Annotated in this window: 40 protein-coding genes and 2 pseudogenes; 14 read left to right on the top strand and 28 right to left on the bottom strand. The window is 44.7% G+C overall.

The genetic code is table 11. From position 1 onward, the window contains the following. Nucleotides 1-523: 523 nt before the first annotated feature. Nucleotides 524-1,015, top strand: coding sequence for a tyrosine-type recombinase/integrase (locus tag COP04_RS11685; RefSeq protein ID WP_420852754.1), 492 nt, complete (start codon nt 524-526; stop codon nt 1,013-1,015). On the opposite strand, the gene COP04_RS11690 is transcribed toward COP04_RS11685, so the two are convergent. Genes COP04_RS11690 through lpdA form a run of 4 tightly spaced genes read right to left on the bottom strand, consistent with a single transcriptional unit; the run spans nt 966 to nt 5,703 of the window. Beyond that, nucleotides 966-2,246: a dihydrolipoamide acetyltransferase family protein gene (locus COP04_RS11690; protein ID WP_100488185.1), complete on the bottom strand. Its 1,281-nt coding sequence runs from the start codon at nt 2,244-2,246 to the stop codon at nt 966-968. The genes COP04_RS11685 and COP04_RS11690 overlap by 50 nt on opposite strands. Nucleotides 2,247-2,262: 16 nt before the next feature. After that, nucleotides 2,263-3,246 carry an alpha-ketoacid dehydrogenase subunit beta gene (locus tag COP04_RS11695; protein ID WP_100488186.1) on the bottom strand — a complete coding sequence of 328 codons (984 nt, stop codon included), beginning with the start codon at nt 3,244-3,246 and terminating at the stop codon, nt 2,263-2,265. Nucleotides 3,247-3,262: 16 nt separating this feature from the next. Next, entirely contained in the window at nt 3,263-4,288 is a 1,026-nt protein-coding gene (locus tag COP04_RS11700; RefSeq protein ID WP_100488187.1) for a thiamine pyrophosphate-dependent dehydrogenase E1 component subunit alpha, read from the bottom strand. After that, nucleotides 4,285-5,703: a dihydrolipoyl dehydrogenase gene (lpdA, locus tag COP04_RS11705; RefSeq protein WP_100488188.1), complete on the bottom strand. Its 1,419-nt coding sequence runs from the start codon at nt 5,701-5,703 to the stop codon at nt 4,285-4,287. The genes COP04_RS11700 and lpdA overlap by 4 nt, the downstream gene beginning before the upstream one ends. Before the next feature lie 222 nt (nt 5,704-5,925). On the opposite strand from lpdA, the gene COP04_RS11710 reads away from it, so the two are divergent. From COP04_RS11710 to COP04_RS11725, 4 genes are all read left to right on the top strand, one after another. Beyond that, nucleotides 5,926-6,135 (top strand): helix-turn-helix transcriptional regulator, encoded by a 210-nt coding sequence (locus COP04_RS11710; RefSeq protein WP_100488189.1) that lies wholly within the window; start codon nt 5,926-5,928, stop codon nt 6,133-6,135. Next, complete coding sequence (locus COP04_RS11715) at nt 6,132-6,563, top strand: branched-chain amino acid ABC transporter substrate-binding protein (protein ID WP_100488190.1); 432 nt, start codon at nt 6,132-6,134, stop codon at nt 6,561-6,563. The genes COP04_RS11710 and COP04_RS11715 overlap by 4 nt, the downstream gene beginning before the upstream one ends. A 271-nt stretch (nt 6,564-6,834) precedes the next feature. Beyond that, a complete protein-coding gene (locus COP04_RS11720) occupies nt 6,835-7,218 on the top strand; it encodes a DUF4064 domain-containing protein (protein ID WP_100488191.1) in 384 nt (127 codons plus the stop codon). Nucleotides 7,219-7,665: 447 nt separating this feature from the next. Beyond that, nucleotides 7,666-8,091: a VOC family protein gene (locus tag COP04_RS11725; protein WP_100488192.1), complete on the top strand. Its 426-nt coding sequence runs from the start codon at nt 7,666-7,668 to the stop codon at nt 8,089-8,091. Between the two features lie 85 nt (nt 8,092-8,176). On the opposite strand, the gene COP04_RS19620 is transcribed toward COP04_RS11725, so the two are convergent. The 5 genes from COP04_RS19620 to COP04_RS11750 form a co-directional block, all read right to left on the bottom strand. Then, nucleotides 8,177-8,335, bottom strand: coding sequence for a hypothetical protein (locus COP04_RS19620; RefSeq protein ID WP_157800276.1), 159 nt, complete (start codon nt 8,333-8,335; stop codon nt 8,177-8,179). A gap of 31 nt (nt 8,336-8,366) precedes the next feature. After that, the gene (locus tag COP04_RS11730) at nt 8,367-9,008 is read right to left on the bottom strand and encodes an ABC-2 transporter permease (protein WP_157800277.1); all 642 of its coding nucleotides are present in this window, start codon (nt 9,006-9,008) and stop codon (nt 8,367-8,369) included. 39 nt (nt 9,009-9,047) lie between these two features. Beyond that, complete coding sequence (locus COP04_RS11735; RefSeq protein WP_100488194.1) at nt 9,048-9,452, bottom strand: DUF4064 domain-containing protein; 405 nt, start codon at nt 9,450-9,452, stop codon at nt 9,048-9,050. 452 nt (nt 9,453-9,904) lie between these two features. Then, on the bottom strand, nt 9,905-10,771 hold the full coding sequence (locus tag COP04_RS11745) for an ABC transporter ATP-binding protein (protein ID WP_100488196.1): 867 nt from the start codon (nt 10,769-10,771) through the stop codon (nt 9,905-9,907). Further along, nucleotides 10,771-11,133 (bottom strand): GntR family transcriptional regulator, encoded by a 363-nt coding sequence (locus tag COP04_RS11750; protein WP_239984845.1) that lies wholly within the window; start codon nt 11,131-11,133, stop codon nt 10,771-10,773. The genes COP04_RS11745 and COP04_RS11750 overlap by 1 nt, the downstream gene beginning before the upstream one ends. Before the next feature lie 151 nt (nt 11,134-11,284). Between COP04_RS11750 and COP04_RS11755 the strand changes: the two genes are divergently transcribed. Further along, nucleotides 11,285-12,436: a mechanosensitive ion channel family protein gene (locus tag COP04_RS11755; RefSeq protein WP_100488198.1), complete on the top strand. Its 1,152-nt coding sequence runs from the start codon at nt 11,285-11,287 to the stop codon at nt 12,434-12,436. A 67-nt stretch (nt 12,437-12,503) separates the two neighbouring features. Here the strand turns inward: COP04_RS11755 and COP04_RS11760 are convergent, their stop codons facing one another. The 5 genes from COP04_RS11760 to COP04_RS11780 all read right to left on the bottom strand — a co-directional run bounded on the left by COP04_RS11760 (nt 12,504) and on the right by COP04_RS11780 (nt 18,307). After that, nucleotides 12,504-12,905, bottom strand: coding sequence for a hypothetical protein (locus tag COP04_RS11760; RefSeq protein ID WP_100488199.1), 402 nt, complete (start codon nt 12,903-12,905; stop codon nt 12,504-12,506). A 240-nt stretch (nt 12,906-13,145) separates the two neighbouring features. After that, complete coding sequence (locus COP04_RS11765) at nt 13,146-13,460, bottom strand: hypothetical protein (protein WP_100488200.1); 315 nt, start codon at nt 13,458-13,460, stop codon at nt 13,146-13,148. A 507-nt stretch (nt 13,461-13,967) separates the two neighbouring features. Next, nucleotides 13,968-15,764 (bottom strand): ABC transporter ATP-binding protein, encoded by a 1,797-nt coding sequence (locus COP04_RS11770; protein WP_100488201.1) that lies wholly within the window; start codon nt 15,762-15,764, stop codon nt 13,968-13,970. Beyond that, entirely contained in the window at nt 15,761-17,518 is a 1,758-nt protein-coding gene (locus COP04_RS11775; RefSeq protein ID WP_100488202.1) for an ABC transporter transmembrane domain-containing protein, read from the bottom strand. Before COP04_RS11775 ends, COP04_RS11770 begins: the two co-directional genes overlap by 4 nt. Before the next feature lie 354 nt (nt 17,519-17,872). Next, nucleotides 17,873-18,307 (bottom strand): Hsp20/alpha crystallin family protein, encoded by a 435-nt coding sequence (locus tag COP04_RS11780; protein ID WP_100488203.1) that lies wholly within the window; start codon nt 18,305-18,307, stop codon nt 17,873-17,875. 232 nt (nt 18,308-18,539) lie between these two features. On the opposite strand from COP04_RS11780, the gene COP04_RS11785 reads away from it, so the two are divergent. Then, the gene (locus COP04_RS11785; RefSeq protein ID WP_100488204.1) at nt 18,540-20,648 is read left to right on the top strand and encodes a DNA topoisomerase III; all 2,109 of its coding nucleotides are present in this window, start codon (nt 18,540-18,542) and stop codon (nt 20,646-20,648) included. A 70-nt stretch (nt 20,649-20,718) separates the two neighbouring features. On the opposite strand, the gene COP04_RS11790 is transcribed toward COP04_RS11785, so the two are convergent. The 3 genes from COP04_RS11790 to COP04_RS11800 all read right to left on the bottom strand — a co-directional run bounded on the left by COP04_RS11790 (nt 20,719) and on the right by COP04_RS11800 (nt 22,809). Continuing rightward, nucleotides 20,719-21,420 carry an SGNH/GDSL hydrolase family protein gene (locus COP04_RS11790; protein WP_100488205.1) on the bottom strand — a complete coding sequence of 234 codons (702 nt, stop codon included), beginning with the start codon at nt 21,418-21,420 and terminating at the stop codon, nt 20,719-20,721. A 109-nt stretch (nt 21,421-21,529) separates the two neighbouring features. Continuing rightward, the gene (locus COP04_RS11795) at nt 21,530-22,003 is read right to left on the bottom strand and encodes a threonine/serine exporter family protein (protein ID WP_193437468.1); all 474 of its coding nucleotides are present in this window, start codon (nt 22,001-22,003) and stop codon (nt 21,530-21,532) included. Between the two features lie 26 nt (nt 22,004-22,029). Beyond that, complete coding sequence (locus COP04_RS11800) at nt 22,030-22,809, bottom strand: threonine/serine exporter family protein (protein ID WP_100488207.1); 780 nt, start codon at nt 22,807-22,809, stop codon at nt 22,030-22,032. A 321-nt stretch (nt 22,810-23,130) separates the two neighbouring features. Between COP04_RS11800 and gpmA the strand changes: the two genes are divergently transcribed. Beyond that, the gene (gene gpmA, locus COP04_RS11805; RefSeq protein WP_100488208.1) at nt 23,131-23,874 is read left to right on the top strand and encodes a 2,3-diphosphoglycerate-dependent phosphoglycerate mutase; all 744 of its coding nucleotides are present in this window, start codon (nt 23,131-23,133) and stop codon (nt 23,872-23,874) included. A gap of 348 nt (nt 23,875-24,222) precedes the next feature. On the opposite strand, the gene COP04_RS11810 is transcribed toward gpmA, so the two are convergent. From COP04_RS11810 to COP04_RS11825, 3 genes are all read right to left on the bottom strand, one after another. Further along, a complete protein-coding gene (locus COP04_RS11810; protein WP_239984847.1) occupies nt 24,223-25,659 on the bottom strand; it encodes an amidase in 1,437 nt (478 codons plus the stop codon). Nucleotides 25,660-26,022: 363 nt separating this feature from the next. Beyond that, nucleotides 26,023-28,020: a ferrous iron transport protein B gene (gene feoB / locus COP04_RS11820; protein ID WP_100488210.1), complete on the bottom strand. Its 1,998-nt coding sequence runs from the start codon at nt 28,018-28,020 to the stop codon at nt 26,023-26,025. 2 nt (nt 28,021-28,022) lie between these two features. Then, nucleotides 28,023-28,250 carry a FeoA family protein gene (locus tag COP04_RS11825; RefSeq protein ID WP_100488211.1) on the bottom strand — a complete coding sequence of 76 codons (228 nt, stop codon included), beginning with the start codon at nt 28,248-28,250 and terminating at the stop codon, nt 28,023-28,025. Nucleotides 28,251-28,470: 220 nt separating this feature from the next. Here COP04_RS11825 and COP04_RS11830 point away from each other — a divergent pair, with 220 nt between their 5' ends. Next, nucleotides 28,471-29,535: an ATP-binding protein gene (locus COP04_RS11830; protein WP_100488212.1), complete on the top strand. Its 1,065-nt coding sequence runs from the start codon at nt 28,471-28,473 to the stop codon at nt 29,533-29,535. Between the two features lie 56 nt (nt 29,536-29,591). Here the strand turns inward: COP04_RS11830 and COP04_RS11835 are convergent, their stop codons facing one another. From COP04_RS11835 to COP04_RS11850, 4 genes are all read right to left on the bottom strand, one after another. Then, nucleotides 29,592-29,885 (bottom strand): YxcD family protein, encoded by a 294-nt coding sequence (locus COP04_RS11835; RefSeq protein WP_100488213.1) that lies wholly within the window; start codon nt 29,883-29,885, stop codon nt 29,592-29,594. Further along, the gene (locus COP04_RS11840; RefSeq protein WP_100488214.1) at nt 29,873-30,316 is read right to left on the bottom strand and encodes a hypothetical protein; all 444 of its coding nucleotides are present in this window, start codon (nt 30,314-30,316) and stop codon (nt 29,873-29,875) included. The genes COP04_RS11835 and COP04_RS11840 overlap by 13 nt, the downstream gene beginning before the upstream one ends. Nucleotides 30,317-30,429: 113 nt before the next feature. Continuing rightward, complete coding sequence (locus COP04_RS11845) at nt 30,430-31,620, bottom strand: MalY/PatB family protein (protein ID WP_100488215.1); 1,191 nt, start codon at nt 31,618-31,620, stop codon at nt 30,430-30,432. Between the two features lie 221 nt (nt 31,621-31,841). Further along, nucleotides 31,842-32,423 (bottom strand): thioredoxin family protein, encoded by a 582-nt coding sequence (locus tag COP04_RS11850; RefSeq protein ID WP_100488216.1) that lies wholly within the window; start codon nt 32,421-32,423, stop codon nt 31,842-31,844. Nucleotides 32,424-32,864: 441 nt separating this feature from the next. Here COP04_RS11850 and proB point away from each other — a divergent pair. Then, a pseudogene (gene proB / locus COP04_RS11860) lies at nt 32,865-34,106 on the top strand (glutamate 5-kinase). Further along, entirely contained in the window at nt 34,103-35,368 is a 1,266-nt protein-coding gene (locus COP04_RS11865; protein ID WP_100488219.1) for a glutamate-5-semialdehyde dehydrogenase, read from the top strand. The pseudogene proB and the gene COP04_RS11865 overlap by 4 nt, the downstream one beginning before the upstream one ends. A gap of 148 nt (nt 35,369-35,516) precedes the next feature. On the opposite strand, the gene COP04_RS11870 is transcribed toward COP04_RS11865, so the two are convergent. The 4 genes from COP04_RS11870 to COP04_RS11885 form a co-directional block, all read right to left on the bottom strand. Next, entirely contained in the window at nt 35,517-36,947 is a 1,431-nt protein-coding gene (locus COP04_RS11870) for a transposase (RefSeq protein WP_100488125.1), read from the bottom strand. 240 nt (nt 36,948-37,187) lie between these two features. After that, complete coding sequence (locus COP04_RS11875; RefSeq protein WP_100489658.1) at nt 37,188-37,886, bottom strand: LutC/YkgG family protein; 699 nt, start codon at nt 37,884-37,886, stop codon at nt 37,188-37,190. Next, nucleotides 37,883-39,343, bottom strand: coding sequence for a LutB/LldF family L-lactate oxidation iron-sulfur protein (locus tag COP04_RS11880; protein WP_100488220.1), 1,461 nt, complete (start codon nt 39,341-39,343; stop codon nt 37,883-37,885). The genes COP04_RS11875 and COP04_RS11880 overlap by 4 nt, the downstream gene beginning before the upstream one ends. Continuing rightward, complete coding sequence (locus COP04_RS11885; RefSeq protein ID WP_193437414.1) at nt 39,309-40,079, bottom strand: (Fe-S)-binding protein; 771 nt, start codon at nt 40,077-40,079, stop codon at nt 39,309-39,311. Before COP04_RS11885 ends, COP04_RS11880 begins: the two co-directional genes overlap by 35 nt. 607 nt (nt 40,080-40,686) lie before the next feature. On the opposite strand from COP04_RS11885, the pseudogene COP04_RS11890 reads away from it, so the two are divergent. The 3 genes and pseudogenes from COP04_RS11890 to tnpA all read left to right on the top strand — a co-directional run. Continuing rightward, nucleotides 40,687-40,806 (top strand): annotated as a pseudogene (locus COP04_RS11890) (IS1595 family transposase); the annotation flags it as partial. 76 nt (nt 40,807-40,882) lie between these two features. Next, nucleotides 40,883-41,359, top strand: coding sequence for a DUF5680 domain-containing protein (locus COP04_RS11895; RefSeq protein WP_100488222.1), 477 nt, complete (start codon nt 40,883-40,885; stop codon nt 41,357-41,359). Nucleotides 41,360-41,510: 151 nt separating this feature from the next. Then, nucleotides 41,511-41,942: an IS200/IS605 family transposase gene (gene tnpA, locus COP04_RS11900; RefSeq protein ID WP_100488223.1), complete on the top strand. Its 432-nt coding sequence runs from the start codon at nt 41,511-41,513 to the stop codon at nt 41,940-41,942. The last annotated feature ends 206 nt before the right edge of the window (nt 41,943-42,148 follow it).

The raw sequence follows: 42,148 nt of genomic DNA on the forward strand, positions 1-42,148 counted from the left end.
TGATCAATCCTTCGTAATTGATTCAGTAATCTCCAGGTTTTCTAGTTCTGCGACTTTTATATTTCATAAGGTACTGGTCATTAACGTGAACTTGCATCAGCTTTCTGGCTGGGTTCAGTTCATCCTTTGATAAACCACTCAGATCCCGCAGCTCGGAATAATAGATTGTAAGTTTTGTGGGGAAACGCAATATGTTCGACTTGCCAATCAAAGCATAGAACAAACTATTTGCCTTTGCCCTTCAAATGTACCTGACACCCGAAAAGGCACATAGACTTGATGACGAAATGCACCAATTAGAAAAAATGGAGGCTAAAAAAATCAATGCCAAATAAAATAATCACTGGAAAAATAATTAAGGGAATAGATGAGAATAATGTGGTAATCAATAAAGGAATTAGAGAAGGACTGACTGATGGATGTGATATAAAAGTCAAAGATAGTTTGGGAGAGATAAGAGAATGTACCAAAGACAGCTTCATCTATTCGTACCATTAATATAGAACCCAAAGTAGAGAATGAGTTGCATCATCAACATGCCAAACTCAGCGAACTGAGTATCTCTTATGCAATATTAAAAGAAAATATATTCGTGTTTCCGCAACTAAAGAAAACCTATATGGGGAAACAGTATACTGAAAATGTGATATACCACGAAATGCTGCATGAAAATGATAGATGTTCTTTTAACAAGCGGCTGACGCCACACAAACTACGTCACACATTCACTTCGCTGGCCGCTGAGGCTGAGATACCGCTTGATGACATCAGAGCAATGTTAGGTCACTACAACGATGAGATTACAAGAAAGGTATATGAGCACGTGACTAAAAATCGGCGAAAAAAATGTCACATAAGTTCGGTGAATTTATGCGACAAGAGCAATAATTTCTTGAAATGTGGTCATAGCCCTTTACTTTTTATGAAAAATCCTTCTATATCAACATCAACGATTGTCAGGATCATCAATAAATTGGCGTATTTTCAGGAGAAATATTCTCCAGCCTTTCTTTAATCCGGGCAAGAAAATGACCCGTTATCAGTCCATCGAGCACACGGTGGTCAATCGAAATGCAGAGATTGACCATATCCCTGATCGCAATCATATTGTTGACAACCACCGGCCGCTTGACAATGGACTCAATGGACAAAATGGCAGCTTGCGGATAATTGATAATCGGCTGTGACTGAATCGACCCAAATGATCCAGTATTGTTGATTGTGAACGTTCCGCCCCGCATGTCTTCAGGTGACAGATTGTTGTTGCGGACCTTCGAAGCCATTTCGTCGATTGCGATGGCCAGTCCCTTGATGCTCCTCTCATCGGCATTCTTAATCACAGGAACATATAACGCATCTTCAGCCGCAACTGCAAGTGAAATATTGACAGCCTTTTTCTCAATAATTTTGTCCCCGGCCCATGTGCTGTTCATCCGTGGATATTCTTTAAGAGCAGCTACAATCGCTTTAATGAAAAATGGAAGGTATGTCAGCTTATAGCCTTCTTTTTTCTGGAAAAGATTTTTGATTTGATTCCTGTAATTGACAAGATTCGTGACATCGACTTCAATCATTGTCCATGCATGCGGAATCTCATGCTTGCTGCGGACCATATTCCTGGCGATGGCGCGGCGGACGCCGGTAAGCGGCACATCCACATCACCGGCCTCATCCTTGACTGTTAGCGAGGAAGGCTGAACGGCTGCGGCCTGAGCCATTGCATCGGCAAAAGAAGATGCACCCGCTGGATCTTTCGGAATTTTTGATTCCGATGCACTGACCGCTTTTGAATTTTGTTCAATGAATCTTTCTACATCCTTGCGTGTAATCCGTCCGCCTCTGCCCGTACCGTTTAACTGTTCCAGATTGATATCATGCTCCTGAGCAAGACGAAGAACTGCCGGTGAATAACGTTTTTTCATTGAGGTATCTTTTTCTTCGGATGCCGCAACAGCAGATGCAGGGGTTTCAGATTTTATTGAATCGAGAGAAAGCGTTTTTCCATCTTCCACATCAATGGAACAGATCGGTTGTCCGACTGGGAGGGTATCTCCCTCACTGGCAAGCAATGCAGTAATTTTCCCTGAAAAGCTCGACGGAACTTCGGCATTGACCTTGTCAGTTGTGACTTCAGCAATCGGATCGTATTTGCTGACCTTATCTCCGACAGACACGAGCCACTGGCTGATCGTTCCTTCGGTGACACTCTCTCCCAGTTGCGGCATTGCCATTTTTTCAATAGTCATCTATTCCGCGACCTCCTTAATATTCCGCCAGATCACGGATCGCCTGTTCAAGCTTCTCCGGACTCAGCAAAAATTGTTTTTCCAATGGAGCCGCGTAAGGCATTGACGGCGCATCCGGTGCGGCTAGCCTTCTAATCGGAGCATCCAGATCAAACAGGCAGTTTTCAGCAATCGTTGCCGCTACTTCACTCATTACACTGCCCTCTTTATTATCTTCAGTGACGAGCAGTACTTTTCCCGTCCTTTTTGCTGCTTCAATCACAGCCTCTTTGTCAAGCGGGTAAACGGTACGCAGATCCAGAATATGTGCTGAGATTCCTTCTCCGGCCAGTTTTTCAGCCGCCTGAAGGGCAAAGTGTACCGCAAGTCCGTAGGTAATGACTGTGACGTCATCACCTTCTCTTTTGATATCCGCCTTTCCAATCGGCAAAGTGTAGTCTTCATTCGGAACTTCACCCTTGATCAACCGATACGCTCTTTTGTGTTCAAAGAAAATAACCGGATCATTTGAACGGATGGAAGCTTTAAGTAAGCCTTTAACGTCATAGGGAGTGGATGGCATCACTATTTTCAGACCCGGTACATTGGCAAAAATGGCCTCCATCGACTGGGAATGATAGATTCCGCCGTGTACGCCGCCGCCATAAGGTGCACGAATGGTCAGCGGTACCGACCAGTCATTGTTCGAACGGTAACGAGTTTTCGCCGCTTCTGAAATAATCTGATTGGCTGCGGGAAGCATAAAATCAGAAAACTGCATCTCGGCCACTGGACGCAGGCCATACATGGCCGCTCCGATTCCGACACCGACAATTGCTGATTCGGCAAGCGGCGTGTCAATGATTCTTTCCTCTCCAAATTCCTCAAACAGGCCCTTGGTCGCCTGAAAAACACCGCCGCGTTTGCCGACGTCTTCCCCCATAACAATGACGTTCTCATCGCGTTCCATTTCTTCTTTGAGCGCTTGTGTCACTGCTTCTATATATGAAATGATTGCCACAGTCGCATCCCCCCCCTCAGTTCTTTTCCTCATACACATAACGGAGAACGGAATCCGGATCGGCAAACGGTGCCTTTTCAGCATAATCAGTCGCATCGTCAATTCCTCTCTTGATCCGTTCTTCCATTTCTTTTTCCTTTTCAGCCGTCAAAATATCGAGCCCGCGCAGATAGCTGGCGAACGTCAGTACACCGTCGTGCTTCTTTGCCTCATCGACCTCTTCTTTTGTCCGGTAAGTCATATCATTGTCGTCGCTCGTATGCGGGGTCAGCCGATAGCAGTTTGCTTCAAGCAGAGAGGGACCCTCACCGCGATGCGCCCGATCGGCAGCTTCCTTTACTGCAGCATAAGCGGCCAGTGGATCATTGCCGTCAAATGTTTTTCCAAACATGCCGTAGCCCTGTGCCCGGTCGGAAACATGTTCACAGGACAGCTGATGTTTCAATCCGACAGAGATCGCATAATGGTTATTTTCGCACATGAAGATGACCGGCAGCTTGTGCACTCCGGCAAAATTGCAAGCTTCATGGAAATCTCCCTGATTGGATGATCCTTCACCAAACGTAACGAAACTGACAATGTCGTCACCCTTCAGCTTGGCAGCCAGGGCGATTCCCACCGCATGCGGATTTTGGGTAGTAACCGGTGAAGAATGTGTCAGCATTCGCAGTTTTCGGTACCCGAAATGGCCGGGCATCTGCCGTCCTGCTGAGTTCGGATCTTCTGCTTTGGCAAAATTGTTTAACATCATTTCACGGAGTGTCATGCCCCAGGCAAGTACAAAACCATAATCCCGATAGTAAGGCGCAACATAATCTTTTTCTCTGTTCAATGCGAACGCAGCTCCGACTTGAGCAGCCTCCTGTCCCTGGCCCGAAACAACAAAGGGTATTTTCCCTGAACGGTTCAGCAGCCACAGGCGTTCATCAAACCGGCGTGTTACCAACATGATCTCGTACATATTTAAAACGTCCTGATCTGAAAATCCCAGAACATGGTGGCGATTTTGCATGATCTTTTCCTCCCTGTTTATTTGTATCATATATGAATCGCTCTCCCGTCAACAGCCAGTGCCGCTTCACCAATGACTTCCGTCAGTGTCGGATGCGGATGAATGGTTTCCGCTATTTCCCACGGCGAAGCATCCAGCAGCTTTGCCAGTGCCGCTTCACCGATCAAATCGGTCGCGTGTGGGCCGTAAATATGAACGCCGAGAATATCATTGCTTTCTTTATCAGCAATGATTTTAGCAAAACCTCCAGACTCTCCATAAACAAGTGCTTTTCCTATCGCCCCAAAAGGAACTTTGCCGATTTTAATCTCATGGTCTTTTTTAGCCTCTTCCTCCGTCATACCAATTGACGCCGCCTCCGGATGCGTATAAATACATTTGGGTACAAGGTCTTCGTCAATGGCTTCAACATAGAGTCCCGCCATATGTTCAACGGCCTTAACGCCCTCACGTGCTGCCACATGCGCCAGCTGCAGCCCGCCGATCACATCTCCGATCGCATAAATATGCGATTCTTTCGTCTGTCCAAAAGCATTAGTTTTGATGTACCCATTTTCGATCTCAATTGACGTGTTCGCCAGCCCAATATCTTCTGAATTCGGGAGCCTGCCGACCGAAACGAGCATTTTTTCTGCAGTAAAAGTTTCACGTTTATCGCCGATTTCCGCTTCTATCGAAATCGAATCTGTTTTTTTTAATGTTTCCGGGAGAATCTTAGCCTTCGTAAAAACAATGATACCCCGTTTCTTAAAGCTTCTGGCCATCGCCTGTGATATGGCTTGGTCTTCGGTCGGAACCAATCGGTCCGTGTACTCCACGACCGTCACTTTCGCACCGAAATCGGCCAGCATCGATGCCCATTCCGCCCCGATCACACCGCCTCCGACGATCAAAATAGATGCCGGGCATTCTGACAGTTGAAGTGCTTCATCAGAAGTCATCACCCGGGTTCCATCAATATCCAGTCCACTCAATGATCGCGGCCTGGATCCGGTTGCAATGATCACATTCTTAGACGTCAAAACATCATTCTCGCGATGATCCTCGTATGCGACCGAAATGGATCCCGAAATGGGGGAAAAAATCGAAGGGCCGAGTATCCGGCCGTAACCTTTATAGATATCGATTTTCCCTTTTTTCATCAGCTGAAGGACGCCATTGTGCAGCTTTTCAACAATCTCCTGTTTCCGTTCCTGAACCTTGGAAAAGTGGAGCACTGCTTCAGATATGTCGATGCCAAAAGTTCCGCTCTTTTTCATCGTCGTGTAAACTTCGGCACTTCTAAGCAGCGCTTTAGTTGGAATGCATCCCTTATGCAGACAAGTCCCGCCGAGTGCGTCTTTTTCCACGATGGCTGTCTTCAGCCCAAGCTGGCTGGCACGGATTGCCGCGACATATCCACCTGTGCCACCTCCTAATAGGACCAGGTCATAATTTTTGGCCATAAAAAAAGTCACTCCTTTTTTTCTTGTTACTAATACGCAGCAACCGTCTAAAAAGTTTCAAACGAATGGGATTAACTAAATTTATCATATTAATATCAAATTTTGCTCCTCGAAATCATTTTACGCTTGTTCCGGAAAAGATACAATTCTATTTTATGTAATATATATATTGCATAATGCAACTTATATATTACAATATAAATTAAGAGGTGATTTCTTTCATTGATAAACCATATAAAAATTGCCCGCGTTGAAGCAGGGATGACGCAACTGGATCTGGCGGAAAAAACAGGGGTAACAAGACAAACCATCAGCCTGATTGAAAAAGGAAAATACAATCCAACCCTTAAGTTATGCCTTGCTATCTGTTATACGCTGAATAGATCCCTGGATGAACTTTTCTGGGTTGAAAACAAGGAGGAGAACCATTGAAAAAAATCAAAGATGAACGTTTAATTCTTATCACATTAAAGAATGTGCGGATCGCCTTTATTTTCCAAACGCTTAGCATTTTGGCTATTTTGATTTATACAGCGATCGTCAGCGGCCCAAATGTAGCCTTTGACTCTCCTTTGTTCTTTGTCATGACAGTAACAACTGTTATATTTTTTTACTTGCAGATGGGTGTCTCGGTGGACATAGAAGCAACCGAAAAAAAGCAGAAAAAACGTATGCCCTATTACGGACTTGTTTTAATCGCTTCCGCCATCGGTTTGATCGTCGGATTGCTGCTTCTGACCACTGACTCCAATCATCCGATTGATGCACTGATCAGCGGTTTTGTTTTTTTTGGTTGTTTCTTAGCCGCTTTTTCTTTTTCTTATTACCTCAGAAAAAAACGGGAGAAGGAGGACGATTAGACTAATTGAGCTTAATTGAGTAAGCATATCCGGATCATAAAGCTGCTTGACTGAACATTATACGTGGGATTAATTTTTGTGAGAGCGGTATATATTGCTGACGGACAATCACCCTTCTTGCAAGCATGGCCGCAATGATTATTGTTACTGACTATTTTCTTTCCGACTAAAAGAAAGAGTTCTAGATTCTGCCGAACTCTGAATAAGAATTCAAGACAGAGATGATTCAATTATTTAAATAATACACATATTCCAACAGGAGGCTTTCTCAATGAAAAGAACAGGTGAATTTACGCTATCAATTATTGCAGGCGCCATCAATTGTCTGGCCTTAATCTCAGGATTACGCGCAGTTTCAGTGAACCCGTCCGCTTTAAAGCAGCAGCTCAGTGCTGCCGGCAGCCAACTGAGTGCACAGGAAGTGGCCAACATCATACACCTGAGCAATTTAGTTGGGACTTTACTCATTATTTTTTCGATCATCAGCATTATTTTAATGATTGTTGCACTCATTCTTCTAAAACGCAGCAACAGGGCGAAACTTGGTGGATGGCTGCTGGTTTTCGCCGGCATCGCCAGCCTGGTGGAAGTCGTTCCGGCCATTCTCTACATCATTGCCGGCATCATGGCTTTAGTCAGGAAACCCGCAGAATAATTTTTTCGAAAGACTGATCCAAAGCTTTGACTGTGAAGAGGCACCGGAGGGTTACGAGCCGGTGCCTCTTCACCTTTTCATTTGTTAAGTTTTCAGCGGTAAAAATGACCTTCTCGCACCAAAAACGGTTGCCCCAATTGAATTTCCGATACGCTGCTTGTGCTCTCGATGAGTGCCTGGGCAGTACGCTGCCAGTCAAAGTCAAGCTGTTTTATATTTTTGGGATCATTGTCTACGTACTTATTTGTCAATATATATGGTGATCGTGAAAAATAAAGTGTATTTTATAACCCGAATTAAAGAATCTTGATCAGGTCGAGCGTCTCTCTAGCTGCTTAAATGTGTCGATTTTCGCAACTTTTGATTGCAAACATACGTTCTTTCATGTATAATTTAAAGGTAGTCCAGTAATAACTATACGGATTAGAATAAAGGAGCGAACCAATCATGGCACTATCATTAGCCCCCTATTTAATGATGAATGGCACTGCAGAAGAAGCTATTAAGTTCTATGAACAAGCATTAGACGCCAAAGTTGCGTTCAAACAGAGCTTTGGAGAAATGCCGGCAGATCCGAACTTCCCTCTACCGGAAGAGGCAAAGGATCTTGTATCGCACGCAATGGTGAAAATCGGTGACTCCGACCTGATGTTTTCCGATAATTTCCCCGGCCAGTCCAGCAAGACCGGAGATCAAGTTACCATTTGTATTACTTCCGACAACAAGGACAAGTCGACAAAGATGTTCGAAGCCCTAAGTGAGGGCGGCGCCGTGAAAATGCCGCTTCAGGATACATTTTTCAGCCCTGCTTATGGTATTGTAACGGACAAGTTCGGAATCACTTTCCAGATTTTCACTGAAGGAAAAATGTAACAAGAACCTTAGCTGGTAACTAATAAAAGCGGTTCTGTTCACCAAACGGTGGCAGAAACCGCCTTTTTTATTTCAATAAAACTTCCTATTCATTCTTTGAACGCATAGCCCTTGAAAGAAGAACAATGGCGCAAAAATAAAACAAAACGGCAAATGCATTATCGTCAACGGTTTGAAGGATACCGATGGCAGCAAATAGAGCAGCCGTTGCGTAATAGTAAAACTTTTTTCTTTTTGGAGTCAACTAGAACCTCTTCCCTCAACCGGTAAATGGCTTAAAATTGTTCTTTTTCATAGAAATAAAAAGATAAAAGATAAGAGAGACAGACAAAAATTACGGTCACAACGATACTGGAGATCATCGGATGTTTTAAGAGCGGTAGAAAAATACCGGTATTGATTTTAAGTGAGAAAAATTTCCCCGCTCCAAACAAAAACAGGAAGAAGACAACCGTCACAATCAATTGAGCAGCTTTAAAGCCGAATTTATAATAAATCGGGTAGTATATTGATGTAAAAATACAGGTAAAGCAAAGAGAGAAAACCAGTAATTTGTAATCAAAGATCTGGCCGCCAAATTCATGGAAAACATTTTTCACTATTAAACTCAGAATGACCCAGGAAAGCCAGGCGAGCAGCCACCAGACACTGATCATGAGGTACCTGGCGTCTACGACCGACCGCCTGTTCAGCGGAAGACTGAGCACAAGCCGGTTTTGCATTTTATCGCTTTCACCCGTAGTAACATTTGAGTAAAGTACCATGAGGAAAGCGATAAAAGCCACGCCAACGCCATTGATCCATTGAAACAAAGGTTCACTATTGCCGAATGATTTTCCCCATGTCAGAATATAAAGCAGCAGAAAAACCGGTGCAATATAAGCTGTCTTTCTTTGCGTATACATATCCTTTACCATTAAGTGAATCATCCTTATTCTCCTTCCATGGCCACAATTTCAGATGCCGGCATTTGAAAAGCTACCATTTGGCTTTCTGACGAGGGTCATTATTCCGGCAATGATGTAGAGAATGGCCGGAATGACTTCTATCAGGCTGACGGTGCCGGTGAGAATCAGGAGCCATCCGCTCAGTTTCGGGCTGTTGCCGCGTTTTAGAAGAAAAAGTGCAACAAGCATTAAAATAACACTGATGACCGAAAAAATAGTGAGTAAAGTTCCGATCAAATGGCTCAAGTGTATGATGTTAGCCACTTCCTGTGCACTCAGCTGGCTGCCGGCAGCACTGAGCTGCTGCTTTAAAGCGGACGGGTTCAACGAAACTGCGCGTAATCCCGAGATTAAAGCCAGACAATTGATGGCGCCTGCAACAATTGATAATACAAATTCACCTGTTCTTTTCATTTAAAGCATCTCCTCGTATTGTAAAAATTGAAAAACTGGAATGATTCACGACTTAGCTCTCATCCGGGTTTTTCCAGCATCTTGAATTCCTCCTTTTGATAAAGGTGGTCAGAAAGAAATAAGAAACAATGAACAGGGTTCCGATCACAATAGTGACAATCGGGAATTCAAATAGTAAAAAAGAAGCTCCGAAATGAGTCCCAAACCGGGATATTCCCGCCATAAATTTAGAAAAAATCACTATGAAATATAGCCTGTAGAAGAGGCCTTGCACCATCGGATGAAAAATAATGTCGGTTTATCGAACCCTCCCAGTGTTCAAAAGCATGACCCCAAAAAAGATTGATCCCAGTAGGCCGACTTTTTCGTAAAAATATCTTTCATCATCAATTGAAACATCGCATTCTGACTCCCCTCAGACAGCGAACATTGAGAAATTAGTGAAATGTTTATCATTGCTGTGACTTTGATTTGACGAGGTAATACATAATTTCATCAAGGTTGGGCCGCTCAAGGTGGATATTTGATTTCTCTGCGAGCTCTCTCGCCGAATTCCCTTCCATAAAAGCTTCAAAACCGAGTGACGTTTCTTTGACAGAAATCGGATGAGCCCTCTTTATTTCTGATTCAGCGCTTTTTGGCCCTTTAACAAGCAAAAAAGACTCTGACAGACTCTCCATTTCCTTGCTGAACAAGATTTTACCGTCCATAATAAACGTTATGTAGTCCGCCACCTTCTCAAGGTCAGTTGTGATATGTGTTGAGAAAAAAATGGCTTTGTTTTCATTTTGAATCACATCGAGCAGGACATCCAAAAGCTCTTTTCGGAATACCGGGTCGAGTCCGGAAGTCGGCTCGTCCATAACGATCAGTTCCGCATGATGAGAGAGCGCCACCGCCAGAGCGAACTTCATTTTGGTTCCCTTAGAGAGTGATTTCACCTTTTTATCAAGTGGAACGCCGAATTTTTCTATATATTGGTAAAAAATATCATTATCCCACTTTTCATAGAAAGGAGCGACAATCCGTTTATTTTTCTCTGCAGTTAATTCCCCGAAAAACACATCCTGGTCATAAACAAATCCTATGCGCTGTTTTAGTGCTTTCATGTTATTTTTAAAACTCTCACCAAAAAGACGGACATCGCCACTGTCAATATGAACAAGATCCATGATGCAGCGGATTGTTGTACTTTTCCCCGCTCCATTTGGACCGATGAAGCCCATAATATAGCCTTTTTTCAGCGAAAAGCTGATATCTTCAAGTGCAAACCCTTTAAATGCCTTGCTGACATGATTCAATTCAAGAATGTTATCCATCATTCTTCCTCCCTGTACCACTTCTTGATTAATGAAATCATTTGTTCCAAAGTCATATCATACTTTTGGCTTTCTTTAACAACTTGCTCCAATTGCGTTTGTAATTCAGCCAATTGTTTCTTTCTCATTGCATTTTTATCGCGTAGAGAGACAAAGAAACCTTTTCCAGGAACGGAATCGATAAACTCATCTTTCTCTAATTCCTCGTACGCCCGCTTGGTAGTAATCACACTGATCGAAAGTTCCCTTGCCAACGCACGAATGGAGGGTAGCTGACTCCCTTCTTGCAGCTGCCCTTGTAAGATCTGTTCCGCGACCTGGTTTCTGATCTGTTGATAAATCGGCAGATCAGAAGTATTCATAAGAATAATATCCATAAAAGCACCAACTGTTTATACTGTATATGTTTAATATATACAGACGCAGCTATTCTGTCAATATTAATCCAGCATTCATGCAGAGTTGATTATTACGTGCTATTATAGGAGAAAATATTAAATTTTTCGGAGTGACATGACAGTGGGGCAGTTTGAATGGCTAACAAGGATGACATGGACTGACGGAGCAGTAGCTGCTGGCATTTTTATCATTTTTCTCTTTGCCCGTATTCTTTTCGCCAAGTATTTTCCAAAATTGATCGCAAGTATGACGAAATTGAGCAAAAGCCAGATTGATGATGCGCTGATCACAGCATTCCGACGGCCAATCGGTTTTATACTTATAGCAACAGGGATTTATCTTGCCCTGGCCTATTTGCCGATACCGCATCAATGGAAGGATGTTGTCTCGCTCTTTTATACATCGGCAGCTACTTTTTCAATAGGCTGGGGTTTTTATCTGTTTTCTGACGCTATTGGCGTTTTCTTCAATCACATGGGTGACCGGTTTGATTTGCAGTTCAATAACATTATTATTCCGTTTCTTTCCAAATTAGCAAAATTCATCGTGGCAATCCTCACTATAGTTCTGATTCTTGACCAGTGGAACTATCACGTCACCGGTTTGATCACCGGTCTTGGTATCGGCGGACTGGCTTTTGCCATGGCCGCGAAGGATACGCTCAGCAATCTATTCGGCGGTTTTGTGATTATCACTGATGCTCCTTTTACGATTGGTGAGCTGATTCATACAGGAAGCATTGAAGGTGTTGTCGAGGACATTAATTTTCGGTCGACGCGAATCCGGACGGCGGATCAGGCTTTGGTTACAGTGCCAAATTCGACACTTGCAACGCAGCCTATCACCAATCTTTCGAGAATGAACAAACGGCGTGTTTCCTTCAGGATACCTATTGATCTTGATACATCGAATAAGCAGCTGACCCAATGCGTCACCCGCATACGAAAGCTATTGACGGACGATCAGGAAGTTTATGAGGAAGGTATGATGGTTTATCTGGATGAAATTACGGCTTCCAGCATTAATCTGATGATACAGTTCTTTGTACGGACAACGGATTTTGAGGAATGGTTGAAGCTTAAAGAAAAATTCAATTTTTCCATATTGTCTCTATTAGATGACGAGGATATTGAACTTGCAACCACCCGTCCGCAGATGGTTTTTGATGCTTCCAAACAAGCCGTTTCCACCCAATTGCCCGTTGCTGAAGAAGAAACAAGCGTAAAAAAAACTCGAGATCAGCATCAAACAAGATCCAGAAACTGAAAAAGTCGCCCGTCTTAGCCTGGCCAGACGGGCATTTTTATTCAGAGATACACGATAATGCAGACAGTCAAACAGCTTTGCCCGGCTTTCTGATCAAAGCAGCCATTCCTGCTCCCATCAGCACAACGCCGGCAGGCAATCCAGCAGAAAAAAGGACAATACTGTTCACTGTTCCGGCAAGAATGAACAGAAGGCCGGAAAGCGTCGGCCATCTTCCTTCCTTGATCAGGAACAATGCCACCGCAGCCAGCAATATAGCTGCTGTACCGGCAACAAGTGCCTGAAGTCCAAAGGTGACAAGACCGTCCACTGCTCCGTGAGCGGTATTCCGACCGCCAATCTGCGCAAAAACCTCTTTACCGTCTGTATGACTTGCTATGATTATTGATGAAAATCCGAAAATCACCTGAATAGCCGTCAACGCAATTCCGGCAATTGCTATAATTTTCCCCGCATGCCTTCTGTGCATAACTACCTCCTCATTCGGAATTTTTCATATTCAGTGCGAAACGCTCCAGCCTTTCTACACCTGCACAGACCAAAGGCAATGCTCCGGCAGCAAACGTTTGCTGATTCATTGTATGCTTCCGGAAGTTAAGACATGCTTGCGGGCATTTTACTTCACAATACGCAATAACCCAATAAAACAACAAAGCAGGACAAAATGCAGCCCTGCTTTGTGTATATTCATTTTCTATTCTTCCATGTGCTAGCCGTTTTGCCGGTAAAGTCCGGGATTCTCCCGGGCATTCTCTTTTGAAATCTGGATGGAGTCTTTAATTTGCTGATAAAGCTGTTCAGCCTTTTCTCCTTCAATGACAAGCAGGATCTCTTTCTTCCTAATCTCAGTGAGAAAAGAGAGGGTTTTAGGCATTTCATTTATTGAAAAAGTTGTTCCATCAATTGAAAAATAAGCGGTACAATGACTCTTTTTTATCGTTTCATACAAACGCAACGCGCGCTTCAACGTCAAAGTGCTCATGGATTTAAGTGGAACCTTGATCGAAACAATCTGTTTTGCCATGACAGAAAATCACCTCTTGCTCTAATTCTTGATTGCATCCATCACTTCCTTTATTATATGCCATCTTTCCACATTTGCAGAATGATAAGCACTCTCAGCTACTAAATATTATGTTTTGGAAGCCCTTCCGGCACAGATTAAGGCTTCTTTCTGCTGTTTTCTCCAGTAGTCTAAGAAAAAAATTAATAAGAATTCGACAGATCATTTGGAAACGGTGGAAGAAGACCAAGACGAGATATAAAAGTCTTGTTCAACTCAAAGTGCCGAAACAAAAGGCGTGGGAATGGGCAGACACACGAAAAGGCTACTGGCGTATCGCCTGTACCCATATCTTACATCGAGTGATTACAAATAAAATACCCGAACAGATAGGTCTGAAGAATCTAACCCATCTGTTCGAGTATGCACACTCAAACTATTGAACCGCCGTATACGGAACCGTACGTACGGTGGTGTGAGAGGTTGGAGAAATCTCCCCCTACTCGATTCAAAAACGTTTTGTTTCTATCACCGGGCTATCGTTTCATTCTCTACAGTCTTTCCATGCTGAAGCTGATACATATTAAAATAAAGCCCTTTTTCTTTTAACAGTGACTGGTGCGTACCGCGTTCAACTATTTCTCCGCGATGAAGAACAAGGATTTGATCTGCATCCTGTATGGTTGAAAGGCGGTGAGCGATTGCGATTGTTGTTCTCCCTTTTCTCATCCGTGTCAGAGCCGCCTGAATCGCTTCTTCTGTTTCCGTATCGACACTGGCGGTGGCTTCGTCCAGCACTAGAATCTTGGGATTGAGTGTCATTGTCCGGGCAAAAGAAAGCAGCTGTCTCTGTCCACTTGAAAAAGTCGCACCCCGCTCACCGATCTGTTCATGATACTTATCTGGAAGCTTTTCAATAAAGCGGTCAGCTTGAACAAACCGAGCCGCTGCCTCAACTTCCTCGTCCGATACAGTACGGCTCAATTTGATGTTGTCCGCGACATCGCCGACAAACATGAAAGAATCCTGCAAGACAAGCCCCAGCCTGCTGCGCATTTCCGCATCTGAGTATATCGTCAGCGATTTTCCATCAATATAAATGCCGCCATGCTCTACAGGATAGAAGCGCATCAGGAGATTAATGATTGAGCTCTTACCGCTTCCAGTGTGTCCGACCAGTGCCACCGTCTCACCCGGATTCGCCGTAAAAGTGATGTTTTTCAAAATGTCTGTTTTTCCGTCATAGGAAAAGGTTACGTTTCTAAATTCCACACGTCCCTCTTCAATTGTTGGTGATTCAGATCCATGCTGGACAGGTGCCATGCGCTTGTCATCAAGCAGCCCAAAAACGCGTTCCGCCGAAACCATGGCCTGCTGATAAAGAGTTAGTTGTTGCATCACCTGGTTGACCGGATCAAAGAAGCGGTCCAAGTAGTTGACGAAGGCGTAAAGCACGCCAAGCTGTACGATGCCACCGATGGACTGGACACCAAAGAAACTCAGAATCATGATCAGGCCAATCAGATAGACTGAATAGACGGCTGAACGCAGCATCAGGCTGTTCAGTCTGACACTTTTCAGCATAGCCGTCTTGTGTTCATCATTAATTTTACCGAACTCCCTGCGCAGACGCTTCTGCTGGCGCATGGCCTGAATCATCGCCATGCCCTGAAGTGATTCGTTCAGTTTTGCGTTCAGTTGGCTGAGTTTAACTCGCGTTACCCGGTAAACTTTTGAACTGAGCCTGCCGTAAACCCACATCAGTAGCAGCAAGAAAGGCATCAAAATGAGGCAGACCAGGGCCAGGCGGACATCGAGAAAGAACATGCCGGCAAAAATCCCCATCATCATAACTCCACTGCTGACAAAGGTTGAGAGCACACTGACGTACAGATCTTTGATCGTTTCTGTATCGTTAGTAATTCTGGATACGAGACTGCCGCCCGGCGTCTGATCGAAAAAAGTCAAACCCAAATGCTGAACCTTACTGAACACTTCAACTCGCATTTTCTGAACCACATTCAATGCTATCTTCTGGAAAAGCAGCACTTGAAAGTAATTAAATAGCGCAGATATGGCGTATAATCCGATAAAACCCGCGGCCAGCAGTGTCAGCGGCAGCCATGGGAAATGGCGCGGTGTTAAATAATTATCAATAAAAACCTTCATTACAATGGGGCCAAGTACATCCGAAACTGTCGCAATAATCAATAGCGAAAAAGCCAGAATCAGGTTTTTTTTAAAATGTACCAGATAAGACATCAGGCGTTTCATCACATGTTTTTCCACACGCTGTTCCTGTACGGGATTCATCTCTGCTCTCATTGGCTTCCTCCTCCTTCAGAAACGAGAGATTCCAGTTGCTGATGGGCATACATTTCTGCATACCAACCGCCTTCAGCCATCAATTTTTCATGTGTTCCCCGCTCGCTGATTTTTCCGTCATTCACCACGATAATCTGATCCGCATGCTCAACGGCACTCAGGCGGTGTGCGGAGATAACCGTTGTTTTATATTGACGCTCTTTCTTTAAAGCTTTAAGAATAGCCACCTCAGTCCGGGCATCGACAGCGGAAAGCGAATCATCAAAAATCAGGATTTCCGGGTCGGCGAGCAAAGCCCGCGCAATCGATACGCGCTGTTTCTGTCCGCCTGACAAGGTCACTCCGCGCTCGCCAACAATAGTCCCGTATCCATCCACAAAGTTCAGAATATCTTCATGGATACTGGCCAATTTCGCCGCTCTTTCTATTTCTCCCTGGGTGGCTTCAGGTCGCGCGAAAGCAATGTTTTCGGCAATTGTTGCTGAAAAAAGAATGTGGTCCTGTGGAACATAGCCGATGGCGCTTCTCAATGCCTCGAGGGTGACACTTTTGATAGGCACATTCCCTATTTCAATCGCGCCATCCCGCAAATCAAATTCGCGGAGCAGCAACCGAAGCAAAGTTGTTTTACCTGCTCCCGTTTTGCCAACGACGCCCAGTGTCTGACCTTTTCCCACTGAGAAAAAGATTTCAGACAGTGCAGCGCTGTTACTGCCAGGATACCGGAATGAATGGATCGCATACGTAATATCCCCGCTTGGCACAGCCGTGGACGCGTCTTTCTGATCTGTGATCTGTGGTTGGACGGCAAGCAAGCGCCGGATGCGATCATACGAAGCGCTTCCGCGTTCTACAACGTTAAAAAGAAAACCAAAAGCAAGCATCGGCCAGACAAGCTGTCCGAGATACAAAGTGAAACTGGTCAGACGCCCAATAGAGAGGGTTCCCCGGACCACATATCCCGCCCCGAATATCAAAGCGAGAAAAAAACAGAGCGCAACAATAAAAGTAATCGTCGGATCAAATAGTGCATCAATTTTTGCGACCGCCAAATTCTTATCTACAACATCTCTGGACGCTTTTCGGAACGTACTGACCTGTGCCTTTTCTTCCCCGAAGGCTTTGATAACACGGGCACCCGATATGTTTTCCTGAACTTTGTCGTTCAAATCTGAAAAAGCCGCCTGTGCAATTCCAAACCGCTTATGCAGCAAAGATCCGTAATACATTGTCAGGACAGCCATCACCGGCATGGGCAGAAGCGCAATGACCGTCAGTTTCCAGCTGATCAGCGTCACCATAGCGATGATGACCATGCCGCCCATTGTTATCGAATCGACAAGGGTTAGAATGCCATCGCCTGCCGCACCCTGTACGGCATTGATATCATTCGTCGCATGAGCCATCAAGTCACCGATTCTCCGTTTCTGATAAAAATCAGGAGACAGTTTCGTAAAGTGTTTATACAAATCATTCCGAAGCTGCTTGGCCAGAATAATTGATGAGCCGAAAATCAGCTGTCGCCAGATATAACCCGTACAATAATAAACAGCCCCGACAAGGATAAGGAAACCCACCCATTCGGCCAGCACAAGAAGTGTCAGGTTCCGTTTCCTGATGTCGTCGACAATGATACCGACAACGTAAGGTGGTATAAGAGAAAGAAAGCTGGAAAGCATAAGAAAAATAATACCGAATAAATATTTGTACCTTTCCTGTTTAAAAAACCACCATAAGTCGATAAAAATACGCAACAGTACAAACCTCCTTAATGCAATACCACTAACTATTTCAGGCAAAAAAAGCCGTAGGAGAAAAGATAATCCTTTCTCCTACGGCTTTAAAATAACAATAAACTCACATCAAAAATAACGTTTATTTATTATCCACGCCCGGAAAAAGAGATGAGTGTCAAAACATCATTAGCAGCAGTAAATTGAATTCCGCGAACCGGAAAAGCCACAGCATATGAAAATTTCATGACACTCACCTCCTCTTCTATTCGAAACCAATGTGTTTATTATATAAGTTTTTTCAGGCTAAGTAAACATCAAAAAAGCAAAAAAATGGGAATCGCATGAAAAACGATCCCATTTAAAAAATTTGGATTAATCAATCGAGATGAGTCTGCCTGGGTTCTGTGATTCCTCTTTTTTTGGGAGAGTCACGTTCAGAACACCGTCCTTGAACGACGCCTTGATCTTTCCATCATCTACACCGTCGAGCATGAACCTGCGAACATATGAACCCGAAGAACGTTCTTTGTGCAAGAAGCTTCCATCTTCTGCTTTTTCGCTGCTTTCCTGCTCACGTGAAGCCTGAATGCTCAGTATGCCCTGATCAAAATCGAGATGGATATTGTCTTTGCTAAAACCCGGAAGATCCACTTTTACAACATACTCGTTGTTTTTTTCTTCAACGTCAGCCGCAAAGGGCTGAACACTTGGATTGCGTAAGAAATTGTGACCCCATTCATCAAACCAGGAAGGCAGAAAATCAAAAAACCCGTCACGATCTTTTTTTGTTGGATACAGATTTGCCATAAAGCATTCCTCCTTGAATTTTGTAGGGCATCTGTACTTATTTAATTAGTATCCCTATCGTATACAATAATATTATAGCTCTTTGGTCAGTAAAGGTCAAAATATATTTGACTTTTACTGACCTTTTATAAAAATGTATCATTCCTGAAACTTTTCCCCTGCTTCGATATAATAGCATTAGACTATTGCTTCAAATGAGAGCCCCATGATGGACTGGAAAGGATGTTTTTTTATGGTAAAATCACTCGTTCTGGCGGAAAAGCCCAGTGTAGCGCGAGAAATTGCCCGCGTGCTTGGCTGCCGGACGGTCAATCGAAATTATATTGAGGGCGACCGCTATGTCGTGACCTGGGCACTGGGACATCTAATTGAATTAAAAATGCCTGAGGATTATGACAGTCGCTTTAAGACGTGGCGGATGGAAGACCTGCCGATTATCCCGAAAAAAATGGAAATCAAGCCAATTAAACAGACTAGCGGGCAATTCCATGCGATTCGCCAGCTCGCGATGCGAAAAGATTTGAATGATCTTGTTATTGCGACAGATGCGGGCCGTGAAGGCGAGCTTGTTGCCCGCTGGATTATAGAAAAAATAAACTGGAGAAAACCTGTGAAGCGACTGTGGATCTCATCGCAGACTGATCGGGCAATCACCGAAGGTTTCAAAAATTTGAAACCAGCCAGTGATTATGATAAGCTTTATCGTTCTGCAGTTTGCCGATCTGAAGCCGATTGGCTGGTCGGGCTGAACGTCTCGCGTGCTTTGACCACGAAGTTTAATGATTCGTTATCAGCAGGGCGTGTTCAGACCCCCGCACTCTCCATGATTCTGGACAGGGAGCGCACGATCAATGCATTCCGCCCGGAGCCTTACTGGACCGTTCAGGCGCAGGCAGGGGAATATACCGCGGTTTGGCAGCGTGGCAATCAGACAAGAGTCTTCAACCAAAAAGACGCTGAAACGATTCTTCAAAAACTTCGCAAACGGAATGCGGTTGTCCAGAAAGTAGAAATCAATAGAAAATCAGAACGCCAGCCGCTCCCTTATGATCTGACAGAACTGCAGCGGGATGCAAACAGACGTCTCGGATTTTCTGCCAAGAAAACGCTCAATGTGCTTCAGAATTTGTATGAACAATACAAAATCGTAACCTATCCGCGGACAGACTCCCGTTATCTCACCCAAGATATCGCTGCGACCATGCCCGAACGGTTAAAGGCCATATCTTCAGTTTACGGGGAAGAAACGCGGCAAATCCTGCACAGGAAAAAAGGCGAAGCTCTGGCGAAATTTGTATATAATGATTCTAAGGTAGGCGACCATCACGCACTGATCCCTACCGAGCAGCCGGTTTTTATCAATGATCTCTCAACTGACGAACGGAATTTGTATGATATGGTCATCACCCGTTTCCTGGCTCTTTTTTATCCCGAATATCAGTATGAAAACAGACGGGCTATTCTTGATACAGCCGGCGAAACACTGATCATTCGCGAGACAGTGGAACTTGATCCGGGATTCCGGCAAGTGGCACAACGGGAAACAAGCCATGGCAGTCAGCCGCATACATCACTTGTGAAAGGGCAAATTCTTCCGGTCAGCAAAGTAGAAATTTCGCAAAAAATGACTGAACCTCCGGCGTACTTCTCCGAGGCTGACCTGTTGACACAAATGGAAAAATACGGTCTGGGTACACCTGCCACAAGAGCCGATATCATTGAAAAACTGATTCAATCCGAATCCATCAAACGCAATGCCGGCGGCAGGTTGAGCACCACGTCAAAGGGTAAACAGCTGATTGACTTGGTAAATCCGGAGCTGAAATCTCCCGAATTAACATCAAAGTGGGAACAGGAGCTTGAAAACATCGCAAAAGGAGCGGGAAATCCGGCCCGATTTATGCAGAATATCCGCCTGCAGACGCAGCAGCTTGTAAGTGAAGTCAAAGACAGCGAACAGGCCTATAAAATTCAAAACCTGACAGCGACAAAATGTCCCGAATGCGGGTCACTGATGAAAGAATCACGAGATCGCGACGGTGGTCGTGTCCTTGTGTGCATCAATCGTTCGTGTGGTTTCCGGAAAAGAAAAGATCCCAAAATTTCAAACCATCGCTGCCCCCATTGTCATAAAAAAATGGAGCTGCATCGAGGAAAAGCCGGCGTCTATTTTCAGTGCCGGAATTGCGGAATCGTCGAAAAAGCAGTGAAAGCGGAGAAGAAAGCAGATAAACGAGAAACGAGACATTTGCTGAACGAAATAAACAAGAACACTGAGGATTTTGGAAACAGTCTCGCCGATGCATTGCAAGCCGCCCTTAGAGAAAACCATCCAAAATAAAAAAATGAACTGGCAGTAAAAGAGAGACCGAAACCGGTCTCTCTTTTACTGCTTTTCCTTTAATGAGCAATCAAGTTAACGCATGCACTTTCCCGACTTCAAGTCTCAAATCTGGAATAGCCGAAAAAACAATCTCAGCGAGGACAGCATACCCTTTGGCTGTCGGATGCAGACCATCTTCATTAATGAGATCTGAAAAATCTCCCTTGCTTTTAAAAGCTGAGCGAATATCCAAACTCGGAATACCTGACGAGTGAACCATCTCTTTAAGCGAGCGGTTGTACATGCCATGCCAATGTTCAATTCCTCCACAGCAGCTGATCCAGTGCCCAATCGAGTGACTGTAATGCTCCATCAGTGAATGATAATACCGGGCAGGATCGAGCGGCAACAGGCTGAGCACGACCGGGACAGCCCCGGAAGCCGAAATCTGACGGACAATCTGTTTGATGTTTGAAAGATAACGATTTAATGGCACAATCGGTACATGCTCTTCTTCAGGGAGCTGAGCAACCTGATCCCAGCGAAAATTACAGTCATTGCCGCCAATGTTAATCAGGACAAGATCAGGATGAAGCTGCAATACATCTTTGTCCAGACGCTCGACCAGTAAATCAGAATTGTCATTAAAAACGCCTTTATTTAGCACTTCGTCCTGATCGCCAAGAAGGCGCTGCAGAAGTACAGGATAATTGTCTCTGATGATTTTGAATCTACCGCGTACGAAAGTGATTCCACGAGTCACACTGTCACCGAAGCATACAATTTTCAAGTGAATCATCTCCTGATCTTCCCGGCTTTATTGTAGCCGCCGGTCGAAACCTTTACGTACATATTATCAGATGACTTCCCAATTTTACAGTGCCGGGGCAGAAAAACGACTATTTTTTCAAAAAAGCAACACGCGTATTTATTTTTTTCATGTTGTGCAGAAAGTTTCTCTTAAAGATCTGATACAGTACTTCCGCGAATATCAGCCCCATGGCAATGGCTCCGGAGAGCACAAAAGCTTTCTCGGCCAGATGAATGGCCAAATTATACTGATCTCCGACTACCTGGCTCATGACCGAGTAAGTCAGACCTCCGGGAACAAGCGGTATAATGCCCGCTACGCTGTAGACAATTACAGGATTTTTATATAACCTCGCGAAGACCTGACTCATTAATGCGACTACAAAGGAGGCAGCAAATGTGGCGACAAAATCATTACGATTCCACTGATACAGGAAAAAATAGATCAGCCAGGCAATCATTCCAATTAGCCCGCCATGAAACAGCGGTTTGCGGGGAATATTGTATATGATACCGAAGGCACATGTTGCCAGGAAACTCGTCACAGATTGTACAGCGAACATCATTGCATACGCCAAATCATTCACCTTCAATTAATTGATAAAGCTAAGGCAATACCGATACCGATGGCAAAAGCGGTCAGACCGGCTTCCGCCGATTTAGACAATCCTGACACGAGATCCCCTGCCATCACATCGCGTACAGCATTCGTGATCGGAACACCGGGAACAAGCGGCATGACGGCCCCGATAATAATTTTATTCAGTTCTGAACCCATTCCGATTTTAACACTCAAAACTGCAATCACGCCAACAAGAATGGACGACATAAACTCGGAGAAAAATTTCACCTTTGTCAGACGGTGAAAATAAATGGCTCCTGCCTGCCCCGTCCCGCCGGCGATAAAGGCCGGAAGCGCATCTTCCCACCTTCCAAGAAACATGAGCAGAAAGCAGCTACTCGCACCCGCAGCAGCCAGTATTTGCATCCAGTCAGGATACACTTTGGCTGACCGGTCAATATCCGTCAGCCTGCGATGGACTGCTTCAAGTTCTATCATTTTTTCGGCTACTTCCCTGGACAGACTATTCACTTCAGTCACCTTGCGCAAATTTGTGCTGCGATGGGTAATTCTTACAAGCTGAGTTACGTCACAGCCCTCTATGGCAAAAATGATCCCGGTGGGCGTCACAAAGCTCTGTGCCTGATCGACAGAAAAGCTCTTTGCCAGACGATTCATTGTATCTTCAATGCGAAATGTTTCTGCGCCGTTTTCCAGGAGAATTTTGCCGGCCAAAACGCAGACTGCTGCAACTTCATGCGTAACATTTTTCTCATTTGAATCATTGATTCTATGGAAACCATCCATGATTGATAAGCTTCTCTCTTTTTTGAGTACGCTTATTATAATATGACTATCCGATAGGAACAAGACTTTCACATTGTTTTAATAGATGAAAATGTAAAATGGCAAAAAGCATGCTATAATTAATTGATGTGAAAAATCACTGTTTCGTCATTCTATGCCGCTTGACGCAAGTGATTTCGAGTAAAAGGGCTGCTTTTTGCCGATACTCTGAACAGGGTTTCAAAGCGTTGCTCAGATGAAAACAATTCCGTCTATAATGTTTTGAGACACTGTAAGAGTGATCAATTTTCTTTTCAAAATTGAGAGGAGTGGACTCACCAAATGGTTAAACTTGTATTGATCCGCCACGGACAAAGCGCTTGGAATCTGGAAAACAGGTTCACAGGCTGGACAGATGTTGATTTAACTGAAAAAGGAGAACAGGAAGCGACTGAAGCCGGGGAAATCCTTAAGAAGAATGGCTACACTTTTGATCTTGCCTATACTTCTGTACTGACGAGAGCAAATCATACGTTGTGGAATGTCCTTCACGCTCTTGATCTGACATGGATTCCTGTAGAACATACATGGCGTCTGAACGAGCGCCATTATGGCGCGCTTCAGGGCTTGAATAAAGCGAAGACTGCAGAGAAATACGGTGCCGAACAGGTACATATCTGGAGACGCTCCGCAGACATCCAGCCTCCTGCACTGACTAAGGATGATGAACGCTATATTGCCCAGTTGAACGACCCACGGTATGCAGACCTGACTGAAGCTGAACAACCGCTGACCGAAGATCTTCTGGATACGGTTGATCGCGTGCTCGTTTACTGGAACAAAGAAATCGTTCCTCAACTCAAGGACGGCAAAAAAGTGATTGTCGCTGCTCACGGCAATTCACTTCGCGCTCTGGTCAAGCATTTGGACAATGTTTCTGCCGATACAATCGTTGGCTTGAACATTCCTACAGGCACTCCGCTGGTTTATGAACTCGATGAAAATCTCAAGCCGTTAAATCGCTATTATCTCGGTGAAAACGGACCTTTAGACAAAGAAGTTCTTCCGTCTGCTGAAACAAAATAATTCGTTCTATTTTTTATGGAACACTTTCGCATCTGCGAAGGTGTTTTTTCTTTATCAGGATGAAAATTGCCCAAAAAGAAAAGTCCCCCGAATCATTCGGAAGACGAGGACACAAGCCCATCCGCTCATGCTCCCCTTCCATCACTGATATGAAAGATCGTGAACGCCGGCATGGGCAGCCGACACTTCAAACGGGCAGCAGGCGTGTCAATAAAGCTGGGTAATCACGCTAAGTGCAAAGTATTACATTGGACATATAAATCACGTTCAACATGGTCATTGTAACCCTTTTCATCTAAAATGTAAAGGTTATCATATATTAATTTAACACTATATTAACCTCTTTCATTAGTCCATCGAGATTTCAATGGGCGCCAAAGTGGGTACATTTAGTATTGTCTCCGACCACTGTGCAAATTGAAACAGGCCTCTGTCATCCAGCCGGCGTCCGATGCATTGCATGCCGACAGGAAGACCGGCAGCTGTAAAACCGATTGGAAGGGAACATGCCGGCTGTCCCGTCAAATTTACCGGACTGGTCATCATCCAATCGGATTCCGGATTTATTTTCTGCCCATTGACATGGGCCGGTCCTTCGTCCTCATAGGGATATGCCACTGCGGCAAGCGTCGGAGAGACAAGAACATCATATCTTTCAAATTGCTCCTGAAACATTTTCCAGATATAAGTCCGATAACGATTCATATTCAAAAACTCTTCGGCAGTCGCATTTTCTCCTCTGTGAATCATAGAAACCAGCGTTTCAGATAATTCATTCTGATGGCCTGCCATTAAGTCTTTTGTACTTACTGCAAGCCCAATCATCCACAGGCGATTAAAAAAGCGGACATAACCCCGCAAATCTTTTTCCATTCGGATGTCTGCCGGCTCGATGATAGCACCGGACTCTTCCAATTTCTTCAGTGTTCTTTCAAAAACGTTTTGAATTTCTGCATCCACGTGATACATGCCAAAATCTAATGTATAACCGATACGGAACGGTTTTATTTTTTCCCCAAGTGTTTCACATATGGATGGATTCATCCGGTCCAGCGAATACGGATCAAGCAATGACGGACCCTGCACTGCATCAAACATCAACGCAGCATCTGATACCGTGCGGGCTATCGGACCATAACTGATGAAGGGTACTGTATTTGCAAAGAGATCTTCAGGATGGTTATCTGCGGGAATACGCCCGAAACTCGGCTTGAAACCGAAGACACCGCACAAGCTGGATGGAATACGAATCGAGCCTCCCCCATCACTCCCTTCCGCCAGTGGGCAAAATCCGGCTGCAACGGCCGCAGCCGAGCCTCCGCTTGATCCCCCCGTCCCGTTATCGGGTTGCCAGGGATTTCGTGAAGCGCCAAACAATCGATTGTTGGTCGTACCCTTGTGTCCAAATTCAGGTGTGTTTGTCTTGCCGAGAATCACGGCACCGGCCGATTTCAATCGTGAAACAATTGTTGCGTCGCGATCCGGGACATGGTTTTCATAAACCAGGCTGCCATAAGTTGTACGCAACCCTTCTGTGTTTGTCAAATCCTTGATTGCTACGGGAATGCCTTCGAGTGGCCGGGCATTCCGCTCCCTGTATCTTTTACCTGCTGACTCAGCCTGTTCCAGTGCCTGTTCTCGGTTTAGCGTTACAAAAGCATTAAACCGCGGGTTCAAAGAGTCAATACGCTCCAGAGCATCCTTGACAACCTCGGAGGGAGTCAGGCGACCCTCCATGTATGCATGTTTTAATTCTATGGCACTGAGAGAATGAATCTCTGACAAAACACTACCCCCTTTACTGATCTTTTAGTTAACTTTTTGTGATTTATCATTAACATTTAAAGTATAACTTAATTTCCAGCCAAAATAAAAACGGTCGCCCGTTTTTATTTTCTTAAGGGTAATCGTTTACTTGTCGAACGTTTTGAAAACAACAGGCCGGGCTGCTGAAGCTTTGCTTTGATCAATGCAGCGGCAGTCACTCCGACTGCAGGATTCTTTGATGGCGCAGGCCGCGCACTTACCCTTCCTGCTCGTCTGAAAAAATTTTATCATCATCCAAGCCGCATAGCCAAAAATCAACAACCCCAGAATAACGCTGATTGCAATACCCATTTTTACATCACTACTTTCTTAAAGAGTGCTTCAGAATCCAAGCAGCAGTCCGACATGATAGAAAATGAATGAGACCAGATAGGCAAGCGTGACACAGTATCCAATCGTAAATAAGGTCAGCTTCATATTCCCGACTTCATGCTTAATGGCTGGAACTGTTGACATGCAGGGAATATACAGGAGCGTAAAGACCATAAAGCTGTACGCTTGAAGCGGTGTAAATGCCTGCCTGATCGATTCGGTAAGCGATCCGTCGCCTGATGTATGATAAATAATTCCCAGCGTTGAGACCACCGACTCTTTTGCCAGAAAGCCTGTCACAAGTGCCGAAGCAGCTTGCCAGGTCCCGAATCCCAGCGGGCCGACAACAGGCGCAATTGCCGAGCAGGCAAGCGCAAGAAAACTCCGGTCGATAGCTACGTTCATGCCTCCGGGTCCTGCATAAGAAAGCAGCCAGACAAAGATAGTGCCGCCAAGAATAAAGGTCGTGGCTTTTTTTACAAATCCCTTGGCTTTATCCCATGTGCTCCGGAAAATCGTCCGCATATTCGGAACCCGGTAAGGTGGCATTTCAATGACAAAAACAGATTTTTCCTTTTTCATAAACGATGAAAAGATTTTTGCCATGATCATTGCCATAACGATACTTAAAACATAGAGTGATAAAACCACCAGCGCCTGGTATCGGGCGAAAAAAACGCCGGCAAACAGACTGTATACGGTCAATCGAGCGGAACAGGACATGAGCGGCGAGATCAAAACCGTCAGCAGCCTTTCCTTTGGCTGTTCAATGGTGCGCGCGGCCATGACACCGGGTATGTTGCATCCGAATCCGATCACAAGCGGAATAAATGCTTTACCATTCAATCCAACCGCCTGCATCAGACGGTCCATAACAAGAGCCACCCGGGCCATATATCCTGAATCCTCAATCCAGGAAATGAAAAAGAAAAGGACAAAAATCTGTGGAATAAAGACGATGACTCCACCGACTCCCGCAATGATTCCATTCAGAATGACATCGCGAATAGCGGGAACCACTCCCAGCCACTCAAGACAGGTTCGCGTCCAGCTCGTCAACGGTCCTGAGAAAAAAGCATCGAGCAAACCGGATATCGGGTTGCCAATCCAGTTGAAAGTTACATGAAAAATCAGGTACATAATCCCTAGAAAAAGCGGGATGCCAAGGAATCGATTTGTGACCAGCAAATCGATCTTTGTGGAAAACGAAGACTGATCCCCGGACTTTTCATCAATAACGTTTGCGAGAATATGATCAATGAACCTTTTTCTAGTCTGATGAATCCATTCTTCAGCGGTTTTATTCCGGGAGCCGGCGTTCAGCGAGTGATTCAGCCTTTCCGCAATTTCCTCTGTTTTTAATGGATCTGCAAATGAGTGGAATAAGTCCACGACAACCCGATTCCCCTCAAGATATTGAATGGCAAGCCAGCGTTTATTAAACTTTTCCCCGGGAATTAAGGCTGACAAAGCACTGATTGCTTTCTCAGTATCGGTTCCATAGAATAAGCTGAATCGAGACCCTTCCCCGTCTTTTAATTGAGCAGCGGCTTCCGATACTGCCTGGCTTCCCCTCCCGCTTCTGGCAACAATTGAAAGAACCGGTACTTTCAGCAATCTTGAAAGTTCATCACCATCGACCTTTATACCGCGGTGCTTCGCGACATCAACCATATTCAGAGCGATGATCGCCGGTTTCCCGAATTCAAGCAATTCTATAGTCAGCTGCAGATTTCTCGAGAGCTGGGAAGCATCAACAATATTGATGATTGCTGAAAATGAGTTCTTAATTAAAAATGTTGTTGCCACGGACTCATCCTTAGATAATGGAGACAGGCCATAAAGTCCGGGCAAATCAACCAATGTCCCCTGATTATTTTTCAGCTGACCAATCTTTTTTTCTACGGTCACGCCGGTCCAGTTTCCGACAAAAGCATACGAACCCGTCAGCAGGTTAAATAAGGATGTCTTTCCTGTATTCGGATTCCCAAAAAGGGCAAGTTCCAATCTTACTCACACTCCACGATAATGGCATCGGCTTCGGAACGTCGGATTCCGATACATTCACCGCAAGATTCAAACATGCACGGCCCGCCGAACGGCATCGACGATTTATAGCAGATAGATTCTCCCTCAGTGATGCCAAAATCCATCAGCCTTCTCCGGATTAGCTGATCTAATCCGGACAGATCAGCTATGATCGCATGCGTGCCTGATTTTAATTCAGATAATTGCATGATGAATCCTCCAAGCTAAATGATAATTATTTTCATTTAAATTATAGATTATTCGTCCGCTTTTGACAATCCTTTATTTATCGGACAATTCGTCCGAAATCGCTCAATAAATTCTTTTTTCGCTGCGAGAGAAAAAAAGGTCGAATATATTTGCTAAGTTATTCATAAATGTTTACAAATTATGTGAAAAAATCTATGATTTTTATCAGGAGGCCTAAAAATGGACAGCAACAGAAAATCTGTCAACGTTACAATGATTGATTATGAGAAAGTTTTAAACAATGTGACCGAGGCTGTCATTATATTGCAAGAGCAAATGATCATTTTTGCCAATCAACCAGCAGAAAAATTATTCTTGGATTCTAGGCAACGGTCACTCTGCGGCACCTCTTTCTCTCAATTTCTTGATGCAGACGCATTATCTCGATTGCAAGTTAAAATTCATCGTTGCTTTTTCAATAATTTAAGCGATCATTTAATTGATTTATCGATTCGTTCAGCTGACAACAAGATCAAACCCGTGGAAATGGCAATCAGCATGATCGATGCCAGTGATCAGTCCTTAGTCCAGCTAACGATTAATGATATCAGTAACCGGATCGCCATTGAAGAAAGCCTGAGACAGTCTGAAAAATTATCTGTCATCGGTAAATTATCAGCAGGCATCCTTCATGAGGTCAAAAACCCGTTGACATCCATTAAGGGATTTCTGCAATTGATGCAGAAAGATCCTGTTGTAAACAGAAGCTATATTAAAATAATTCTTAATGAAGTAGAACAGATCGAAAAAATAGCCGGAGAGCTTCTTTATTTTACAAAACCAAAGTCTCAACATTTCGAGGTCCAGGATCTTTCCGTTCTGGTCAATGAATCGGTGGTTCTCTTTGAAACACAGGCTTTGATAAAACAAGTGAGTCTGGAACTCAGACCGGGGGACAGTGAACATTTAGTTAACGGTGACGGTACCCAGTTAAAACAGGTGTTTATTAATTTGATTAAGAATGCGATTGAAGCGTCGAACGACGGGGCCACCGTAACAATTACGCTTTCATCAGACGAATCATCGGAATACGTTAAAATACGTAATGTCGGAAAAGAAATTCCCGGATCGATGATCAAAAACCTTGGAAAATCATTTTTCACAACTAAAGACACCGGGACCGGCCTCGGATTAATGGTCACCTACACAATCGTCCATAATCACCAGGGGGAAATATCGGTTAAAAGTACTAAAAACGAAGGCACTTCCTTCCTTTTAACATTCCCGCGGGTAACAAGAAACTAAAAAGGAGAAAGTCTCTGGGGTTCTGAGGACTTTCTCCTGTGTCTATACTGTATCTGTCACGCCTGATAAAGCATGATTATACCTTCCTGAGGATCAAGCTCCAGGCGGAGCGATGCCGCATATGGATCCACCTGCACCGCCGTGTCAAGCCAGAAACGGACGGCTTCAATGATACTTGATTCAACAAGCACCTGCATCCTGCCATCCACATAGACCTCAGCTGAAAATCCATAATCGTCATCATATATTAACTCAACCCTCACTGCATCGGGGGCTATTTCTTTTTTATCGGACATAAACAGGCAAATGGCATTGACAATATCCTGTTCCGCAATAATTACCTCTTCCATGGATCAGATTCCTCTGATTTTTTACGGCGGGCACGATCGGCTGCACTGACGAACAGATATCGTATCAGCGCGATAATTGCAATGACCGCCAATATATTAATCAACAGACCGGCCATCATTCCAAAACCACCGAAATGAGAAAGCAAACTCCCAAACAACAGTCCGGAAATTCCTCCGAAAATCATCCCACGCATAAATCCGCCGCTTGTGAACCTTTTTGCTGAACCAAAACTGCTAAAACCTTGATTTGATTTCTGCTGTTTGCTTTTAAACAGAGAAAAAGTACCGCTTCCCCTATTTGGGCTGAACGATTTAATCCCCGAGCGGAATCCCTTGGCACTGGCCTGATGATTTTCGTGAAAGACAAAATCTCCTGCCGGTGATAATATAAGTGTCAACGTAAGAAAAGCTGTCATTAATTTTTTTATCATTCGATTTTCCTCCATATTGAGTTGGTATTCGCCCTTTTCATTGAGATAATGATTATACGAACAAACTCAAAAAGAGTTCCTGACTTTCAGCAAAATTCTTCTTAACACGTCATTTAGCTTCGTTTTCCTTCTATGAGCGCTGTTTTCAGCCTGGCCATCGCTTCTTCAAGAAGCGGTCGCGGGCAGGCAAGGTTTATACGGATAAATCCTTCACCCTCCTTTCCAAAAGTATATCCCTGGTTAAAAGCAATGTGTGCTTTTTGAATCAGCAGTTTCTGAAGACTCAGTCTATCAAGTCCAAGTCTGCGGCAGTCAATCCATCCAAGGTACGTGCCTTCTAACGGAACCATAAAAAGTTTCGGCAGGTTGCTGTGCAGATATTCTTTAATATAGTTTTCGTTCTCCGTGATATATTTAAGACACTGATCAAGCCATTCTCCGCCCTTTAGGTAGGCTGACTCGGCAGCAACCATGCCCAGTGTATTCGGTTCACTCAAACTGAAACGATTCAATTGATTGAGATATATTTTTCTTAAATCAGGATCAGGAATAATAATATTGGAAACCTGCAGACCTGCGAGGTTGAAAGTTTTGCTCGGCGCCGTGCAGACAATCGAATGGCCGGCAGCTTCCTCCGACAGACTGGCAAAGGGAATATGTTGATACTCTTCAAAAACCAAATCGCCATGAATTTCATCAGAAACGACAAGTACACCATATTTCTTCGTCAGGTCGGCTACTTGCTGCAGTTCCCATCGTGACCAGACACGGCCGACCGGATTATGCGGGGAGCAAAGAATCATCATCTTCACTGACGGATCTGACAGTTTCCGCTCAATATCATTAAAATCAATTGTGTATTTACCACCATGATAAACCAATGGATTCGTGACCAATTTTCGTCCCTGATTCTGAGCCGACTTGCGGAACGGAGGATAAACCGGCGGCTGAATCAGTATTTTATCCCCCGGTTCTGTAAAGCCATCCACAATCAGATTTAACGCTGTAACCACACCTGGACTGTGGCAAAGCCACTCCTTTTCAATAGACCAGTTGTGCCTGACTTGCATCCACTTCTGGACAGCGGACAAATAACTGTCCGCCCGGTAGGTATAGCCATAAATACCTTGCCTGATTCGATTTGCAAGCGCAGCAGTAATTGCTTCAGGCACCTGAAAATCCATGTCGGCGACCCACATGGGAAGCAAATCCTTGCCGCCGTACAGTCGATCTGCTTCATCCCATTTCACTGAGGCTGTTCCATAGCGGTCAATAACTTGATCAAAATTGTATTTTTCCGTCACTTTTTTTATTTTCCCCTTTCATTAAGAGAAAGTTTCCGGAGATTTTTCATCGCGTGCACATGATTCATCGCTTAGGGTCTGCTTCTTTTTCTTTATATTTCTTCTGTTTCAAAATGTGTAACCTCCCCGCTAAATCGTGGATTTTAAAAGATAAATAAAAGCAGTCCGCTCATTCCACACAAATGAGCGGACTGTTTTTATCAGCTTGCCATGGAAAAAGATCAGACCAGATCGCATGCCTCACCGGGCATCCAGTGTTCATCTTTACCTTCCCATTTGACATTGCAGCCGATCGGATTCGTTAATTGTGTCGTGACAATTTTGCCGCCTGTTATTTCAGCAAGCGCATTGTCAAGATCATTTACCGTTGCTTTTTCAGGCTGTCTCGGATTATCCAGTTCCCTGCCGGTATAGACCAGCTTGCGCTCTTCATCAAAAACAAAGAAGTGCGGTGTCCTCAGCGCACCGTAAGCTTTTGCAGCCTCCTGGAACTGATCACGCAAATATAGCCACGGATATTTTTTCTGATTCATCTGTTCAATCATATGCTCAAATGAATCCCCGGGATGTGTGTGTTCACTATTCGAGTTGATGGCAACAAACTTTACTCCCTTATCCTGATAATTTTCAGCGACTTTCTTAGTAACAGAATTTGAACCGAGCACAAAAGGACAATGATTGCATGTAAAAAAAACCACCAAAGTTTTTACTTCTGAGAAATCAGACAATGAGTATGTTTTACCATCAGTCGCAAGTAATGAAAATGCAGGTGCTTTTTCTCCTATCTGCAATGTAAATGCCAATTTGAAAACCTCCCTGATTGAACTTCACACTGCTCATTTTAACATCACTATCAGGAATGGTAAAAAATTAGACTTCGCTTATCGAATGGATTCATAACGCTGCTTAATTTTTGAAAAACAAGCACAATATCTTGACTCTCTTTGCAACGATGAATATAATATTAATTAATTATACAGTGCGTTGATAGGGATTAGTAAGCAGTGAAATGCGATAGAGAGCGGTATCCCCCGGCTGAAAGAAACCGCCGCATCCTTCCTGTTGAACCTACCCTTGAGCTGCTCCGGCTCACAACCGGGCCGCCTGCTTCACGTTACGAAGTGCCGAGAGAGCGTGGCTTAGATAGCATGCTAACAAAGGTGGTACCGCGGGTGAAACCTCTTCCCGTCCTTTTATTCAGGACGCGAAGAGGCTTTTTTTCACGATATGAGAGGAAACCAGCCATGGAAACAAAACGGATCGTCGTAAAAATCGGCAGCAGCTCACTCACAGATGCTCACGGAAAACTAAATCAGTCGAAGCTGAAAGATCACACTGATGCCATTGCCAGGCTGAAAGAAACGGGGCACGAAGTCATCATTGTGTCTTCCGGTGNAAACTAAATCAAGCTGAAAGATCACACTGATGCCAGTGCCAGGCTGAAAGAAACGGGGCACGAAGTCATCATTGTGTCTTCCGGTGCAGTCGCGGCAGGATATTGCGGTCTCGGTTATCCTTCCCGTCCCGTTACAATTGCGGGAAAACAGGCAGCGGCAGCTGTCGGGCAGGTGATGCTGCTGAACAATTACGCTAATGCTTTCGGCAGGCACGGGCTGACGGTCGCACAGCTGCTTCTGGCACGTCAGGATTTTGAACGCCGTGAACAGATGAGCCACGCTTACTCAGCGCTTTCCGAACTGCTCAGGCGATCAGTAATTCCGATCATTAATGAGAATGATTCTGTCTCACTTGCGGAGTTAACGTTCGGTGATAATGACATGCTGTCCGCGCTGGTTAGCGGCCTGGTTCACGCTGATTTTTTAGCTATTCTTACTGATGTCAACGGGTTATACGACAGGAACCCAGTCCTCTATCCGGACGCGAAACGTTATAATCAGCTAGATGAACTGCCTGATGAATTTTTGAATGAAATAAGCAGCGTTTCCGGATCCAAGGTAGGTACAGGCGGCATGAGATCAAAACTGCGTGCAGCGAGAACTGCCCTGTCACTGGGTGTCAGAACTTTTATCGGCAAAGGAACCGGCCCGGAAAAGCTACTGAAAATGATTGACGGTGACGGTGACGGGACATACATCGGATCCGCTGATCTCAAACCATCTTTGAAAGTTACCAAACAGTGGATCGCGCTGCATTCACCGATTTCAGGAAAAATTGAAATCGACGACGGTGCTGTTCATGCGTTAATGGATGACGGAAAGAGCCTTCTGCCTGCAGGAGTAAAAAAAATAATCGGCCGTTTTTTAGCCGGGGAAGTGATTCAGATTATCGACAGAAACCATCATGTCCTCGGAAAAGGTCAGGTAAACTATTCCTCGCAACAGCTGAATGAAATCAAAAGCTTGCCAAGCAGCATGGCAATGAGCAGAGCGAACGGCGATCATCCCGAGGTCGTTCACCGGGATAATTGGGTTCCCTGGACCGCTCAGATTCAGCCCATTATATCTGAAAAGGAGAGAAAATCATGAACCAGATTCTTGACTATAATGAACTGCTCCAAAAAGGTCAGAAAGCAAAGGAAGCGTCCAGAACACTCGCTGTCGCCACGTCTGAGCAAAAGACATTCGCTCTTCTTGCGCTATCGGATGCATTGCGGCAAAATGTCACAGAAATTATGGCAGCTAATAGGCGTGACGTAGAAGCAGCTAAAAGCAAGGGGACTTCGGACGCTCTGATTGACAGACTGACGCTGACTAATGAACGGATTCATGCCATGACCGATGCACTGGCCGATCTGGCGGGTCTGCACGACCCGATTGGCGACCGCCTGAACGAATGGGATCGGCCAAATGGACTTCACATACACAAGGTCCGTGTCCCGCTTGGTGTTGTTGGCATGATTTATGAAGCCCGTCCCAATGTGACCATAGATGCCACCGGTCTTTGCCTGAAAACCGGCAACGCTGTTTTTCTGCGGGGAAGTGGATCTGCGATTGAATCGAACAGGACACTTGTCTCAGTTATCCGCCACGCACTCGAGAAAACTGAACTTCCTTCCGAAAGCGTGCAGCTATTGGAGGATGTCAGCCACGAAACGGCAAGCCATTTTTTTAAGCTGAATGAGTTGATCGACGTGCTGATCCCGCGCGGAAGCAAGCGTTTGATTCAAACTGTTGTCAGAGAAGCAAGTATTCCAGTTATTGAAACAGGCGCAGGGAACTGCCATCTTTTTATTGACCGGACAGCAAATCCGAAAATGGCTATCAAGATTGCCCTGAATGCCAAAACCCAGCGCCCTTCTGTATGTAATGCCATCGAAACGGTCATTGTTGATGAAGAATGGTTTATTCTCCATGGGGATCAACTGATTCGCTCACTTTTGTCGGCAGACGTGGCATGCCGCATTGACCCGATGGTTGCTAACTTGTACCCGGATCTGCCGGTTGCCACGGAAGAAGACTGGCGGACAGAATATCTCGACAAAGTTATCGCAATAAAAATTGTTAAAGACGTTGATGAAGCGATTCGTCACATCAACCATTATGGTACAAAACATTCAGAATCAATTATTTCAGAGACGGCTGCCCATGTTCATCGCTTCTTTCAATATGTTGATGCATCCACACTTTACCACAATGCGTCTACGCGTTTTACTGACGGTGAAGCTTTCGGGTTTGGTGCGGAGATCGGCATCAGCACGCAAAAACTTCACGCCAGAGGGCCAATGGGACTTGAAGCTTTAACTAGTATTAAATATTTAGTGGAAGGTACGGGACAGACCCGTCGATGAATGCTGTGAAAAAAAACAGACTGGTAAAATTCCAAGGCCACTGAAAAACCTATGATGGTAAGAAAAAGGAGCAGACATCTGTATACAGTAGATGCTTTGCTCTTTTATTTTCTACATATTGATCTGGACAGTCAAAAGTTTTAAACCACTAAGAAATCAGTAACTCGTCATGTACCTCAGGTGTTTCCTGCTTTTCTTGAATTATTTGCGTTATGGTTAAATGCTGATTTTGTGCAAACCGTTGAAAAATCGTCTGACGTAAATAGGCCATAATCGTTGCCTCTGAGGCTGCTCTCTTGGACGGTGTCCGTAAAAAACGAAAAGCTTTGTTTTGTCGTTTGTTTTCCTTGCGCAACGCAATCATTTGAAGTAGGCCCATTGCGATGCAACTGCACATCATAAAACCTTCGATGGCTTTGACGGTTTGACAAATTCGTTTTTGCACGTTTTCTTCGGTCACTTGATCCAACGGTTCGGCTTCATCCGATTTGCGATAACGGTTCAATTTGGGCATTGACCGACTCCAAAAATGATAGGTAAAAGCACCGAGTGACTGTTTCAGCGCGCGAAAAGTCGTTTCCGTGGTGAAGCGACGTGCGTATAGTCGGATGATGGTCTCCGGTTCCAGGGATGGATCCGTACTGACCAGAATGGATCGTCGTCCACCCATGACCACGAGCACAAAGCGCAGGTCTTGATACAGTCCCTGACCCCAAAGCAGATCCCGACAGAGATAGGATATCCTCTCTTCTTTGTCGTACAGCGACAGGCGGGTGGCCTGGAATTGATTCGCTTGCGTGTCAAACAACGTGTTCACTTTGAGACGGGTTCCTTTCTTTCGTGGACGTCCCCGGCCTCCAGTTTGAACGGGATGTTCATAAGCCACACAGGAAGTTTTGGCTTTGGTGACCAGATCCAATCGCGTGCGCTCTTCCTGATTCCGCTGATTCAAACGACGGAGGGCAGGCACGGACAAGAAATAGCGATCGAGTAAAAACAACGCGCGCCCCAACACTCGAGCGGCTGAAAATCCTTGATCAATCATCTGCACGACATGGGAGCCCTGTGCTTCACCGTCATTTTCCCACTGGTGAATCGTCTGAATACCATCATGAAGACGAAGAGAGAGTGGCAGACAAAACGTTTTTCCGGCGTCTCCAATGAGAAGGCCAACGGATCCCCAGAGATGCCCAAAGATGAAGGCAGACTTGGACACATCCTCGGATTCCTGATACAGTTTCTTCACACCGGGCATGAAGCGTGCTTCTTTCGCCTGTTTAACGCCGTCCCCAACAAGAATGACCGCTTCACCCTCCCGTCTGAGCGGTGCAACCTTGAGAACAACACGCAACCACTGGTGACGCAGCTCATCCAGAGACCAGGCGGAGGAACGGAAAAAATGAATCATGGATTCATACCCCTTCGGATGAAGCGCTAAGTCACGAATCACAGAGGTGACACCGAGACAGTCGGAACGAATCATCAGACCGGTGATAATCACAACAAACCATTGAAACGCAGCGAATCTATGGAAACGGGAACGGAACAACAGAAGTACGGAATCAATATATTTTAACATGGCCCTAGTCAATCACACTGAGACAGGGTAAACTAGAAACACGATAACCCTAGGTGATTTTTCTCCTCGCTTGTGGTAAAGAGAGGATACCATAAAATCCCATTTAGGGGTTATCCTTTTGTTTATTTACACAGAACTTTTCACTCTCCAGATATTGATGAAAACCGTCATTAATTTAGAAAGCGTGACTTTTTCAGTAGCCTCTGAAATTCCCGGTCTTTTTTATTTTCGATTGACAGATTAAAGATCATGAACGACAACATAGGCCACTTTCACAGGTCCGTGCACACCGACTACAAGCCGCATCTCTATATCCGCACTGTTACTTGGTCCGGAAATGAAATTGATGTAATGAGAAAACTCACTGCCCTCAGTAACTTTTTGTTCCACCATTTGCATAGCCTGTGTAAGCCGAGGAACAATCAGGCTTTGTGGAACGATGACGATTGAAGTGATCGGCAAAAGGCTGACACTTCTGGCCTTATCCTTATCATTGAAAAGCCCGGCCGTCGCCGATTCTGCAAGCATGACGTCGCAGATTGAAAGGCCAATGTTTGCTTGGGCGGCACGTTCGATATTCTTGTGGCCTTCAGCCGTATCCCAAATAGAAACACTATTTTTATGAAGTACATCGACCAGGCCAAACTCAGAAAAGCGCTGATCTTTTGTTGCAATAACAGGTGCCCCGCCATATTCTGTGATCGCGTGGTCAAGCACATCGGCCAGATTACCAGCATCTGTTTCAAAAACTTTCGTATGAACGGACTCACAGGCTTTTTTCATGACGTTAACAAGTTGATTCGTAGAAGTACCTTGATAGACTGCCCATTGCGGTTGATTGATCCATTCCGGAGTTTCAACCGGATCACCACTTTTATGGTTTAACTTATGTGCAATTTTTTCAAGAAATGCTTCGCGATTCTCAATAGTACCACTCATTGCCATTCACTCGTTTCTTTGGTCTTGTTCTCGCTTTCAACTTCTTTATGTTTTTTAAACCATGCTCTGAAATTCTCACTGCTGGGCGCGGGAAGATCACGTCCATGTGTCCACGGCCTCATCGGGCCGGGTCCTTTTTCTATCGCTCCGTTGTCGACAAGCGGCTTCAAAAGGATAGGTGCCGTCTTCATTCCGACTTTGAACATAAAAGGGGAACTAGCCCCAATGCCAAACCCCTTCATCGCAATCTTCTCACCCACCGGCGGGTTTCCTCCGCCTTCAACATATTTCCTGCGATGCTTGATCAGCAGCTGGTGAAGCGGAATCTTCACCGGACAGGCTTCCGTACAGGCTGCACAAAGGCTGGATGCATAAGGCAGTTTCCCGTATTCTTTATAGCCGCCTAAAATCGGAGACAGCACGGCACCGATCGGGCCGGGATAAATCGATCCATAGGCATGGCCGCCAATATGGCGATAAACCGGACATACATTCAGGCAGGCTGCGCAGCGAATGCAATGCAGCGCAGGCTGAAATTCTGTCCCCAACGCATTGGAACGGCCTGCATCAACAATGACCAGATGAAAGTCTTTTGGACTGTCGACAGTGTCTAATTGTCCTCCCGGAGTTATATCCGTGACATAGGTCGTCAGACGCTGTCCTACGGAACTTCGGCAGAGAAGAGTAACCAGTATGTCCAGCTCTTTCCAGCTTGGAACCAGCCTCTCCATACCCATAACAGTAATTTGTGTTTCTGGAAAGGTTGTTACCATATTGGCATTGCCTTCATTGGTTACAAGACAAATACTTCCCGTGTCCGCAACCGCAAAATTACAGCCGGTAATCCCGACATCAGCCTTAAGAAATTGGCTGCGCAAAGTTTTTCTCGCAAAACCAGCCAGCTCTTTTGGATCATCGCTACCAGTATAACCGAGCTTTTTAAATGAATCACGAACCTGCTGCCTGTTTTTATGCACTGAGGGGACTACGATATGAGATGGCCTGTCTTTATCTACCTGCAAGATAAATTCGGCAAGATCTGTTTCTAGGACGTTGCACCCTTCTTCTTCAAGCGCCTCGTTCAGGCTGATTTCTTCTGTAACCATCGATTTTGCCTTGACAATATTCTTGGCCTTTTTATCTCTCACAACTTTTTTTATGTAGTCGCGGGCCTCTTCGGCAGTCTGAGCAAAATAAACATGACCACCACGTGCCGAGAAATTGTCGCTCAGCTGCTTCAGATAATAGTCTAAGTGATTCAGTGTAAATGATCGGATTTCTTCACCGGCATTCCGCCAGTTTTCCCAGTCACCCAGCGTTTCATCTCCTACCGTCGCTCTTAATTTTTTGTCGCGGAGGCCGTCCTGGGCTGAAGATACAGCGTTGACCATGAAAGAGTTGTGAATGGCCTCATCCACACCTTCAAAGAATGGTTGATTTCCTACTTTCATTGACATTGCTAGCTCCCCCCTCCTTCTGGTGACTGTTCAGGATCTGGGCAATATGTAACACCTTAATGTTTTTGCCTAACCTGCTCATACGGCCTCCGATATTCATCAGGCAGCTTGCATCAGCCCCAACCAGAACATCTGCTTTTGTTTCTTCAATGTGACGGATTTTCTCGTCCACCATCTGTTCAGAGATTGGAGACATTTTGACGGAGAAAGTACCCCCGAAACCGCAGCAATCGTAATTATTTGGCAACTTAACCAGTTCCAGTCCTTTGACATGGTTCAGCAGTTTATAATGCGATTCTCTTTCTCCAAGAAGTCTGGTCATATGACAGGAAGTATGCAGCGTAGCCCTCGCATGGTATTCGGCACCAACATCTTCCACGCCAAGAACATTAACAATAAATTGCGTAAACTCATATGTTTTCTTTGCAATCGCCATGGCTTTTTCATGCCACTCCGAATTATCCGCGAAAAAATCAGGGTATTCATGGAACATTGCAGCACATGAACCGGAGGGACAGACAATATAATCGGAATGCTCAAAAGCTCTGATCATCTGCTTGGCCGGACCTTTTGTATCTTTTGCATACCCACTGTTATATGCGGGTTGGCCGCAGCAAACCTGGCCTTCAGGTACATCAACATCACACCCCAGTCTCTCGAGGACTTCTGTGACGTCCTTAAGCACATCAACATAAAACAGTTCACCAAGACATGTTGTAAACAATGATACTTTCAAACTGTTCATCCTCTTTCCAATCTATCTTTTCGTTTGTGCCTGCCGCATTTTTTATCGTGTAAATAAACAAAAAATGCTGATTTTTTTAAGCTCAGCAGGCATACGTAACAATTTATCCTTTCAATTATCACATTTTATACATATTTAAAAAAAGTTCAACCCCTATTGCTATATTAATGACTTATTTATTAGTAATATTGATTATAAGTTTAATCTATATCAAGCCATCATTCACGAATTTTCGATAAGGCTATGGATATGAGCTGAATAGTTTCAGAAATTAATTGATGAACATTGGTTCTCGCCGTATATACGTTTTGTCTGATCGATCATCTGATCTTCTGGCATGTTCAGTAAACGCTGACGTCCTCATAAATCAACAACTTTCTACATCAGTTGCATCGTACATCTCGTTTCCGGATCTTCACTACATACTCCTAAAATCACTTGTGGCTCTGCCCTGCCATGTACGGCTTCCTCACTGTCGCCTTGCTCTCTTTATTGTAGTACTGTAATCAGCCGGATATGACGGGACATGCCGCATAACGTACCTGAGCGCGTTCAACGAGTGTTCAAACTGCCTGACAACTTTTCCTCACGACACCGTCATATCCAGCACGTTAACGTATATCATCAGCGTTGAAAAAAGTGGATGGAGCGGTTCAATGGAGTTACTACAAAGTACATGGACAACTGCCTATTATGGTTCCGTTTCTTAAGCGGAATGGTTTTAGATGCCTGTAAGAAAGCAGATTTCACCTCTGCATAAATTATTAGAAGTGCATCGTAATGGAGGGTTTCATATGTCTGTTAATCATGAACAGCTCACCAATTTCATTGTGGAAGCCAAAAGAAACACATATGCGTCCCAAGATGATGAGGCATCATTTCAACCTTTATTAAATGGTTCAAAACAACTCGAATACCGCAGTGGTGATTACTTTTATCGGGATATTTACTTTGGTTCGGCTTTCTTTGTTGGACAAGAAACGGTTGAATTTGAGAATTGTCCAATCTGGTCGATGGTCTATTCAGGCGGTGTCATCATTTCGAACGCAGACTGGGATATTATTGCTCCAATTTATAGTTTCTTTCGAGAAGCGTTAAGGTTAGTTGATACAAATTCAATATATCGTGGTCCACACCATTTTGGATCGGGTAATTTCATTTTTGACAATGAGTATGAAGGCACTCTTGACTGCTTTTTCGGTAAGGAAATCATTCTTATGAACGGTCAAAAGGTTTATAGATTGCGGTATAACGGTGGGATCGTTCGATAACCCCTCCTGTTAGCAACAACACTTACGAAAAGAGCCATTCTAAAACAACATTTTAGTTTCCAAAAGCAAGGGCTAAACCCACTGTCTTTAGACGGTATCCGCTTTTAACCTTATCTTTTCATGTCCATACTTTTCAAAAGAGGTGAAAAGTATGGACGGCTATCAGAAAAGCGGTCATGCGGTCTATGATATCAAGTATCACGTGGTCTGGGCGACTAAATACCGGTGTCAGGTGCTGCGGGGTCAGGTAGCAATTCGGTTGCGTGAACTGATCCGGCAGGGATGTGAGGCTAGAGACGTCACAATTCTGCAGGGGAGTGTAGGCAAGGAGCATATCCATTTGCTGATTGCCTGCCCGCCGAGTCTGGCCCCGAGTAAGATTCTCCAATACCTAAAAGGGCGCTCATCCAGACTGCTTCAGGATGAGTTTCCCGAACTGAAGAAACGGTATTGGGGGCAACATCTATGGTCCAGAGGGTATTTCTGTGCGACGGCCGGCAACGTGACGGAAGAAATCATTCGAGATTATATTGCCAACCAGTCCAATAAAATCAGAGACGATATTTTCAAGATTGATGACTGAGTTCAGCCGGCATTCAGTGTGCTATGAGCACAAGCGCTTCAGAAGACTTCGATATTGAGCGGTGACTTTAAGTCGCAGACATTTATGTCTGGATCCACCTGCTTTAGCAGATGATTGTTTAGAAAAAAATAAAAAACAAAAGGCATTACCCGTTTTCGGGTAATGCCTTTTAAACTATATTCGCCTGACAGTGACCTACTCTACTC

Origin of the sequence: Sporolactobacillus pectinivorans (assembly GCF_002802965.1) — a bacterium.
In the GTDB taxonomy this organism is placed as follows: domain Bacteria; phylum Bacillota; class Bacilli; order Bacillales; family Sporolactobacillaceae; genus Sporolactobacillus; species Sporolactobacillus pectinivorans.

Bases quoted from the DNA above. Each gene is read 5' to 3' on its own strand.
- COP04_RS11875 (WP_100489658.1), bottom strand. From the start codon at position 37,886: ATGAGTGGTACTATTGAGAATCGCGAAGCATTTCTTGAAAAAATTGCA.
- COP04_RS11770 (WP_100488201.1), bottom strand. From the start codon at position 15,764: ATGAGAGCAGAGATGAATCCCGTACAGGAACAGCGTGTGGAAAAACAT.
- COP04_RS11735 (WP_100488194.1), bottom strand. From the start codon at position 9,452: ATGAAAAGAACAGGTGAATTTGTATTATCAATTGTTGCAGGCGCCATC.
- COP04_RS11830 (WP_100488212.1), top strand. From the start codon at position 28,471: ATGGACAGCAACAGAAAATCTGTCAACGTTACAATGATTGATTATGAG.
- gpmA (WP_100488208.1), top strand. From the start codon at position 23,131: ATGGTTAAACTTGTATTGATCCGCCACGGACAAAGCGCTTGGAATCTG.
- COP04_RS11725 (WP_100488192.1), top strand. From the start codon at position 7,666: ATGGCACTATCATTAGCCCCCTATTTAATGATGAATGGCACTGCAGAA.
- COP04_RS11765 (WP_100488200.1), bottom strand. From the start codon at position 13,460: ATGGCAAAACAGATTGTTTCGATCAAGGTTCCACTTAAATCCATGAGC.
- COP04_RS11780 (WP_100488203.1), bottom strand. From the start codon at position 18,307: ATGGCAAATCTGTATCCAACAAAAAAAGATCGTGACGGGTTTTTTGAT.
- COP04_RS11755 (WP_100488198.1), top strand. From the start codon at position 11,285: ATGACAGTGGGGCAGTTTGAATGGCTAACAAGGATGACATGGACTGAC.
- COP04_RS11840 (WP_100488214.1), bottom strand. From the start codon at position 30,316: ATGATAAAAAAATTAATGACAGCTTTTCTTACGTTGACACTTATATTA.
- COP04_RS11785 (WP_100488204.1), top strand. From the start codon at position 18,540: ATGGTAAAATCACTCGTTCTGGCGGAAAAGCCCAGTGTAGCGCGAGAA.
- COP04_RS11720 (WP_100488191.1), top strand. From the start codon at position 6,835: ATGAAAAGAACAGGTGAATTTACGCTATCAATTATTGCAGGCGCCATC.
- COP04_RS11895 (WP_100488222.1), top strand. From the start codon at position 40,883: ATGTCTGTTAATCATGAACAGCTCACCAATTTCATTGTGGAAGCCAAA.
- COP04_RS11835 (WP_100488213.1), bottom strand. From the start codon at position 29,885: ATGGAAGAGGTAATTATTGCGGAACAGGATATTGTCAATGCCATTTGC.
- COP04_RS11700 (WP_100488187.1), bottom strand. From the start codon at position 4,288: ATGATACAAATAAACAGGGAGGAAAAGATCATGCAAAATCGCCACCAT.
- COP04_RS11745 (WP_100488196.1), bottom strand. From the start codon at position 10,771: ATGGATAACATTCTTGAATTGAATCATGTCAGCAAGGCATTTAAAGGG.
- COP04_RS11750 (WP_239984845.1), bottom strand. From the start codon at position 11,133: ATGAATACTTCTGATCTGCCGATTTATCAACAGATCAGAAACCAGGTC.
- COP04_RS11800 (WP_100488207.1), bottom strand. From the start codon at position 22,809: ATGGATGGTTTCCATAGAATCAATGATTCAAATGAGAAAAATGTTACG.
- COP04_RS11690 (WP_100488185.1), bottom strand. From the start codon at position 2,246: ATGACTATTGAAAAAATGGCAATGCCGCAACTGGGAGAGAGTGTCACC.
- COP04_RS11870 (WP_100488125.1), bottom strand. From the start codon at position 36,947: ATGTTAAAATATATTGATTCCGTACTTCTGTTGTTCCGTTCCCGTTTC.
- COP04_RS11730 (WP_157800277.1), bottom strand. From the start codon at position 9,008: ATGGTAAAGGATATGTATACGCAAAGAAAGACAGCTTATATTGCACCG.
- lpdA (WP_100488188.1), bottom strand. From the start codon at position 5,703: ATGGCCAAAAATTATGACCTGGTCCTATTAGGAGGTGGCACAGGTGGA.
- COP04_RS11825 (WP_100488211.1), bottom strand. From the start codon at position 28,250: ATGCAATTATCTGAATTAAAATCAGGCACGCATGCGATCATAGCTGAT.
- COP04_RS11880 (WP_100488220.1), bottom strand. From the start codon at position 39,343: ATGTCAATGAAAGTAGGAAATCAACCATTCTTTGAAGGTGTGGATGAG.
- COP04_RS11865 (WP_100488219.1), top strand. From the start codon at position 34,103: ATGAACCAGATTCTTGACTATAATGAACTGCTCCAAAAAGGTCAGAAA.
- COP04_RS11795 (WP_193437468.1), bottom strand. From the start codon at position 22,003: ATGTTCGCTGTACAATCTGTGACGAGTTTCCTGGCAACATGTGCCTTC.
- tnpA (WP_100488223.1), top strand. From the start codon at position 41,511: ATGGACGGCTATCAGAAAAGCGGTCATGCGGTCTATGATATCAAGTAT.
- COP04_RS11760 (WP_100488199.1), bottom strand. From the start codon at position 12,905: ATGCACAGAAGGCATGCGGGGAAAATTATAGCAATTGCCGGAATTGCG.